Genomic DNA, 57,111 nt, shown 5'->3' with positions numbered 1-57,111 from the left:
ACCGGCGGCTGACCGAGCGGCTGACGACCGCCAGCTTCCCGCCCAGCGCACTGCGGCCCGTCGTCGACGCGTGGTTCTACGCGTTGGAGGAGGACGCCCTGGCGGCCGGGGCGGGCGAGGACGAGCTGCCCCAGGAGGTCGAGAAGCTGCTGACCGCCCGGCTCGCGGAGGTCTCCCGGCACGCCCCCTCGTTCGCGGCGGCCCTGCGCGGCTACCGGGCGGCGCTCGCCGAGGGGGACGAGGCGGGCGCGGCGGCCGTGCTGGCGTGGCTCGGCGGTCAGCCGCACGTGGCCGCGGCGGCCCGCCGGGCCGCCGGAGTCCGGGGCGACCTCGACCACTTCGGGGCGCTCGGGTTCCTCCAGGGGCTGCTGACCGTACTGCGCGACTCCGGCCACCGCGGGCTGTTCGTCGTCCTCGACGAGGTGGAGACGTTGCAGCGGGTGCGGTCCGACGCCCGGGACAAGGCCCTCAACGCGCTGCGGCAGCTCATCGACGAGGTGCACTCCGGGCGCTTCCCCGGCCTCTACCTGGTGATCACCGGCACCCCGGCCTTCTACGACGGCCAGCAGGGCGTGCAGCGCCTCGCGCCGCTCGCACAGCGGCTGGCCACCGACTTCACCACCGACCCCCGCTTCGACAACCCGCGCGCCGTGCAGCTGCGGCTGCCCGGCTTCACGCCGCAGTCCCTCGTCGCGCTCGGCGTGACCATCCGCGACCTGTACGCGGCCGGCGCCGACGCGCCCGACCGCGTCGCGGCCCGGGCGGACGACGCCTACGTGGCCGACCTCGCGCGAGCGGTCGGCGGCGCCCTGGGCGGCAAGACCGGTGTCGCCCCCCGGCTGTTCCTCAAGAAGCTCGTCGGCGACGTACTCGACCGCGTCGACCAGTTCCCGGACTTCGACCCACGGCGGCACTACGAGCTGACGGTGACGCCCACCGAGCTGACCGACGTCGAGCGGAACATCGCGGCCGCCACCTCGGCGGACGACGTCGAGCTGGACGTGTGATGGCCACCGCGGCCGACCCGGCCGAGCCCCCGGCACGCCCCGGCGCGCCCGACCCGGTGGACCGCCTCGACCCGGTCCTCCTGCACCACGTGGTGAACACTCTGGGCTGGCCCGACCTGCGCCCCCTGCAACGGGCCGCGATCAATCCGCTCCTGGACGGCGAGGACGCGTTGCTCCTCGCGCCGACGGCGGGCGGCAAGACCGAGGCCGCATGCCTTCCGCTGCTGTCCGCGATGGCCGGGCAGCGCTGGACCGGAACCTCGGTGCTCTACCTCTGCCCGCTCAAGGCGCTGCTCAACAACCTCGCCCCCCGCATCGACGCCTACGCCCAGTGGCTCGGCCGCCGGGCGGCGCTGTGGCACGGCGACACCAAGGAGTCGCAGCGGCGGCGGCTGCGCGCGGAGCCGGCCGACGTCCTGCTGACCACCCCCGAGTCGCTGGAAGCCATGCTCATCGGGGCCACCACCGACCACGGGCGCCTCCTCGGCTCCGTCCGCGCCGTCGTCGTGGACGAGGTGCACGCGTTCGCCGGGGACGACCGCGGCTGGCACCTGCTGGCCGTGCTGGAGCGTCTGCAGGGCGTGGTGGGACGGCCCGTCCAGCGCGTCGGGCTCTCCGCCACCGTCGGCAACCCGGAGCAGTTGCTCACCTGGTTGCAGGGATCCGGCGCGGGCAAGCGCACGGGCCGCGTCGTCGCGCCCGGCCTCCCTGCGGCACCGGGCCCCGGGGGTTCGCCCGCGGGGGACGTGGAGCTGGACTACGTCGGCTCGCTGGACAACGCCGCCAAGGTGATCGCCGCCCTGCACCGGGGTGAGAAGCGCCTGGTGTTCTGCGAGTCGCGCAGCCGGGTGGAGCAGCTCGGCGCGGCGCTGCGGGAGCGTGAGGTCACCGTATTCCTGTCGCACGCCTCGCTCTCGGCCGAGGAGCGGCACCGCTCCGAGCAGGCGTTCGCCGAGGCACGGGACTGCGTCATCGTCGCCACCTCCACGCTGGAGCTGGGCATCGACGTGGGCGACCTGGACCGCGTCATCCAGATCGACGCGCCCCACACCGTCTCGGCCTTCCTCCAGCGCATCGGCCGCACCGGCCGACGCCCGGACACCAGCCGCAACTGCCTCTTCCTCACCACCGACCAGGACGCACTCCTCCAGGCCGCGGCCCTGCTCGTGCTGTGGGGACGGGGCTGGGTGGAACCGGTCACCGCGCCGCCCGAGCCGCGCCATCTGGTGGCGCAGCAGCTCATCGCGGCCACGCTCCAGCACCACACGCTCGGCGACAGGGTGTGGCCGGAACAGTGGAACGGCCTCGCGCCGTTCGACCGTTCGGCGGCCCCGATCGTGCGCCACCTCGTGGACGAGGGTTTCCTCGACGAGGACGGCGGACTGCTCTTCGTCGGCCCGGAAGCCGAACGCCGCTTCGGGCGGCGGCACTTCATGGGGCTGACGGCGTCCTTCACCGCGCCGCCCCAGTTCACCGTCGTCTCCGGACGCCGGGACATCGGACGCACCGATCCGAGCGTCCTGACCACGGAGCGGCCCGGTCCACGGCGCCTGCTGCTGGCCGGGCGGAGCTGGCACGTGACGTTCGTCGACTGGACCCGCAAACGCGTCTTCGTCGAACCGGTCGACAGCGGCGGCGTCGCCAAGTGGACGGGTGGCGCCCTGACGGGCCTGTCGCACGCCCTGGCGCGGGCGATGCGCGAGGTGCTGCTCGGCGCCGAGCCACCGGCGTCCGTGACCGGGCGCGCGGCAGCCGGCCTCGCCGCGTGGCGCGAGGACGAGGCACCCCGTCTCGTCCACCCGGGCGGCACGCTCGTGACCCGGCACGGCTCCGACGTCCGTTGGTGGACGTGGGCGGGCTACCGTGCCAACGCGACGCTCGCCGCGACGCTCCGCTCGATCGCCGACCCCGTCCAGCGCCCGACGGACACCTCCGTACGACTCCGCGAGGACCTGACCGCCGCCGACTGGCACGCCGCACGCACCTCCGTGGGCGCCGACACGCCTCTCGTCCTGCCGGACGTCGACCCCCGCGCCGTCACCGGTCTGAAGTTCTCCGCCGCCCTCCCCCACCGTCTGGCCGTGGCGACTCTCGCCGCTCGCCTGGCCGACTTCGAAGGGGCCCGCGCCGCCCTGGCCGAACCGGTCCGCCTGCACGGCGGGCTGTGAGCGCGGCGTCGGACGCGGGTCTCGTCGGCCCCCCGCCGCTCGTCCGGTGGGGCGGGGCGGCCTGGCTCGCGGCCGCTTCTGTGGGTCGGACGGGCGGGGTGGCGGGGTGTCCCCCGTTCTGTTCTCTGCGGCTCCGCAATGGGGCCGCTGGCCTCCAGGCCCGGCCACCCCCGCGTCCGGCCTCCACCGTGCCCGGCCGACCCGGGCTCCGCTCGCCCGAGCCTGGTCGCCGCTCGGCGCACGGGGAAGCGCGCGACCGGATGTGCTCCGGGTGCGCCCTGCGCCTCATGGCCCGTGCGGGGCGGTGGTGTGGGGGGTGTGGGGCGGCTCGGGTGGCTTGTCGGGTGCGGTGTTCCGGTGTGCGGGGTGGTGGCGGTGCCCCCGGGAGTGGAGGTGTGCGTGGGCCCCGGGGTTCCGCGGGGGTCGCGGAGCGCCGGGGCCCGTGTCCCGGTGCGTGGCCGCCCGCCCACCGGGTCGTCTCAGCGGTTCACATCGTGAAGCAGAAAGCGCGGCCGCCGAAGTCCCAGCACTGGATCTGACGGCTGGCGGTGTCGCTGTTGCCACCCCGGTCGGTGACCGTCAGCTCGGCGGTGTAGTTCCGCTGACCGGCCGGGTAGCTGTGCGAGACGGTCACTCCCGAGCCCGAGGACCCGTCACCGAACGACCACGCGTAAGAGGCGATGTCCCCGTCCGGGTCAGTAGAACCCGCCGCGTCGAAATCACACGCCTCGTACCAGCACGAGACCGCGAACTGAGCCGACGGCGCCTCACCCGAGACCCCCGCGGAGACCGTCCGCGTCACCGAGTCCGTCCGACCGGCGTCATCGGTCACCGTCAGCGTCACCTGGTACGAACCCGCCGCCGCGTACGTGTGCGAGGGCCGCACCCCCGAACCACTCTCACCATCACCGAACTCCCACGCGTACGACACGATCGAACCATCCGGATCAGCAGACCCCGACCCATCGAACACACACGTCGTGTCCGACTCCGAACACCGCGCCGAGAACTCCGCCGACGGCTGACCCGGCTCCGGCGCGCCCCCCAGCTCGGTGACGTTCAGCAGCAGGTTCGGCGAGCCGCTGCCCGGGTTGCCGACGACACCCTGCTCGGCGGCCTCCACCACGGCGTCACGCGACTCCCGCGGCGTGGCGTCGGGGTGGCCCTCCAGGTACAGGGCGAGCGCGCCGGCCGCGTGCGGTGACGCCATCGAGGTGCCGCTCATCGTGGCGGACCCGGTGTCGGAGGAGTGGCTGGCCGAGGTGATGTTGCCGCCCGGGGCGAACAGGTCCAGGCAGCGGCCGTGGTTGGAGAAGCTGGAGCGGCCGTCGTTGCGGTCGGTCGAACCGAGGGTGACCGCCTCCGGGACGTCGCCGGGCGAGGTGCCGCAGGCGTCCGTGCTGGAGTTGCCGGCCGCGATGGCGAACTGGATGCCGGCGTCGATGGCCCGCTTGGTCGCCTCGCGCATGGCCTGCGGCTCGGCGTCGGCACCGCCGGAGGTGAGGCTCATGTTGCCCACCGCGGGGCCCTTGGCGTTCTTGGCGACCCAGTCCAGGCCCTCGATGGTGTCCCGGTCGGGCGCCGACCCGTCGCAGCCCAGCACGCGCACCGCGACGAGGTCCACCTTCTTGGCGACGCCGTACTCCTTGCCGCCGATGGTGCCCGCGACGTGCGTGCCGTGGCCGTTGCAGTCCTGAGCGGTGCCGTCCTCGTCGACGAAGTCGTAGCCGTGGGAGGCCCGGCCCTCGAAGGTCTGGTGGGTGGTGCGGATGCCGGAGTCCAGGACGTAGGCGGTCACGCCCTCGCCGGTGCCGGGGTAGGCGTAGGCGCTGTCCTGCTCGCCGTCGACCCGGTCCAGGCCCCAGGACGGCGGGTTCGGCTGGGTGCCCGCGTCGGCGGCGCGCACCAGGAGCGACTGCTGCACGTACCGGACCTGCGGGTCGGCCGCCAGCCGCTTCGCCTGGTCGGCCGTCATGTCGGCGGCGAAGCCGCGCAGCACCGCGCTGTAGACGCTCTCGACGGAGCCGCCGTACCGCGCCACCAGGTCCTCCGCCTGGGTCGACACCCGCGTCTCGGCGCTCGCGGCGAGTGAGGTCCCGCCCTCCAGGACCACGATGTACTGGCCCTCGATCGCGCCCGGTGCGCCCGCGTTGATCACGGCGCCCTCGGCCGCCTGCGCGGTGGCCGGCAGGGCGACGCCCACCAGGGCGGCGGTGGCGGCCAGTCCTGTGCACCAGGCCGTCAACCGTCGTCGGTACGTTCGGACGGGTTTCATCCATGCCTCCGTATCGGTGCCACTGCCACGGCGCCGCTCGGCCGTGGTGCGGCACCACCATGGGGGGGCGCGCCGGAGGGGAACAATCCAGGGTTCGGTAGGTAGGTGACTACGTAACGGGTGCGGCCCGGCCGTACGTGTCCCTGAAGGCGTGCGGGTGTGGCGTGGGGTGCGGCTGCCCGGGTGGGGCGGGCCGCAGGCCCCGGCGCACGCGTCCGGGGCCACCCCGTGACGGCGCCCGGTCCGTCGCACCGCAGACGCGCGCCTCCGCGGCGGCCTCCGGCCCGGGGGGCCGCCCCGGACGCGGGGCCGGGGTCCGGGCACCGCCGCGCGCCCGCCGCTCTTCCCGGGCCGTGACGCCGCGAGGTGGTCGCCGTGGGACGCGCGGGAGCGGCGGGCCGGGGGCGGGCGAACCGGGGCGCCGGGTCAGCGGACGGCGCCGTCCAGCAGGGGGGCGAGTTCGGCGGCCACGGTGGTGAGGGCCCGGGTGTCGCGTTCGGCGCGGGCGATGAGGAGGGCGCCCTCCAGGGCGCTGATCATGAGGGTGGCGTGGGCGTGGGCGCGTTCGGGGGGCACGCCCATGCCGCGCAGGGCCTCGGCCACCGGGCCGGTCCAGGCGGCGAACGCCTCGGCGGCGGCCGTGCGCGTGGAGTCGGTGGACCGGGCGCAGTCGGCCGTCGCCGCCGCCACCGGGCAGCCGGAGGCGAAGCCGACCGCGTGGAACTCCGCCGTCCACTGGGAGACCATCGCGGCGAACAGGCCGCTCGGCGTGGGGGTGTCCATGGCGGCGAGGAACTTCGCGACCCGCTTGCCCGCGTACCGGCCGGCCCAGGCCACGGCCTCGTTGACGAGCTGCTCCTTGCCGCCGGGGAAGTAGTGCTGGAGCGAGCCGCGGGGGGCGCCGGCGTGCTCGGCGACGTCGCGCATGCCGGTGGCGGCGACGCCGTCGCGCCGGATGAGCTGGGCGGCGCTGAAGACCATCCGTTCGCGCGGCTTCCGCTCGGGGACCGCCATGACCGCCCTTCCACTGGCTGACGCGAATGCGTCCAGCCTATCTATGACACTCGTCATAGTAGCCGTTACTATGACGGCCGTCATGGACGAAAGGCGGTGCGCGGTGATGGTGGGTTTCCTCGGGCTCGGTGTGATGGGCCGGCCCATGGCGCTCAATCTGGCCCGGGCGGGCACGGAGCTGGTGGTCTGGAACCGCACCCCCGAGCGGTGCGAGCCGGTGCGGGCGGCGGGCGCGCAGGTGGCGGAGAGCGCGGCGGAGGTGTTCGCCCGGTCGGACGTGGTGCTGCTGATGCTGTCCGACGACGCGGCGATCGACGCGGTCCTGGCCCGGGGCACGGCGGAGTTCGCCGGGCGTGTCGCCGGGCGCACGGTGGTGCAGATGGGGACGGCGTCGCCGCCGTACGCGCGGCTGCTGGAGGCCGAGGTGCGCGCGGCGGGCGGCCGCTTCGTGGAGGCGCCGGTCTCCGGTTCCCGCGTCCCGGCGGAGACGGGGCAGCTCGTCGCCCTGCTGGCCGGGGAGGAGGAGGCGGTGAAGGAGGTGCGTGAACTGCTGGGGCCGATGTGCCGGGAGGCTTTCGACTGCGGCCCGGTGCCCAACGGTTCGCTGATGAAGCTGTCGGTCAACCTGTTCCTGATCACGATGGTCACCGGACTGACGGAGTCGTTCCACTTCGCGGAGCGGCACGGGGTGGACACCGAGCGGTTCCTCCAGGTGCTGGACGTCGGGCCGATGGCCAGCCCGGTGTCGCGGATGAAGGCGCCCAAGCTGCTCGCGCAGGACTTCGACGCGCAGGCGGCCGCCATCGACGTGCTCAAGAACAACCGGCTGATCGCCGAGGCGGCCCGGGACGCGGACGTGGCCGTGCCGCTGCTGGACGTCTGCCACGCCCTGTTCGGCGAGACGGTGGCGCAGGGGCACGAGCGGGAGGACATGGTGGCGGTGCTGCACGCGCTGCGGACGCGCACCGACGCCCTGCGCGGAGCCTGACGCCCCGGCGGGGGCGGGGCGTCGGCCGGGGGCGGCGGGGAGCGGTGCGGACGCGGGGCCGTCAGCCGGGGGGCGGCGGGGCCGTCAGCCGGGGGCGGGGCGGGCGTAGGCTGGAAGCATGTCCGGCCGCAGGCCCGCCTCGCAGCCCCGCCGTGAGCGCCGGTACTTCGCGCTGATGGCGGTGTGCCTGGCGCTGTTCGTCGGAGCCGGGTTCGTCGTGCGGCACCTCTCGGTGCCGCTGGCCGTCGCGATGTGCGTGGTCGCCGCCCTGATCCCGCCGGTCGCCGCCGTCGCGGCCAACCGCCGGGAGCCGTCCGACACCTGGTGGGACGAGGACGGCTCCTGAACCCTGTCCGACCGTTTCCGCCGGGTCCGCTGCATCTGGCGCCGCCCCTCGCCGCGTTGCCGGGCACGTCCGTGTACGCCCGGTACGACGGCCGCCCTCCACCCTCCGCCCTGCGGCGCACGGCGCCAGACGCCGCTGCCCGATGCCACGCGAAGGGCCGGCCAGAACCTGGCCCGCCGCCCCGCCCCTACGGGCCGGCCAGGGTGGCCACGAGGACGGCCTTGATCGTGTGCATGCGGTTCTCGGCCTGGTCGAAGACCACGGAGTGCGCCGACTCGAAGACCTCGTCCGTCACCTCCAGGGACGTGAGCCCGTGCCGCGCGTGGATCTCGCGGCCGACGCCGGTGCCCAGGTCGTGGTAGGCGGGCAGGCAGTGCAGGAACCGCACGTCGGGGTTGCCGGTGGCGCGCAGGACGTCCAGGGTGACGGCGTAGGGGGCCAGCAGCTGGATGCGCTCGTCCCACACCGCCGCGGGCTCGCCCATGGAGACCCACACGTCGGTGGCCACGAAGTGGGCGCCGCGCACCGCCTCGGTGACGTCCTCGGTGAGCGTGAGGCGGGCGCCCGTCTCCTTGGCCAGCTCCTGCGCGCGGTCGACGACGTCCTGGCGCGGCCACAGGGTGCGCGGGGCGGCGACGCGCACGTCCATGCCCAGCAGGGCGCCGGTGACGAGGTAGGAGTTGCCCATGTTGGAGCGCGCGTCGCCGAGGTAGGCGTAGGCGGTCGCGCTCAGCGGGCGGTCCGCGCCGTGCTCGGTCATGGTGAGGGCGTCGGCGAGCATCTGGGTGGGGTGCCAGTCGTCGGTGAGGCCGTTGTAGACCGGCACGCCGGCGTGGGCGGCCAGCTCCTCCACCACCTGCTGGCCGCTTCCCCGGTACTCGATGGCGTCGAACATCCTGCCCAGCACCCGGGCGGTGTCCTTGACGGACTCCTTGTGGCCGAGCTGGGAGCCGGAGGGGTCCAGGTAGGTGGTGTGCGCCCCCTGGTCGGCGGCGGCCACCTCGAACGCGCACCGGGTGCGGGTGGAGGTCTTCTCGAAGAGGAGGGCGATGTGGCGGCCCCGCAGGCGCGGCGTCTCCGTACCCAGCCGCTTGGCCGCCTTGAGTTCGGCGGCGAGCCGGATCAGCGCGCGGAACTCCTCGGGAGCGAAGTCGAGCTCCTTGAGGAAGTGGCGGCCGGTGAGGTCTGTCGCCATGGGAGGCTCCTCGGTCACGTGCGGGAAACACCGGAAGTATATACGTGGCGACGTATCCCTATGCAGTGCCCCCCGCGCGGGGGCTCACGGCGTCCCCGCGACCGGGTCCCGATGCACCGGGCAGCTCATGCAGCGCGGGCCGCCCCGGCCGCGCCCCAGCTCGCTGCCCGGGATCTCCACCACCTCGATGCCCTGCTTGCGCAGGTGCGTGTTGGTGGTGACGTTGCGCTCGTAGGCCAGGACGACGCCGGGCTCCAGGGCGAGCACGTTGCACCCGTCGTCCCACTGCTCGCGTTCGGCCGAGCGCACGTCCTGCACGGGCGTCAGCACCCGGATGGCGTCCAGGCCGAGCGCGGCGGCGATGGCGCGGTGCATGTGCTCCGGCGGGTGCCCGGTGACCTTCAGCTCCTCCCCCGAGGCGGCCGGCTCGATGGTGTACGAGCGCAGCATGCCCAGCCCCGCGTACTGGGTGAAGGTGTCGCCGTCGATCATCGTCATCACGGTGTCCAGGTGCATGAAGGAACGCCGCTTGGGCATGTCCAGGGCCACGATCGTACGGGCGGAACCGGCGTCGAAGAGCGCCTTGGCCAGCATCTCCACCGCCTGCGGGGTGGTGCGTTCACTCATCCCGACCAGCACGGCGCCGTTGCCGATGACCAGCACGTCGCCGCCCTCGATCGTCGACGGGTGCGTGCTCTCGCCGCTGGACCAGAAGCTGAACGAAGACCCGGTGAACAGCGGGTGGTGGTGGTAGACGGCTTCGAAGTGCACCGTCTCGCGCTGCCGGGCGGGCCAGCGCATGGCGTTGATCGCCACGCCGTCGTACACCCACGCGGAGGTGTCGCGGGTGAAGAGGTGGTTGGGCAGCGGGCTCAGCAGGAAGTCGTCCGGGTCGGTGACGTGGAAGCGGACGGAGACGGGCTCGGCGTGCCGCTCCAAAAACTCGCGCTTGGTCTCGCCGCCGACCAGCGCCCGGGCCAGCTCCGGCGAGGACAGCTCGGCGTAGGCGGCGCGCAGGTGGTCGGCGGCGAGCGGACCGTAGGCGTTGTCGTCGAACACGCGCTCCAGCACCAGCGCGCGGGCGGCGGGGACGTCGAGGGTCTCGGCCAGCAGGTCCGCGAACAGGTGCACCTCCACCCCGCGCTCGCGCAGCACGTCGGCGAAGGTGTCGTGCTCCTGGCGGGCGCGCTGGACCCACAGGACGTCGTCGAAGAGCAGGTCGTCCTTGTTGGTGGGGGTGAGCCGCTTCAGCTCCAGCCCCGGCCGGTGCAGGATGACGCGGCGCAGCCGCCCGGCCTCGGAGTCGACGTGGAATCCCATGCCCTCATCCTGTCCGAGCCCACCGCGCCCCGCCCACGGCTTCGGCCAGGTTGACGCGTCCGCTCCCCCGTGTCCGCATTCCGCCGCTCCGCGGGCCGCGCTCCCCGCCGCCGCGCGGACGGGCCCGCCGTCAGCGGGCGATGGGCGCGACCGCCGGGGCGGCCAGGGCCAGGTAGTCCGGGACGGCCAGCGCGACGGAGAGGTCCAGCCGACCGGCGTTGAAGAAGATCTCCGGCTGGCTCGGCAGGCCGGCGTCGACCAGCAGGTCCAGCTCCGCGGCGAAGGCGAACGGCACGATGGACCCGCTGACGCTGCCGCCCAGCCGCTCGGCCACGCCGCGGGTGGCGAAGGCGGCGCCGCGGGCCCCGTACCGGGCGGCCACGGCCGGCAGGTCGACGCGGCGGTCGCCGGGGACGACGGCGAGCACGTACCGCCGCGACCGCTTGCCCGTGGCCACACGCACCACCAGCGACTTGGCCGCCTGCTCCAGCGGGTGCCCGCGCAGCCGGCTGGCGGCCTCGGTGCGGCCCTCGGGCGGGTGCGGGATCGTCCGGTAGGGCACGGCACGGGTGCGGAAGAGGTGGATGAGCCGCTCGCAGACGTCGTGGCCGTCCGCCGTCGGCGGCCGGGCGCCGGGCAGGGCGGGCTCGGGGGCGTGGGCGGGGGGACGGGCGACCTGCATGATGCCTCCGCGGGGCGCGGGGGGAGGCCCGGCCGTGCGAGGCGACCGGGGACGAGCGGGACGTGCCCAGGGGACCGGTCGGCGGTGTCGCCCCGCTCGCGCCCCGCTCGCGCCCCGCTCGCGCCGTCCGGCACCCCGCCGCGCCGCCCGTCCCGTGCGGCCCCGGTCGGTGGACGGCCGGGTCGGCCGCCGGGGGCCCGGTCGGGAGGCCGACGGGTGGCGGTGAGGTGCCCGCCGGGAGGGTCAGCGCGTGGCGAGGGCGGTGGCGGTCGCGGCGATGTCGGACGGGCCGACGCGGCAGCAGCCGCCGACGAGCCGCGCGCCCGCGTCCCGCCAGTGGGGCGCCCGCGCGGCCGCGTACGTGCCCGGCCCCCGCCAGGCGCCGCGGGTGGCGTCCCAGCCCTCGCCGCTGTTGGGGTAGGCGACGGCGGGCTTGCCGGTGGCCGCCGTGGCCGCCGCCACCGCGGGCGCCACGTCCCGGGGCGCACAGCAGTTGACGCCGACCGCGACCACCTGGTCGTTCCCGGCGGCCACCGCGAAGGCCTCCGGCAGCGGCTGCCCGGCCCGGGTGCGCTCCCCGGCGACGGTGTAGCTCAGCCACACCGGGACGCCGCAGCCCTCGGCGGCGCGCAGCAGGGCCTCGGCCTCCCGCACGTCCGGGACCGTCTCCAGCGCGAGCACGTCCGGCTCCGCCGCCGCCAGCGCCTCGATGCGCGGCCGGTGGAAGGCCGTCAGCTCCGCGGTCGTCCGCCCGTAGCGGCCGCGGTACTCGCTGCCGTCGGCGAGCACCGCGCCGTAGGGGCCGACGGACGCGGCCACGTACACGGCGTGCCCGTCCGCCGCGGCGCGGGCCAGGTGGACGCTGCGCGCGAACAGCCCGGCGGCCGTCCGCCGGGGCACGCCCCGGCGGGCGAAGCCCTCGAACGACGCCTGGTAGCTGGCGGTGATCAGCACCCGCGCCCCCGCCGCGACGTAGGCCGCGTGGGCGGCCCGGAGCTGCTCCGGCGCGTCGGCCAGCAGCCGGGCGGACCACAGCGCGTCGGTCAGGTCGCAGCCCTGGTCGGCGAGCTGGTTGGACAGGCCGCCGTCCAGGACGAGCGTCTCGCGGGCCAGGGCGGCGTTCAGCGGGGACGCGGGGCGGCTCACGCGAGCTGGGACTGGACCTGGGAGGAGATCAGCTCCAGGTGGTCCAGGTCGGCCAGGTCGAGCATCTGGAGGTAGACGCGCGAGGAGCCGGTCTCGGCGTACCGGCCGATCTTGTCCACCACCTCGGCCGGCGACCCGGCCAGCCCGTTCTCCTTCAGCTCGGCCACCTCCCGGCCGATGGCGGCGGCCCGGCGGGCCACCTCGGCGTCGTCCCGGCCGACGCAGGCCACCAGCGCGTTGGAGTACACCAGCTCGTCCGCGTCGCGTCCGGCCTCGGTGGCCGCCGCCCGCACCCGGGCGAACTGGCGGGCGGTGTCGTCGAGGGAGGCGAAGGGGATGTTGAACTCGTCGGCGTAGCGGGCGGCCAGCCGGGGCGTGCGCGTCGCCCCCAGCCCGCCGACCAGGACCGGCACCTTAGCCTGCGCGGGCTTGGGCAGCGCGGGCGAGTCGGCGAGCTGGTAGTGGGCGCCGTCGTAGCTGAAGGTCTGGCCGGCGGGCGTGTTCCACAGGCCGGTGACGATGGCGAGCTGCTCCTCCAGCCGGCTGAACTTCTCCTTCGGGAAGGGGATGCCGTAGGCGGTGTGCTCCGCCTCGAACCAGCCCGTGCCCAGGCCGAACTCCACGCGGCCCCCGGACATCGCGTCCACCTGCGCGACCTGGATGGCCAGCACGCCGGGCAGCCGGAAGGTGCCGGCCGTCATCAGGGTGCCGAGCCGGATGCGGCTGGTCTCCCGGGCGAGCCCCGCGAGGGTGATCCACGCGTCGGTGGGGCCGGGCAGGCCGTCCGAGTCCCCCATCGCGAGGTAGTGGTCCGAGCGGAAGAAGGCGTCGAACCCGAGGTCCTCGGTGGCCTTGGCCACGGCGAGCAGCGTGTCGTAGTCGGCCCCCTGCTGGGGCTCGGTGAAGATGCGCAGTTCCATGGCCCCATGGTGTCAGCCGCGCGCGGCGCCCCGGCCCCACTCCGCCCGTGTCCTCCCTTCCCTCGTGGCCCTGTCCGGCCCCGGGCGAGAGGCACATCCCGGCTCCCGCCTGGGGCCGGAGAGGGCCGTCGGCGCGTACGCACCCCTCCGAGGGGCCCGGGCGGGTGCCGACGGCTCCGGCGCCGCGCCGCGGACCCGTCGCCGCCCGCCCGCCCCGGCCGGGCACCGGGCGCGGGCGACCACGGTCGGCACGGCGTCGCCGTCCGATGACGGCAGGACCGCCCGCCTCACGCGCCGATGGCGGACCCCTCACCGCCCGGTCGGGGAACACGGCACCGGCACGCACCGCCTCCGGGCCGTACCGCCAATTCGCCGGTCCGATCCCCGTCGCGCACGGGGGCGCTGCGCGGCCGAAGGGCTCCTGCGCGCCCTCGGCTGCGGTGTGCTGCGCGCCGACGCGAGACGTCGACGCGCAGCACACGTGTGCCCGGCAGGTGGTGGGTCAGCCGAAGCAGTGCAGGGTCTCGTCGAAGTTCGCGCAGCGCCAGCCGAACCACCAGTAGCAGGCGTCTCCGGAGATCCTCAGGCAGTAGTTGCTGCCGTAGATCCCGATGGTCAGGTCCGCCTTCGCCACCCCGACGCTGGGGCTGAAGGTGACACTGGAGTGTTCGCGCGAGAGCACGTACTGGGTCTTCCAGACGATCTCGCCGGCCACCTTCAGGTAGGCGGTCAGCGTGGCCGACCAGTTCTGTCCGGGGCAGAACTCGCCCTGGATCCCGACGACGACCGGGCCGACGACGGAGAACTCGTAGGGGCCCACCGAGTAGCAACCGTTGGACTGCTGCACCGGCGCCGGCCGTCCCACCTCCACCCTGTCGGGCGGGTCCTCGTGGTAGTCCTGCGCCTTGCGGATGTAGTCCGACTTCATCTCCTGCGCGCCCACCGCAGGCCGGCCCTCCTCGGCACGGTGCTCGCTGGCCAGCTCGGCCAGGCGCTCCCACGTACTGTGCGGCACACCCTCCAGAGCGGCTTCCGGATCTGAGATCGCCATGATCGTCTCCTTTTCTTCTGGAAGACACGGGAACTGTCGTATTGCCACGGAAGTAACCAGTCAGCAAAAGCGCGGTGACCTGACGGAGCAATTGACGCCTCCGATCCGCCTGTCACCGGAATTCTTTCGTGCTCACACACGAACCACCCTGGAACCGTTCCACCAGGGGTAACGACATTTCCGGACAGCCGCACTCTGCTCGACCACGACACCGGACACCACTCACGAACAGCCCCGACAACGAGGTCGACAGAACTTTTGGCCAGCTCACGCCATTCACACCTGGCACTCCATGGCAACTAATGAATCAATGCCCACCCGAAGAGATCATTTACCCTATTACTATTGTAATTCTTTTTACCCGGGCACCGGAGGTTCACAGTCCCGCATGAGGGAATGCGAAATGAGCGTCTGTTCACCTGGGTTCCGTTGCGCGCCCCCGTACGGTGCGGCGCAACCGCCGGTGACCGCCCCCGCCTCCGGGCGACCGGCCCGCGCGGACCGGAGGCTCGGCGCGGTGGCCCGGTCCGGTGGAGGGCGACACCGGCCGCCCTCGGCCAGGGGTGCTCCGTGGTCCGCGAGGGCGCGACGATGGAAGGCCCTCGCCGGCATCTGGAAAGATGTGGGGTATGGACGTGCGAAGCAGGAACCACGTGAGGGTGACCGGACGGGTCGGCGGGCCGGTGGTGATGCTCGCGCACGGGTTCGGGTGCGACCAGAATCTGTGGCGCCTGGTGGCGCCGAGGCTGGAGCGCGGTTTCACCGTGGTCCTCTTCGACCACGTGGGCTTCGGTAACTCGGACCTCTCGGCGTGGGACCGCGAGCGCTACTCGTCCATGGACGGCTACGCCGCCGACGTGCTGGAGCTGTGCCGGGAGCTGGCGCTCGGCCCGGTGACGTTCGTGGGGCACTCGGTGAGCGCGATGATGGGTGTGCTGGCCGCCGCCCGGGAGCCCGAGGCGTTCGCCGGTCTGGTGCTGCTCGCTCCCTCGCCGTGTTTCATCGACGATCCGGACGCCGGTTACCGGGGCGGGTTCAGCGCCGAGGACATCGACGAGCTGCTGGAGTCGCTGGACGCGAACTACCTGGGCTGGTCGGGCGCCATGGCTCCGGTGATCATGGGGAACCCGGACCGGCCGGAGCTGGGTGAGGAGCTGACCAACAGCTTCTGCCGCACCGACCCGGAGATCGCCCGCGTCTTCGCCCGGGTGACCTTCCTGTCCGACAACCGCGAAGATCTGGCGCGGGTCGAAGTGCCCACGCTGGTCGCCCAGTGTTCCACCGATGCGATCGCCCCGCCGGAGGTGGGCGCGTTCGTGCATGCCCAGATGCCGGGGAGCCGACTGGTCACGCTGAACGCGACGGGGCACTGCCCCCAGCTCGCCGCCCCGGAGGAGACCGCCGCGGCGATCGCCGCCTTCGCGGAAGCCTGCGGATGACGCCCCAGGTCGGCGACGGAGAAGAGGGCGACCGCAGATGCCGTCGGCCGGTGGATGAACAGGCGCAGTTCTCCACACTGCTGGAGGACAGCGTCGAGGACCTGTACGAGCACGCGCCGTGCGGCTACCTGTCCACCCTGCTGGACGGCCGGATCGCGAAGGTCAACACCACGCTGCTGAACTGGCTCGGCTACGAGCGCGGTGACCTGGTGGGCCGCAGGCACTTCTCCGACCTGCTGACCGTCGGCGGCCGGCTGTACCACGAGACCCACTTCGCCCCGCTGCTCAGGATGCAGGGCGAGGTCAGCGGCATCGCTTTGGAGCTCAGGAGAGCCGATGGCTCCCGCCTGCCGGTCATGGTCACCTCGACGGTGAAAACCGGCAGCGACGGGCAGCCCCTGCTGATCCGCACCACCGTCTTCGACGCCCGTGACCGCCGTGCCTACGAGACGGAACTGCTGCGCGCCCGCAGGGAAGCCGACGAGGAACGCGACCGCCTCCGGCGTGTGACCGCCACCCTCCAGCAGACGCTGCTGCCGCCGAAACTCGCGACCGTCCCCGGTCTGGAGGTCGCCGCGCACTACCACATCGCCTCCCTGGACGAGGTCGGTGGCGACTTCTACGACCTTTTCCCCCTCGCCGCCGGAGCCTGGGGCATGTTCCTGGGAGACGTCTGCGGCAAAGGAGCCGCCGCGGCGGCCGTCACCTCGCTGGCCCGCTACACCCTGCGGGCCACCGCCGTCTACGACCCCGACCCGGCCGCCGTCCTCGGCAATCTGAACACGGTCATGAACCAGGAGTACGGCGGGACCGAACCGAAGTTCTGCACCGTCGTCTTCGGCCTGCTCACCCCCGACCCCGACCGGGGCGGCTTCCGCATCACCCTGGCCAGCGGCGGACACCCGCCGGCACTGCTGATGCGCGCGGACGGCACCGCCGACTACCTGCCGACCCCCGGCGGGCAGCTCATCGGCATCCTGCCCGACGCCCACATCGCCACCACCGCCGTCCACCTGGCCTCCGGCGACACCCTGCTCCTGCACACCGACGGCCTGACCGAAGCCCACACGGCCACCGTCGGCGAGGGCCGGTACGGCGACGACGCCCTCCTCGACTTCGGACGCGCCCTCGCCCCCGCCACCGCGTCGGGCACCGTCGGGGCGATCCGCGACCTGCTCGACACCTTCGGCAGCGGCGTGCACGACGACACCGCCGTCCTGGCCGTCCACGTACCCCCGGCCTAGCGGTGTGGCGCAGCAGTGTCCAGGCGACCGGCCCGCCACGCCGGCGCCGCCGCCCGCGGCGTGGTCAGCGAACCGGTCGGGAACCCGGGCCGCCGCAACGCGCCCGGACCATCTCGTCTCGCACGGCACGCGGGACACCGCGCCGGAACCGTCGGCGTGCGGCCGGCCGTGCCGGACGGCCGACCCGGGCCGCGCCGGACGGGCCGGGCCGGGCCGACTACGGCAGGCGGTGGAGAAGGGCGGCGGCGCGGGTGGCGACGTCACCGGTGGCGTCCAGGGCGTCCAGGCAGTGCCAGTAGAGGGACTCCTCCTCGGTGTGCGCGGCCACCTCGATGAGCGTGGTGGCCAGTTCGCCCAGGAGCCCGGCGAGTTCACGCAGGGCGCGGCGGGGTTCGCGGACCGCGGTGAGGCGGGTGGCGCGGACTTCGGCCACCCCGGCGACGCGGGCGCCGCGTACCCCCGCCGCGCGCAGGGCGGTCGCCTCCGCGCGGGCCTGCGGCGGGCCGCACCGGGCCAGCAGGCCGCCCACCGCCTGGGCCAGCGCCTGGGCCTGCCAGGCCTCCGCCACGATCTGCGCGCCGTCCCCGCAGCGGGCCAGTGCCGCCCGGTTGGCGCTGATGAGCCGTACCGCATCCATCGGTCCTCTCCGTGAGCCACGCGCCTCGCGCTCTCGTGCCCCACGGTGGCCCGGGCCGCTCCGGCGCGCCACCACGGCCCCGGAACCGGTGGACAACCGCCCGGTTGTGGACAACCGCGTCACTCTGGAGAGGGGTTCGGCGGTTGTCTGACGGGGAAGCGCGACTCGTTGCGGTCGATCTTCGCGTCCAGGGCCGCCAGCGCGTCCACGTCGAGCACCTCGCAGAACTGCAGCAGGTAGGCGAGCACGTCGGCGACCTCGTCCCGCACCCGGGCCGCCCGCTCCGGATCGGCCATGACCGCGGCCGACTCCTCGGGGGTGAGCCACTGGAAGATCTCCAGCAGCTCGCCCGCCTCCACACTCAGCGCGGCGGCGAGGTTTGCGGGATTGTGGTAGCGCCGCCAGTCACGCGCCGCGGCGAAGGCGGCCAGGCGCCGTTGCCGGCGGGCGAGTTCGCCCTGCTCGTTCACCGGTCGCTGACCTCCGTGCCCGCGGGGGTGATCAGGAAGACGTCGGTGTCCACCCGGCGCATCCCACCGCCCAGGCCGAACACCACCCCGCTGGCGAAGTCCAGTACGCGCCGCGCCACGTCGCCCTCCACCGCGCTCAGGTCGAGCAGGACCGGCACCCGCGTCATCAGGTGCTCGGCGACGCCCCGCGCGTCCGCGAAGGACTGCACCCGGATCACGACCAACTGCCGCGCCTGCTGGGCCGGTTGGTCGTCGGCGAGGTCCCCGGAGGCTGCGGTCAGATGGGGAACGGTGCTCCACGACCCCCACGTCTGGCCACCGCGCAACGGTACGACTTCGGCCAGTCCGTCCCAGGACTCTTCCGTGGCGTCGCTCGATATCCGCATTCCGCGAGTGTAGGAAAAACCCGGGCTTTCCCGTGCAGACCGCGGCCGTGTCGCGCGGATAGTGATCGGGAAGGGTACGCGCCGCGGGCCCGCGCGTCACGGCGGCGTCAGCAACGCGGTCTCCCCGGGGGCGATGTCCAGCCGCAGCACGTCCGTGCCGCCGGGCCGGAACAGCGCCACCTCGCCCTGCGCCAGCGCGCCCACGACGCGGCCGGCCGGCGTGCCGAGCACCGGCGTGACGGCGTCCGCGTACCTGGCGTCCAGCACCAGGACGGCGTCCAGCCGCTGCCAGTGCCGGGAGCGGGCGGGCGGGCGCCGGGTGACGTGCACGACCGTGCTCCAGGGCCCGTCGGCCGCGGTGGCCGCCGGCGGGGTGCGCAGGTCCGTCACCAGGGCGCGCGGCCCGGCTCCCACCCCGGGCGGGGTCCCCGGCGCACCCGGGGGGCCGCCCGCGTCCCCGGTGACCTGGAGCCGGTCGCCGCAGGCCGCCCGCAGCGGCGTCCACAGGGACGGACTGCGGGTCGCGGCGGTCACCGCGGCGCCGACGGCGACCAGCCGGCAGGCCAGCAGGCGACCGAACAGCGACTCCCCCAACACGCCGACGCGGGTGCCGCCGGGGCCGAGGCCGGGCAGGGCGACGGGGGCGCCCTGCCGGTCGGTGCCCAGGTGGATGCCGCCGGGCGCGTCGCGCAGGGCGAAGGGGGCGGGCGCGGACGGTCCGGCGGCCCGCGGCGTGCTGCCGGTCGTCCAGCGGGCGGCGGGGAGCACGCCGAGTGCGGGCAGGGCGCCGGAGCGCTGGGCGGTCGACCGGGCTCCGCGGGCCCGCCCGGGGCGAGCGCGCCGCCGCCCCCGCGGGGGGCTCGGCGGCTCCGGGGCCCCGGAGCGCTGCCCGGGGGCTCCGGCCGCGTCCGGCGCGGTGACGGGCGGGGTGCGCGGGGTGCGCGGAGTGGTCGTCCGGAAGGGGTTCAGCACGCGTCGGCCTCCGTCGCGAAGCCCGTGGCCGCCGCGAGCGACCGGGGCGGGTGGGCCAGGGGCAGGGTGGCGGCCAGGCCGGTGCGCTGCTCCCCCGTCAGCGCCCGCAGGGGGCCGTGTTCCAGCAGGCGGTCGCGGATCTCCGCCGCGCGCTGCGGCACGCTGTCCACGAGCCGCAGCGCCGCGCGCACCTCCGGGTGGCCGCCCGCGCGGCTGACCGTCGCGGCGGCCACGGTGCGCTCGGTGCCGCCGAGGGCCGCGCCCGCCGCCGTCAGCAGCCCGGCCCAGTCCTCGGCGGTGGCGACGTGGGCGGCCAGGGTGCAGTGGGTGGAGCCGTGGGCCGTGAAGCTGTCGGGCAGTTCCTGGCTGCTGCCGCCTCCGCCCGGGTCGCCGGGGCCGCGCAGCAGTTCGCGCAGGGCGGCGGCGGACAGCGGTTCGGCGGGGACGTGGGCGGCGGCGAGGCGGGCCCGCAGCCGGGCCGTCGCGCCCACCAGCGCGGCGCGGGCGCCGGGCGCGCCGCCGCCGCGGGCCTCGGCCACCTCGGGGGCCTCCCAGGGCTCGTACCGCAGGACGAGGTGGGCGCGCACGGCGACCGGGGCGTGCGCCCGGGGCAGGTGGCGGTAGGCGAGGGTGGGCTCGAAGCGCCGGTGGAAGTCCCAGGCGGGCAGCCCGAACTGCTCGACGAGGAGTTGGACGGCGGCGGGCCGGGCGGCGTCCCGGGCGAGCCAGTCGTCCAGCAGGCCGACGGGCAGGTCGGGCAGCGTCCGCGGCGGCAGGGCCAGGGCGGCGGCGTACCCGCGTCCGTCGCACAGCACGCCCAGGGGCGGCCCGTTGCGCCCGGTGGCTTCGCCGACCTCCAGCGCGGGGAGGAGCGTGGCGGCGAGCCCGAGGTCCGGGTCCGGCCGCTCGACGCCGTCCGGGGCGAAGGCGTCACGGCGCAGCCGTGCGGCCAGGTGGGCGTCGGCCCAGCGACCGCGCAGCCGCAGCAGGCCGGCCGTGGCCGTGGCGACGCCGGCGGCGGCCAGGGCCCACCGCTGGGGGCCGTCCAGCGCGGCGGCCGCCAGGCCGCAGCCGAGCGCGGTCTGCACCGCCACGACCCGGGCCCTGCCGAACCCCCGCCGGGTGCTCGTCGTCATGCCGCCTCCCCTTCGCCTTCGCCGCCGGCGCTTTCGCCGGAGCCGCCCGGGCCGTCCCCGGCGCCGCCCGGGCCGTCCGCCTCGCCCGGGCCGTCCGCGTCCCGCGCGCCGCCGTCCCCGGCCTCCCCGTCCGCGCCGCCGCCCGGCGGGGCGCCGCCGGGTTCCCCGGTGTCCGCGCTTCCCCGGTGCTCCACCGCGGCGGCCCGGGGGTCGAGGACCGGCCCGTGCGGCAGCAGGGCGACGTAGCTCCTGGGCACCGCCGGGGCCTCGCCGGGGGCGTAGCGCAGCCGCTCGACGGCCTCCGGGGAGGCGAACGCGTACGCGGTGCCGCCGTCGGTGACGAGGGTGTAGGTGCCGCCTGTCCCCGCCGACGCGGTGGCCCGCACCACGGCGCCCCGGCCCGGCGGGACGTAGACGGCGTCCAGCTCCCCGAGCGCGCTCCCGTCGGCCGGGGCGACGGGGGCGAGCCCGGGCGGCTCCGGCAGGCGTTCGGGCAGGTGGACGGTGGCCTCCCAGGGGGCGTCCCCCGGTGCGGAGCCGGGCGGCGTGGTGACGCACAGCGGCTGGTTGCGGTCCGGCGCGGTGGCCTCGGGCAGCCGCTCGGGCCAGGCCGGGTCGCCGGGTGGCCGGTCGCCGGAACGGGGCGCGGAGGCCGCCTGGGCGGGGGTGAGTTCGTGCTCGGTGACCTCGGTGGTGCGCAGCAGGGTGTAGACGAGTTCGGAGACCGACACGAGCCCGTCGGGACGCACGAGGTAGTACTGCGGGTTGACGCCACCGAGGTCGCTGTGGGCCAGGTCCCCGACGGCCGCGGGCACCGGCAGCGGCGCGTCGGGGGCCGCCCCGCGGGGGTTGTCGGGTGTGCTGATGGCCGGGGCCTCGGGCACGGTGGCCAGGAGGGTGTCGCTCAGGGGGACGCGTTCGGCGCGCTGGAGTCCGAGGGCGTCGCCGATGCCTTCCGCGAGCCGGTACCGGCGCCCCTCGGCCAGCAGCCACAGGGTGTTCCCCGGCGACCTGGTGAGGACGGTGGCCGAGGCGCGCGGGCCGCGCCGGGCGGGCGGCGGCGCGGCACCCGGCACGCCGACGTACAGGTGCGTGCGGGCGTCCGCCCGGCCGTCCGCGGCCGGGACCGCGCACACCGTCCACGGGTCGTCGCTCAGGTCGCCGGCGCCGGGCAGCGCGTCGGGCGCGGCGGGGATGCCCAGGGGCAGGCCGCGGGGGGCGTCCGCCAGGGCGTCGGGGCGGACCTCGGTCAGCTTGCCGCCGCCGACCAGCAGCGCCGAGGAGAGGTTGAGCGCCGGGTGGACGGTGCCGTCGCTGACGACGTAGCGGTCGCCGCTGCCGCTGACCACGACGGCGCCGTTGCCGGGCAGGTCGGGGCCGTCGCCGCCGCCGAGCCAGCCCGCGATGCCGAACCCGGCCATGATGAGGATGCCCACGGCGACGCCGCCGGCCAGCGAGCGGTGCAGGCGGCGCCGGGGGTCGTGCAGCGCCTCGTCGGCGCCGCGCAGCAGGCTGGTGGTCTGGCGCCGGTTCTCGTAGGCGTGGGACTCGGCCTGTTCTCGTGTCGTGGCCATGTACCGGTTTCCTGTGGGTCGTGTCCGCGCTCGGCGGGGCTGGGGGCGCGGGCGGGTCAGCGGGGTCGGCGGGCCGCGCCGGGTGGGGGGCGGCGCTGGTCGTCGGGGCGTGCGGGGCGGGGGGCGAGCCGGTCCAGGGCGGCGGCCGCCGGATGGCGCGTGGGCGCGTGGGCGCGCCGCGCCGCGCCCGGACGCCGCCGCGCGCCCGGGGGCGGCGCCCCGGCGCGCCCCGGCCGCCAGCCGCGGGCCGCGGCGCGCCGCACGGCGGGGGCGCCGAGCAGGGTCAGGCAGACGGTGAGCAGCAGGCCGCCGCTCCAGGCCAGGGCGGTCGCCGCGGTGGGGCCGAGCGGCGGCTCCCCGCGCGGCAGGGCCTGGACGGGGACGGCTCCGGGGTGGCCCGCCTCGTCGTCCGGGGACCCGGCGGCCCCCAGGTGGGTCAGGGCGGCGAAGGGGTCGACGACGCCGGCCCCGGTGCGGTCGTCCCGGGCGCCGCCGGCCGGGGCGGCGGAGTCCACCAGGCGCCGGACGACCTCCGGGGCGGCCAGGCCGGGGAAGCGGCTGCGCAGGAGGGCGGCGGCCCCGGCGACCTGGGGCGCGGCGAAGCTGGTGCCGCTGACCCGCTGGTACCCGGCGCCGCCGGGGGCGAGGGCGAGCTCGGCGTCGCCGTAGGCGGCCAGGTCCACCCAGTCGCCCCGGTTGGAGCGCTCGACGGGGCGTCCCTCCGCGTCCACGGCGCCGACGGCGAGGACGCCCGCGTAGGCGGCCGGGTAGGTGCGCGCGTCCGCCGTGCCCTCGTTCCCGGCGGCCGCGACCACCACGACGTCCGCGGCGACCGCCCGGGCGACGGCCTCGCGCACCGGCGGGCGGTCGACGGGCAGGGCGAAGGAGAGGTTGAGCACGGTGGCTCCGGCGGCCACGGCGGCGTCGATGGCGGCGGCGAGCGTACGGCCGGTGGCGCGGTCGACGCCGTCCACGATCCGCACCGGGTAGACGCGGGCGCCCGGGGCGACGCCGGTCACGCGCGGCTCGCCGTCCCGGCGGGCGGCGACGAGCCCGGCGACGGCGGTGCCGTGGCCCGCGCAGTCCAGGTGCGGCGCGCGCGGCGACTGCCGCCGGAACTCCTCGGCGGAGCGGACGGTGACGAACTCCGCCCCCTCGGCCACGGCGCCCGACAGCTCCGGGTGCCGCCCGTCCACCCCGGAGTCCACGACGCCGACGGTGACGCCGGTGCCGTCGGCGAGGTCCCAGGCCTGCGGCAGTCCGAGCCGCTCGGCCAGGGTGCGGCCGGGCAGCGTCCCGGGCAGCTCGGCGCCCTCCCGCGGGGGTGAGGAGCAGGCGGTGTCCACCCGCCCCGGGCCCGGGGCGGCCTGCGCCGACGGGGTGCTGCCCGGCACCGGCGGGGGCACCGCGACGAGTGCGGCGGTGAGCGCGGCGGTGAGCGCGACCGCGCGCACGGCGGGCCGCGCGGGGCGGACCGCCGCGCCCCGCGCGGTGGGTCGGCGCCGCCGCACCGCTCGCCCGCTCACGCGCGCAGCTCCAGCAGGGTGACGTAGACGTCCCACACCGCGAGCACCAGTGGCACCGCCGCGAGCAGCAGGAGCGTCTCCAGCACGTCCAGGGTCCGCGCCAGCCGGGGGTTCAGGGTGCGCCGCCCGCTGAGGACGGCCACGGCGCAGGCGGTCAGCGCCACCAGCAGGCAGACCGGCAGCACGACGCCCAGCAGCGGCACCGTCTCCCCCGTGCGGCCGCCGACGGCGACGACCACGGCGCCGACCGCGACGACGAGCCCGGCGGCGAGCGCGGCGCCGACCGGCACGGCCTCCCGGAACAGCCGGGCCCGCAGCAGCAGGAGCACCCCCAGCGCGCCGGCCAGCACGGACGGCCACAGCTCGCCGGAGGCCAGCAGGAACAGGGCCCCGGCGGCGGTGACCGCGAAGCTGCCGGTGAGCAGTCCGCCGAGCAGGCGGCGGGCGCGGTCCACGCGGCGGCGCAGCCGCTCGTGCCCCATCGGTGCGGGCAGCGCCTCCAGCTCCTCGGCGTCGGCGGCCAGGTGCGGTCCGGGGACGTGGGCCGCGCGCAGGGCGAGGGCGGGCAGGAACGGGGTGGCGGCCAGGGCGAGCGGCGCCGCGATGGCCGCCGCCCGGGTGGGCCCGGTGGCCCACACGGTGGCCACCAGCGCGCCGGGGGCGGCCAGCGCCCCGGCGGTGACCAGGGCCGCGAACGTGCCGTCGCCGCCGCCGACCAGCAGCGGTCCCGCGGCGCCGAGCACCGCGATCACCGCGCAGACGAGCAGCAGGTGCGCCGCGCCCGGCTCCCCGCCGAGCAGGGTGGCGGCGGACACGGCGGCCAGGGGCGCGGCCAGCACGGCGGTGCAGGTGCCGGCGGCCACGTCGGCGAAGGCCCGCGAGACCAGGGCGGCCAGGCCGAGCGTCAGCAGGGCGGCCGCCAGCCCGAGCAGGGCCGCGAGCAGGCCGGGGGCGGCGGCGAGCGCGGCGGCCGCGCCCAGCGCCGCGGCCGCGGCGAAGGCGGCGGCGCCCCGGCGCACGCCGGTCGTCGGCCACGGGGTGCGCACGGCGTGCCCGGCGATGACCTCGACCACGTCGTCGTAGAGCGGCTCGGTGGTGTCCTCGGTGCCGTGGGCGAGGAAGAGCAGGTCGCCCTCGTGGACGTCCTGGGCGGCCAGCGGCAGGGCGCCGTCCAGCCGGGTGCCGTCGGCGCGGCGCAGCACCCAGCCGCCGTGCGCGACACCGCCGTCGGGGCCGATCTCCTCCCCGGCGTGCCGCACGAGGGCGGGCATCAGCCGGGCCAGCGGCACGCCGTGGGGGACGGCGAGGTCGGCGCGGCTGCGCGGGCCGGCCAGGGCGACGCGGCAGAACTCGCCGCCGGGCGGCCCGCCGCGCTCGTGCGCCGCCGCGCCGGGGCGGGCGGCGGGCCCCGACGCGGGGGCGGGGGCGGGTGGGGGTGCGGCGGCCCCGGCCGGGCGCGGGGCGGCCGGGCCGGTGGGGGCGGGGGCGTGACTGCCTGGGTTCATCGTGGTGTTCGTCCCGTTCGCGTCGGAGCGGCCGTCAGGGGAGCCGGGGGGCGTCCAGCCGGGCGAGCTGGACGGGGGTGGTGCCGAGCCGCCGGTGCAGGAGCAGGCCGCGGCCCTTCTTGCGCTTGGCCGAGCGCTGGCCCCAGATGGCGGGCTCGTCCTTGGGGACGCTCAGCAGCACGCCGGGCCAGTTCAGCTCCCGGGCCCGGCCGAGCACCGGGTCGCCGCTGGCCCGGGCCGCCCCGCCGGCCTGCCGGGCGAGGTAGAGGTGCAGTCCGACGGCGCGGGCCTGCGGCAAGAACTCCGCCAGCGGGCGCAGCGGGTTGCCCGCCGAGGTGGCCACCAGGTCGTAGTCGTCCACGACGAGGTAGATGTCCGGCCCGCTCCACCAGGAGCGGGCGCGCAGCTCCTCGGGGGTCACGTCCGGGCCGGGCAGCCGCTTGCGGAAGCCCTCGACGAGCCCGGCGACGATCTCGGCCGACGTCTCGTGGTTGGTGGCGTAGCCCAGGAGGCTGTCGCCGTCGAACTCCTTGAGCATCGTCATCCGGTAGTCGAAGAGGACGACCTTGGCCCGCGGCGGCTCCCAGGTGTCGACGACCTGCCGGACGACGGAGCGCAGCAGCGCCGTCTTGCCGGTCTCGCTGTCCCCGACGAGGAGCAGCCCGTGGTCCTCGCCGGGCCGGAAGACGACGGGTTCGAGCCGGTTGCCCTCGACGCCCACGACCACGCCGGGCGGATCCTCGGCGGTGCCGCGCGGCACGGGGAGCCGGTCGTGCGGGCAGGTGTCGGGGAGCATGCGCACGGTCGGGGCGGACGGTCCCGGCCAGGCCCGCGCGACGCGGCGCACCAGGTCGGTGACGCCGTCGGCGAGGTCGGCGTCGGTGTGCCGGCCGTCGATGCGCGGCACGGCGGCCAGGAAGTGCAGCTTGTCTGGGGTCAGGCCGCGCCCCGGGCGGTCGGCCGGGACGGCGCGCTGGAGCTTGCGGTCGACCTCGGAGTCCAGCGCGTCGCCGAGCTTGAGCTCGATCTTGGTGCCGATCAGGTCGCGCAGCCCCATGCGCAGGTCCAGCCAGCGGTTGCCGCTGACGACGAGGTGGACGCCGTAGGTCAGCATGCGCCCGGCGACGGCCATGAGGGCGGTCTCCAGGTCCGGGTAGGTCTGGCGCAGCACCTGCCAGCCGTCCACGACGAGGAACACGTCGCCGAAGGGGTCGTCGGCCACGCGGCCCTCGGCGCGCAGGCGGCGGTAGTCGGCCATGGAGTCCACGCCGAGGTCGCGGAAGCGCAGCTCGCGCTGTTCGAGGACCTCCAGCACCTCGGCGACGGTGCGGTTGACGGCCTCGGGGTCCAGCCGTCCGGCCACGCCGCCCACGTGCGGCAGGCCGCCCAGGGCGAAGAGGGTGCCGGAGAAGTCCAGGCAGAAGAACTGCGCCTCGGCCGGGGTGTGCCGCAGGGCGAGGGAGGCCAGCAGGCAGCGCAACGCCGTGGACTTGCCGCTGCGCGGGCCGCCGACGACCGCGACGTGCCCGCCCGCGCCCGAGAGGTCCAGGGTCAGCGGGTCGCGGCGCTGGTGGAAGGGGCGGTCGACGGTGCCGACGACGGCGTGCAGCGCGGGCCCGGTGGGCGCGGTGCCCAGGCCGCGGCCCTCGCGCACGGCGAGGTCGGGGTGGAGGGCGTCCAGCGGGTCCGGCTCCTCCAGCGGCGGCTGCCACACCTGGTGGGCCTGGGCGCCGCGGCCGACGAGCTGGTCGGCCATGACGCTGAGCACGGTGGTGCGCAGGTCGTCGTCCTCGGCGAACTCGTCGTCGGCCAGGTCGGCGGCCGGCTGCGGCTCGGCGCGCAGGTCGGCGGGCACGGGCACGTAGGCGGCCGGGAACCGCCGGACGTCGACGGGGCCGCCGAGGGCGGCGCGGCCGCGGGTGTCGTCGGTGCGGTGGGCCCCGGAGACGTAGGCGGCGCGGAACCGCTTGAGCGTGGCCATGTCGGTGCGCAGGTAGCCGTGGCCGGGGGCGTTGGGCAGGTGGTGGGCGTCGGTGACGCCGATGGCGGTGCGGCTCTCCTGCTCGGAGAAGGTGCGCAGGCCGATGCGGTAGGACAGGTGGGCCTCCAGGCCGCGCAGCCGTCCCTCGTCCAGCCGTTGGGAGGCCAGCAGCAGGTGCAGCCCCAGCGAGCGGCCCAGCCGGCCGATCTGCACGAACAGCTCGGCGAAGTCCGGCTTTTGGGCGAGGAGTTCGGAGAACTCGTCGACGACGATGAACAGGCTCGGCAGCGGTGGCAGGTCGGCGCCGCGCTGCCGGGCACGCTCGTAGTCGCGTACGGAGACGAGGTTGCCCGCGTCGCGCAGCACCTCCTGGCGGCGGTTCATCTCCCCGGAGAGGGCCTCGCGCATGCGGTCGACGAGGGAGAGGTCGTCCTCCAGGTTGGTGATGACGGCGGCGACGTGCGGCAGGTCGGCCATGCCGGCGAAGGTGGCGCCGCCCTTGAAGTCGACGAGCACGAAGTTGAGCTGCTCGGGGGCGTGGGTCGCGGCCATCGCCAGGACCAGGGTGCGCAGCAGCTCGGACTTGCCGGAGCCGGTGGCACCCACGAGCAGGCCGTGCGGGCCCATGCCGTTCTGCGCCGACTCCTTGATGTCCAGGTCCAGCACGCCGCCGTCCGCCAGGAGGCCGATCGGCACCCGCAGCCGGTCGCGCATCGGGCGGGGCCGCCACAGCGTCTCCAGGTCCAGGTGGCCGGCGTCGCGCACGCCCAGCAGGCCGGGCAGGGTGGTGTCGGCGGTGTCCAGGTCCTCGGACTGGACGGTCTTCGCGTCCAGCCGGTGTCCGGCGAGCTGCTGGGCCAGCGCCTCCGCCTCGGCGGTGCTCAGCGCGTCGGCGGTGCCCAGGGCGTCGGTGCTGTCGCCGCTGTGCACGGCGAGCGCGTCGCCCCGGACGTCCAGCCGCACCCCGTGCGCCTCGGCGACGGCGGCGGCGCGGCCGTCGAGGTCGATGACGGTCACGCCCTGGAGCCCGTCGGGGTCGAGCACGGCCTCGGAGCCGATGGCCAGGCCACCGTCCAGGACGACCAGGAGCTGCGGCACGTCCGGGTCGGGCGCGGCGTCGCGGCTGAAGCGGGTGCGGCGGCTGAGCTCGGCGCCGAGCATGTCCTCCAGGCCGGCCAGGCTCTGGTGGACCATGCGGACCGGGCCCGCGTGGTCCACCTCGCCGGGGTGGTGGGCGTGCGGCAGCCACTTGACCCACCCCCACTCGGGCCCGTCGGGGTTGCGGGTGCACACCAGCACGCGCAGGTCGCGCGGGGCGTGGAAGGTGACCGCCTGGGCGATGACCGCCCGGGCGAGCGCCCGCGCGGCGTCGCCTGCGCGGGCGGGCCCGGCGCCACCGGTGTCCTCGGCCCCGCCCCCGTCGTCTCCGTCCGCGCCGACGGGGCCGGTGGTGCCCGCACCGCCGGCGGTGCCGTCGGCGTCGCCGGTGCACGACAGGCAGGCGAAGCGGCGCAGCGCGAGCTGCACCGGCAGGTCGGGGACGACCGAGTGGACGTCGATGAAGCGCTTGAGCGCGACGGCGCTGAGCGGGTCGAGGTCCTCCACCGGCGCGGACTCCCCCGGCACCAGCGGTGTGGCCAGGTACCGGGGTCCGGACCCGATGCGCACGACGCCGAAGTCCTCGTCGCCCGCCCGGCGTTCCCACAGCCGCCTGCTGGCCGCCACGGCCCACAGCGTGTCCGGTTCGGGGCCGCTCCAGAGCAGCGCGGCCCGCTGCGCCTTCGCGGTGCGCCGCACCTGTGCCCGCGTGCGCTCCAGGTAGCGCAGGTAGTCCCGGCGCTCGGCGCGCGCCTGCCCCGTGGACTGGCCGCGCTGCCGCAGCAGCGAACCGGCCACCATGGCCAGCGAGGACACCAGGAACATCGTGCCGACGATGTACCCGATCGGCCCGCGGCCCATCGTCAGCATGTACAGCACCGACCCGAGGCCGCTCAGCGCGGGCAGCGCGGTGAGCCACACGTTGTTGTTCGGGTCCGGCTGCGGGATGACCGGCGGGGCCTTCAGCACGACGTCCCCCTGCGGGACGCTGGGCCCGGCCGCGCGCGCGGGGCGCCGGAAGGTGGTGGTGGGGGACGTCTGGCCGGCGCCTGAGCGGACGGGGGCCGGGGACGGGTACGCGCGGGCCGGCATCAGGAGTCCGCGGAGGAGTCGTCGTCCCGGTTCTCCGGGGCGAACTCGTCGACGAGAACCAGGTCGTTGCGCGTGCCGTAGAAGAGCTGCGCGTCCCAGCCGGTCTCCGCCGCGGCGAGCCGGGTCAGGAAGTCGTCGTCCGTGTAGTCGACCGGTACGCCGCCGTCCAGCCCGGGCAGGCCGTACTCCCGCGCGGCTGCGGTCGCCTGCTCGTCCCCGGCGGCGATGGCGGCCTCCACGATGATGTGGCGCCCGGCGCGCCCCTGGTCGATGATCTGGTCGTACTGGCTGGCGTCGTAGATGTCGTCCGCGTCCTTCACCGGCAGCGGCACCATGCCGGTGACCAGGCCGTTGGCGATGCCCGCCCAGCCGGAGGCGTCCCCGATCGGGCCGCTGGCCTTGCCCAGCGCCGCGAAGGCGGCGGCTGAGCCGGCGCGCCAGATGCGGTCCACCTGGGCGGCGGCCTTGTCGGCGTCGCCCACCTCCTGGAGCTGGTGCGCGAGCATCTCGTGTTCGAGGGCGCCGTGCAGCGTGCCCAGGTGCGTGAGCATGTTGTTGATCCCGGCCTCGCGCATGTGGTCGTTGCTGAACGCCTCGTAGGCGAGCTGGTGGGTGAAGGCGTCCACCCCGCCGGTGAACGTCTCCTGCGCCTCCTCCTCGGTCCTGGCGATGTAGGCGAAGAGCTGCTGCCGCTCCTCCGCGCTGAGGGTGAAACCCGTCATCTCGTTGCCGAAGACGTCGATGCGCCCGCCGTCGTCGGTGCCCGTGCTGGTCAGCGAGTCCATGTACCACACGCCGACGTCCGCGACGGCCGACTCCAGCGCCAGGCCGTGCTTGTCCGCGTAGAGGTCCGGGTCCTGGGCGACCGTCGCCACGACGTTGCGGGCCGCGTCCGCCTGCGCCTGGGTGGGGCCGTCGGCACCGGGCTGGGTGGCCGCTCTGACGACGTTCGACGCGCCGGTGCCCTCGTCCGTCCAGTCCAGGCCGAGGACGAGCCGCGCGCGTTCCCCGTCGCCCATGATCTCGGTGGTGGCGTCGGCGTTCCGGGAGGCGAGGGTCAGCAGCGTGCCCGCTCCGTCCAGGTCGGTGCCGAAGTCGCCGCCCATCGTGAAGCCCTCGTACAGCCGCTGGTTGCTGGTGGCGGTCTCCACGAGGAGGTCGGCGAACTCGTCCGGGGGCACGACGGAGGCGTGTCCCATCAGGGCGCCGAACGCGTTGAAGCCCTCGACGTCCTCCAGGAAGTCGTCCAGGGTGGTCTCCACCTCCAGCACGTCGTCGCCGAGGAAGGGCCGCACCGAGGAGGGCCGGTCCGGCCACGAGGCCATGACCCCGCCCGCGAGTGCCTCCTGCGCGGAGGCGTACGCGCCGCCCTCCAGTTGTCCCATGGCCGCCAGGGCGTCCGGTGAGAGGGTGTCGAAGTAGTGCTTGAGGTACTCCCGTTCCGCTTCGGTCAAGGCGTCCACGTCCAGGGGCCGCCCGTCCTGGCCGATGCGGTCGAGGATGGTGTCCAGGGACGTGGTGTAGCGCTCGACCGCGTCGGGGTCGGGGTTCTCCCGGCCCAGTTCGACCTCGAGCTGGGTGGCCTCGTACTCGGCCCGGCCGTCGGAGTACCAGACCTCGACCGGGGTGTCGCCGACGTCGTAGCCCTCCGCCGCCAGCCGCGCCTCCCGGTTGTCCAGGAAGGCGTAGTAGTCGTCCAGCGCCTGCGTCATGCGGTCGTGGACGCCGGCCGCGTACTCCCCGGCCCGCTCGGTGTACTCCTCCTCGACGGCCGCGCGGACCTCCGCGCGGGGGAAGGTGGACGCCTCGGCCGTCCACTCCCGTCCCTCCCAGGAGACGCGGTAGAGCTGGTCCCCCGGGAGGTCCGCGAGGCCCTCGAGCAGCGCGTCGACCTCCTGGTTGGCCTGGCTGGCGTACCACTCGCGCCAGTACTCCAGGCCCATCTCCCCGTCGATGGAGTCACCGAGGTAGGTGCGCACGGCCGCCATCTCGTCCTCGATCTCCCCGAGCGTCTTGGAGACCTCGCGCAGCGCGCCCTCGCCCAGTTCCGCGTACGTCTGCTCCAGGTGCGCCGCGCCCTCGTCGTAGATGGCGTTGCCGCCCCGGTTGCCCGCGCGCTCCTCCAGGTCGGAGGCGTACTCGGCCACGGAGCCGGTCTCCTGGGCCTCCTCGGCACCGTTCTTGAAGATGCCCGACAGCTCGCCCACCATCTCCGGGTCGGTGTCCAGCTCGAAGTTCTCCCGGAGTTCGTACGGGTCGCAGCCCGCGGCCTCGATCAAGGCCGCCTTGGTGATGGTGAAGTCAGCCATGAGCGGGGTTCCTGGGTGTTCGGTGGGAAGAGCGGAGAAGCGAGGGGCGGGGGCGTGGGTGGGGCCGGGGTCACATGCCGTCGGCGACGGCCCGGCTGACCGCGCTGCCGGAGGGCGCGCGCAGGGCCTGGTGCGCGCGGTCGTCGGTCTCCTCGCCGAGATCGGCGGCGAGCGACCCGCCCTCGCCCACGCCGTCCCGCAGCTCCTGGGCGCGCCGGACGGCGCGGGCGCGGGAGCCGGTACCGGCGTTGAGCCCGCCGGTGAAGCCGCTCGCGCGGGCGCCGCCGAAGTGGGTGCTGGCGGCGCTGGTGCCGCTCAGGCGGCGCGAGAGGCCGTCGGCCACCTCGGCCGCCTCGTGGTTGTGGCGGGCGCTGGTGCGGAACTGCTCGGGCAGGTAGTCCAGTTCGCCGTCGTCCATGGGTGTGCTCCTACTCGCCCAGTACGCCGCCGGTCGCCTGGCCGCGGGGGCGCCAGACGGCGGGGTCTTCGGTCAGGTCGGTGCGCCGGCCGGCGTGGGCGCTGCGCTCGGTACGGGCCGCGGAGCGCGCCGCGCCGGGCGCCGGCGGCGGGGTGGGGCCGGTGAGCCGGTGGCGGGCGGCGGCGTCGGCGGCGCGGGGGCGCCAGGTGGACGCCGGCGCGCCGGCCGGGGCGGGACGCCTCACCCCCGTGGAGGCGCCCTGCCGGCCCGGCGCACCGCCGGACGCACCGGCGCCCGGGGGTGGCACATAGGGGCGGCCGCCCTGGGCGGCCTCGCGGGCGGCGTACCGCGCCGCGACGTCGGCCCGCCGCCCCAGGTGCTGCGCGGCCTGGCGCGCCACCTGCTGCCGCGCGGGCCCGGCGTGCGCGATGCCGGGCGGCACGGTGCCGCCGTAGAGCCCGCCGAAGACGGCCTGCGGACCGCCGCCGCCCCCGCCCACGGCGGCCAGGCCCACGCCCGCGGGCCCGGCCAGCGGGCCGGGACCGCCGCCCAGCCCGGCCAGCCGGGTGGCGTACTCGGTGACCTCGCCGAACGGCCGTCCCGTCACCGGGTCGATCCAGCGCCCGGAGACGGTGTCGAACTCCCGGCCGGTGGCGGGATCGACCAGGTAGCCGGTGCCGGGCGAGCGGACCCAGCCGGCGAAGTCCCCGCTCTCCGGGCCGACGATGCTGGAGTGCGGATAGGAACCCGCGCCCACCTGGCTGCCGTTGGGCGCACCGACGTAGGACGCGGGCTGCGCGAGGCCGTCCGCGCCCGCCCCGGCCGCCCGGGGAGCCCCGCCGCCCGGTGCACCGCCGGAGGCCGACCCGACCTCCGGGGCCGCCGGGGCGTTGCCGCCGGTCACCATCGCGTAGAGGGAGTTGAGCTCGTCGAGGTAGCCGTCGGCCCGGTCGGCGAGCTGGGCCATGCGCCCCGAGTGCATGGCCACGCCCTGGTCGGCGCGGATCCAGCCGTGGTTGGCCGCGTCCTCGGCCTTGGCGTCGCGCGCCTCCTCCTGGGCCGCGTACTCGCGTTCCAGGTCCAGGGCCGCCTCGGCGATCTGCGCGGTGCCGTCCCCGGCGACCTGGAGCTGGCGGGCGATGGTCAGGGCGACCGCGCCCGCGTCGGCGCCCCAGCCGCCCACCCGGTCCAGCCGCTCGGCCAGGTCCACCAGGCCGACACCGGGCTCGGCGGTGGCGTCCTCGGAGATGCTCCGCAGCCGGTCGTTGCTCTGCGTGGCCGCTCCGGCCAGCGCCGTCCACGCGCCGGCGGCGGCGCGCATGCGGTACTCGTTGGGGCTCAGGAGCGCGTCGATGGTGCTGTGGAAGCCGTCGGCCATGCTCACACCACCTGGTTCGGTCCGCTCACCGGGGGCGCCATCCGCATCTGGAAGGCGACCTCCTCGTCGGTCAGCTCGGCGATCTGGGCCGCGGTGCCGGCGTTGCCCGCGATGTTCTCCACCGAGATCCCGGCCCGCTCCAGCTCGGTCAGCAGGCCCGCGGCGGCCTCCGCGAGCGCCGCCTCGGCCTGGGCCCCGTTGGCCACCGTGCCGAAGACTCCTTCGACCGAGGCGATCTCGACGAACCGCTCCTGCATCGCCGACAGCCCCGCCAGCGACGCCGCGCCCCGCTGGGTGTCGTGGAGCTGGTCGGCGTTGTGGTGTTCGGTGCCGTCCCCCGTGGTCATGCCCTGCTCTCCCTCCGCGTCACGGTCGTGCGGTGCGCACCGTTCAGAGCCGGGCGGCGCGGCGCATGTTCGCCCCGCCCTCGGCGGCGATCTCGCGCGTCTGGCCGACGGCGCTGTTCTGCATGCCCAGGTCCTCGACGTAGCGGTTGACGTCGCGCACGTACTGCTCGTTGCGCTCGCTGAGGACGCCGGCCAGGCCCGCGTCGATCTCGCCCTCGGGGAAGAGCGCCTCGATGCGGGTCATGACGTCGGCCCAGATCTCGTTGCACACCTCGATCTGGTCCCGCCCGATGGTCTGGATGTCGCTCAGGCCGACGTCGCTGTACTGGTAGTGCCCGTCGCTCATGGGTGTCTCCGTGTGCTCCTGCGTCCGGTGGAACGGTGGCCCGGTGGCCTTGTCTTGACGTGCTCGCGGGTGCGCGGGCCCGCGTCAGCCCTGCATGCCGAGGGTGATCGAGCTGGCGCCGCGGTGCATGGCCTCCTGCGCCGCCTGGTCCGTCTCGTGCCCGTGCTCGCCGGTGAGGCCCAGGTCGTCCTTCAGCCCCTTGAGCGCGTCGCTGAGCGCGGTGCCGGCGCCGGCCAGGTTGCCGTAGCTGTCCATGGCCGTCGCGGTGCCCGAGCCCCGGTAGGCGACGGAGATGGCGTCGCCCTGGGCGCCGATGGTCTTGGCCGACTGCGCCATGCGGTCGAAGGCGTCGGCGACGATGCCCTCGATCTCCTTGAGTCGGCCGGTGCTGACATTGACGTCGTACTCGGACACGGTGCTGCGACCCCTCTCCTGGTTTCCGTTCCCCGCGGCACGCGCCCGCCAGCGGCGGGCGCCCCACTGACGGTAGGGGCCGCCCGTATCAGCGGCGTATCAGCGTGCGCGGCCGGGCCCGCCGGGCCGGTTTCGGTCCGGCGGGACGCGCGGCGGAGGTCAGTCCGGCAGGACGGGCGCCGAGGACGAGCCGCCCTCGTCGAGCAGGCTGGTCAGGGACGCGGCCTCCCGGGAGTTGAGGTCGCCCAGCAGGCTGCGGGCGCGGGCCTCGGCGTGCCGGGCCTGCTCCGTGCGGCCCAGCCGGGAGAGGGCGACGCTGAGCTGGGCGTGCAGCTCCGAGACCTGGAAGGAGTCGAAGGGCTGCTCGGCGGCGTGCGCCAGACCCCGGTCGGCCCAGCGCGCCGCCTCCTCGTACTCCCCGCCCGCCAGGTGGCACTCGGCGATCACCGAGGCGATGGAGGCCAGGTGGTAGACGTAGGGGGCCTCCTGGTAGGTGGTGCGCAGCAGCTCCAGCGCCACGTCGCGCTCGCCGAGTTGGAAGCGGCAGCGGGCGAGGTTGTTGAGCGCCGAGTAGCGCACCTCGTGGCCGCACGCCTGGGCCTCCGCCACCACGGCCGTCGCGGTCGCCACCGCCTCGGGCAGCCGCCCGGACATGGCCAGGCACGGGATGAGGTTGTTGCGGGTGGTCAGCCCCTCGGTCAGCTCGCCCAGTTCGTGCAGGATGCGGGTGCTGCGGGTGAGCAGGTCGCAGCCGCGCTCGCCGTCCCCGCGCTGGCCGGCCGCCTTGCCGAGCTGGCCGAGCGCCACGGCCTGGGCGAAGCGGTCCGCGCGGCGCTCCCCGGCCCGCAGCACGGCCGAGCAGATCCGCTCCTGCGCCCGCCAGGTGAGGCGCACCACGAAGTAGGTGTCCAGGGCCCGGCAGGCTTCCAGCGCGAACTGCGGCAGCGGCCACGGCGCGGCGTCGAACTCCGCGGCCGAGAGCTGCTCGGACAGGGCCAGGACGTCGTCCAGCGCCCCGTCCACCCACCGCATCGCCTCGTCGGTGCGCTCGAAGGAGCGGCCCGCGGGGAAGCGGGCCGCGCCGTCGCGGTAGCGCTGCCGGAAGTCCACGGGCACGGACAGCGGGGCGTTGGCGCGGTACAGCGACCCCAGGTACCAGCGGGTCAGCCCGCGCAGGGCGGTGTGCGTGCGGGCGGCCGGGACGGTGGCGGCCCGGCTCACGGCGGCGGCCCGGACCAGGTCGTGCAGGGCGTAGGCCCCGGGGCGGTCGCTGCTGGTGATCTGGGCGTCCGTCAGCCGTTCGAGCGCCTCGCGCACGTCGGCGGGCGGCCGGCCGCTCAGCGCGGCGGCGGTGGGCACGCTGTAGGTGGTGACGGCGGCGGCGCCCAGCAGGGGGAACAGGTCCGCGGCACGCTGGTCCACCGGGTCGTCGGCGGCGGCGAGCTGTTCGATGCTGAGCATGAGGCTGGCGCGGGCGTCGACGTCGGCGGTGACCAGCTCGTCCAGCCGGCCGCGTTCGTCGCGCAGGACGGCGTTCCAGTCGCGGATGCTCCAGCGGGGCCGGGCGGCCAGCCGCGTCGCCATGATGCGCAGCGCCAGGGGCAGCCGTCCGCACAGGGCGACCAGTTCCTCCCAGTCGGCCTGCTCGCCGGTCTCGGCGGGCCGCCCGGAGACGGTGCGCACCAGGGCCACGGCGTCGGCGGTGCTCAGGGCGTCCAGGTGCAGGTGCTGGGCGTGGGGGACGTCGGTGAGCACGGCGCGGCTGGTGACGAGCGCGGCGGCGCCGGGCGCGGTGGGCAGCAGCGGGGCGAGCCGCGCGCGGTCCACCGCGTTGTCGAGCACCACCAGGGTCGGGCGGGCGGCGAGCCGGTCGTGGTAGAGCCGCAGCGCCTCGTCGGTCTCCTGCGGCACCTCGGACCGGTCGACGCCGAGTGCGTCCAGCAGGGCGTGCAGGGCGTCGACGGTCTCCAGCGGTGCCCGGCGCGGGTCGGCGCCGCGCAGGTCGACGTGGCACAGCCCGCCGGGGAAGCGGGAGGCGACCTCGTGCGCGGCGCGGATGGCCAGGGCCGACTTGCCGACGCCGCCGGGGCCGTCGATCAGGCACACCACCGGGGCGTCCCGCGCCCCGGTCAGCCGCTCGCGCAGCCGGGCCAGTTCGAGCGCGCGGGCGACGAACGAGGCGGTGGAGGCGGGGAAGGCGGACGCGGGGGCCCGCGGCGCGGGCGCGGCGACGGCCGTGCCGCCTGAGCGGGGCGCGGCCAGGGCCGGGTCGTCGCGCAGGATGGCCTGTTCCAGCGCACGGGTCTCGGCGCCGGGCTCGATGGCCAGTTCCTCGACGAGTTCACGGCGGGCGTCCTGGTAGACGCCGAGGGCCTCCGCGGTGCGGCCGCAGCGGTGCAGGGCGAGCATGAGCTGCCGGGTGAGCCGCTCGCGCAGCCGGTGGCGGCGGGCGGCGGAGCCGAGTTCGTCGACGACGGCCTCGTGGTTGCCGAGGGCCAGTTCCAGGTCGAAGCGCTCCTCGGTCGCGGTCAGGTGCAGCTCCTCCAGGCGGGGCTGCTCCCGGGCGCGCAGCGGGCAGTCGGGCAGGTCGGCCAGCGGCGTGCCGCGCCACAGCCCCAGCGCCTCCCGCAGCAGGACGACGGCCTCGCACGGAGCGGTCTTGGTCAGCTCCCGGGACCGCAGCAGCAGGCCGCGGAACCGCCCGAGGTCGGTCTCCTCCGGCGCCGCGACGAGCTGGTAGCCGCCGGGGACGGTGCGGATGCGCTCCTCGCGCACCAGTTTGCGCAAGCGCATGACGTAGTTGCGCAGCACGGTGCGCGCGTTGGCCGGGACCCGCTCGCCCCACAGCTCGTCGACCAGCTCGTCCCCCGGGACCAGCCGCCCGGCCCGCAGCACGAGGGCAGCCAGCAGGGACCGCAGCATGGGCGCCGATACGGCACCCCGCTCCCCCTGTTCGCCCTGGACGGTCACGGAGCCGAGCACGCCGAACTCCACGGGACACCTCCACCCCCGGCCGGCCGCCCGCCAACGGCCGGCTCCATGTGCTTGCGGGAACAGCTCGCGCGCGGAGTGTGGCGGGTCGCCACGACTCTACGCAAAGCCGTGCGCGGGGTGGCCACCGACCTGTGACGGGTGCGTGAGGAACGTCGCGGCGTTCCCGCATGGTTCCCTCACACGGCCGGTGGTCCTCGGCCCCCCGCATCCTGCCAGACCCGCGCCCGGTCCGCCCGTCCCGCGGACTCCTCCGGACGGCGCCCCGGGCGGCACCGGGCGGGGGCCGGGAACTCGCGGGGCCAGAGCGGCGGGTGGTACCGGGGTGCCGGGGCGGTGATCCGGAAGGAACGGTTCACGCCACCGGACCCGCGCTTTTCAGGCGCTCTCCACGCCAGGCCGCCGCGATGGCGCGCGCAAGCGGCTTTGCAGGGTTAATGTGTTTCTTGACCAGCAATTGACCAACGCTTGGTCCCGGTGTGACGTACGGAACCGCGTGGAGGAAAACGCATGCCCCGAGGTACTGCCTCCCGGACTGCGCCCGTTGACCGCCCCACGCCTCCCCTCGCCCGCACCGCCGCCCCGGCGTCCGCACCCGCGCACGCCTGCGCCGACGCCGCGTCCGGCGCCCCCCACCCGGGGGCCGGACACGGCGCGGGAGACCCGCGCCGCGAGCCGACCGGACCCGGCACCGCCGCGCGGGCCCGCACCTCCAGACCGGCCGGGCGGACCCCGGCCGGCCCCCGGCCCGTCCGCCGCTGACGGCGGGCCCCGGCCCGCCCGCTGTGTGCACCCGACGCGCCCCCCTCACGACGCGCCAGGAGGACAGACGACATGCGCCCCTTCGTCCACCAAGCCCGGGCCCACGGGCAACATCCCGAGAAGTTCGCGGCGTACGCCGAAGGCCAGTCCCCGCAAGCCCTCTTCATCACCTGCTCCGACTCCCGCGTCGTGCCCGCCCTCATCACGGGCGCCGGGCCGGGACAGCTCTTCGAGCTGCGCACCGCGGGCAACATCGTGCCCCCGTACGCGCCCGAACGGCCCGCCGGGGAGGTGGCCACCATCGAGTACGCCGTGGCGGTGCTCGGCGTGGCGCACGTCGTCGTGTGCGGGCACTCGCACTGCGGCGCCGTGGGCGCCCTCGTCCGCGGCGACGACCTGGGCGCCGTGCCGGCGGTCCGGGAGTGGCTGCGTCACGCCACCGCGCGCCCCTCCGGGGAGGCGGGCGACCCGAGCCTGGCCGCACCCGTGCAGGACCACGTCCTGACCCAAGTGCGGCGCCTGCGCTCCTACCCGTGCGTGGCCGCTCGGCTCGACGCCGGTGAACTGGAGCTGCACGCCTGGTACTACGAGGTGCACACCGGCGCCGTCCTGGCCCACCGCCCGGACAGCGGCGCCTTCGAGGCGCTGTGAAAGGGGGCACGAGGACGATGGCCGCGCGTGGCGCCGCCATAGCGCGGTTCCCCCATTTACGACAGGACGCCGCCGCCTCGCTGGTGGTCTTCCTGGTCGCGCTCCCGCTGTGCGTCGGGGTGGCCGTCGCCTCCGGTGTCCCGGCGGAACTCGGCCTGGTCACCGGGATCGTCGGGGGCATCGTCACCGGCCTCATGCCGGGCAGCAGCCTCCAGGTCTCCGGCCCCGCGGCGGGGCTGACCGTGCTGGTCCTCGCCGCCGTCACCCAGTTCGGGCTGCCCGCGCTGGGGGTGCTGGTGCTCGCGGCCGGGCTGCTCCAGCTCGCGATGGGCGCGCTCGGGCTCGGCCGCTGGTTCCGGGCCATCTCCCTGTCCGTGGTCGAGGGCATGCTCGCCGGCATCGGCCTGGTCATCATCGCCGGCCAGCTCTACGCGGCGGCGGGCCTGCCCGCGCCGGAGACCGGCATCGGCAAGGTGGCCGGCCTGCCGGGAGCGGTCGTCGACGCCGTGGGCAGCGCCGCGTCGCTGGCCTCGCTCGCGGTCGGCGCGGGGACCGTCGCCGTCCTCGTGCTGTGGAAGCGGATGCCGCGGCGGGCCCGGGTGGTGCCCGGCGCCCTCGCCGCGGTGCTGCTGGCCTCCGTGGTCTCGGCCGTCTGCGCGCTGCCGGTCGCCACGGTGGAGGTAAGCGGTCTGCTCGGCGTGATCCAGCCGCCCGGGGCGGACGCCTTCGGAGAGCTGGCCAACCCGGCCTTCCTGGGCACCATCGTCGCCTTCACGCTGATCGCCTCCGCGGAGAGCCTGTTCAGCGCGGCGGCCGTGGACCGCATGCACGACGGTCCGCGCACCCGGTACGACAAGGAGCTGATGGCCCAGGGCGCGGGCAACACGGTCTGCGGCGTGCTCGGCGCGCTGCCGATGACGGCGGTGATCGTGCGCAGCTCCGCCAACGTCCAGGCGGGGGCGCGGACCAAGGCGTCCCGCGTGCTGCACGGCGTGTGGCTGCTGGCGTTCGCGGCCCTGCTGCCCGCCGTGCTGGCCCTGATCCCGATTCCGGCCCTCGCCGGCGTCCTCGTGCACGCGGGCTGGAAGCTGATCCCGTTCCGCCAGGTGGCCGCGCTGTGGCGGGGCAACCGGGGCGAGGCGCTGATCCTCGTGGCCACGGCCGTGTCGATCGTCGCGATCAACATGTTCGAGGGCGTGCTGATCGGCCTGGCCCTGTCCATCGTCAAGACCGCGTGGGAGGCCTCGCACGTCAAGCTGGAGGTCGTCGACAAGGGCGCCGGGCCGGTCCAGGCGTACCTGACGGGCAACGCGACCTTCCTGCGGCTGCCGAAGATCCTGGACAGCCTGGAGGCGCTCCCCCACGACCGGCCGGTCGAGCTGGACCTGACCGGCCTGCACCACGTGGACCACGCCTGCCGCACGGCACTGGTGAACTGGGCCGAACGGCACGGCGCGCCGGGCACCGACCCGGCCCGCATCCAGGCGGCCTGAGCGACGTGCCCCGGTGGGCCCGGGTCCCCGCGGGGGCCCGGGCCCACCGGGCGGTCCGCTGCGGGTGGGCCGGGGGCGCGTACGGGCCGCCGGGAGACGGTCCCGCGGGCGCCGCCCGCCGGAGGCGACGGCGTGCCGCTCGTCCGCCCGCCGAACGGCGGGCGGACGAGCGGCTGGGCAGGGGCAGGCGGGAGCGAGGCCGGGGCGGGCGGACCCCGAGGGGGCGAGGGGGTGGCGTGGAGGTGAACGGGTGGTGGGCACATGCCAGTCGGGCATGCCGGGCGGACTATAAGGGGTCGTGACCTTTCCCGGAGCAATACCGGGAAAACCATTCGAACGAGTGGCACCATGCGTAACGTCCCCCTCACCACCGGTGCCAGTCGGGCTGCCGGGGGCGAGGGGAGAGGAGTGGCGTGCCCGGAATCGACGAGTGCCTGCTCGCGGCCATGGGGCTGCCCGGAGCGCGCGGCGCGGCCGTGGTCGACTGGACCAGCGGGCTCGCGCTGGGAACCATCGGCGCGGCCGTCTCCGGCGACCACGAGGCCACGGCCGCGGACACCGCGGAGCTGGCCCGGCTGGCCGCCGAGCAGCTCACGCTGGCGGAGGCGCCCGCGGACGTGAGCACGTCCGCCGACGGCAGCGCGACGGCGGCCGGGGCTCCGCCACACGGCCTGCCCGTCGAGGACCTCATCGTCACCGCGCGCGACGGCTACCACCTGCTGCGGTACGTGGAGACGGCGTTCGACAGCAGCGTCGTCCTGCACCTGTGGCTGGACCGCCGCGAGGGCAACCTCGCCCTGGCCAGGCTCCGCCTCGGTGAGCTCTCCCGCGCCCTGGTGCTGGGCTGACGATGGCCCAGGCCCCGCCCCCTCCCTTACCCGGGCCCGACCCCGACCGCCGCACGCTCCCCGTCCTGCTCGGCGACCTGGCCGCCCGGCGGGCCACCGGCGTCCTCGCCTGCCCGGCCGGTGCGCTCTACCTGCTCGACGGCCAGGTGGCCCACGTGGAGAGCCCTGCCACGCCGGGCCTCGGCACGCTGCTCGTCCGCGCCGGGCGGCTCGACCCCCACGTCTGGCGCGACACCCTGGACGCGGCCGGCCCCACCCGCGCGGTCGCCCGCCGCCTGCTGGACACCGGTCGTCTGACGCGCGGTGAGCTGGAGCTGTGCCACCTGGCCACGCTCCTGGACGCCGCCTACTTCGTGCACGCCGCCGCCCGCGGACCGTGCCGCTTCCACGCCGGTGCGCGGCACTGGCTGGGCCCCGTGCGCAGCGTCCCCGTCCCCGCGCTCCACCGCGAACTGCGGCGCCGCGGCCGGCTGCTGCACCGGATCTGGCCGCACGCCCAGGTCGACACCGCGCCCCTGCGCCCGGTCCGCGCCGCGTCCGCGCCGCACCCGGTGCGCCCGCGCGAGCGGGACGTGCTGCGGCTGGCCGACGGCGCCCACACCCCGGCCGACATCGCCGCCGCGCTCGCCCGCCAGGCGTACCGGACGCTGGTGGACGTGCGCAGGCTCGCGGCGGCCGGGCTGGTGGAGACGCCGCCCGGGCCCGCCGCCCCGCCGCCCCTGCCGCCCCGGTCGGCCGGTGCCCCGGGGCCGTCACCCCCGCGTCCCCTCCCGTCCGACGCACCGGACATCGCGACCCTGCGCCGCATCCGTGACGCCCTGGAGGCCTCCCCGTGAGCCCACACCCGCCCCGCACACCGCCGACGCCGGGCCGCACCGCCACGCGCCCGGCCCGCACCCCGTCATGAGGCGCGCCCTGCGCCCGCGTGCCCGAGGGAGACCACCCATGCCACCGCAGCCGCCCCCGCCCCCGCCGCGCCCCGAACTCCTCGACGAGCTGGCCCGGCTGCGGGCCCGCCTGCCGCAGCTCGGCGGCGCGCTGGCCGCCAGCGTGGACGGGCTCGTGCTCGCCGAGGACACCGCCCGGCTGGAGGCGGAGCCGCTGGCCGCCCTCACCGCCGCCGCGCTCGGCGTCGCCGTGCGGCTGGCCGACGCCACCGGCCAGGGCGCCTTCCGCGAACTGGTCGTCCGCGCCGAGGGCGGCTACGTGGCCACCTACGCGGCGGGCCGCACGGCCGTGCTCACCGTGCTCGCCGAACCGCGCGCCAACGTCGGACGCATCCACCTGGAGGCCCGGCGCGCCGGCGCCCGCATCGGCGCCCTGCTCGACGGCGCCACCGCCTGACCCACCACCACACCACCCGGAGAGGACACCCACCATGGCCAACACCGAGACCGTGCTCAAGGAAGCGATGACGACGATCGACGGCGTCATCGGCGTCGCCCTCGTCGACTACGAGAGCGGGATGGCACTCGGCACGCTGGGCGGGGGCAAGGACCTCGACCTGGGCGTGGCCGCCGCCGGGAACACCGACGTCGTCCGCGCCAAGGTCCGCACGATGGAACACCTGGGGCTCCAGGACGAGATCGAGGACATCCTCATCACCCTCGGCGGCCAGTACCACCTGATCCGGCTGCTCAAGCGGCGCGGCGGCGCGGGCCTCTTCCTCTACCTGGCCCTCGACCGCGGCCGCGCCAACCTCGCCATGGCCCGCCACCAACTCCGGCGCCTGGAGGCCGAGCTGGAAATCTGACGGACCGGTCCGGCCGCCCGGCCCGCGCGGCTCCCGGAGGCACGGGCCGCCTCGGCCGCGTCGGGCCGCGTCGGGCCGCCTCGGACGCGCGGGTACGGCGTCGGGCCGGAGACCGGGCCCGCTCCTCGCGCGCGAGCCGTCACCGGGCGTACCCGCCGGGCGCCGCGCCGACCGCCCGCCTGCGCCCGCGTCCCTCCGCACCGACTCGACGGGCCGGACGGGCCACGCGGGCGGACGGGGCGCCAAGCACACGCCCCGTCCGCCCGGATGGCCGATACCGACCGGTGCGCCCGGGGCGGGTTCACCGGGGCCGGGGCCGCCTGGCACACTCGGTGAGGCGGCGGCGACGCCACCACCACGGCTACAGCAGGAGGTCGTTTCACCGGTGGACGCGTTCGGTGCCGCCCGTGGCCAGCGCACACGGGGCCGCGCCCGGTGGCGCGGCGACGCCCTGCGGCGCGAGTGCCGCCGCTTCGTGCACGACCTGGCCCTGCCCCCCGCGCGCGGCATCCGCGAGCTGCTGCCCGCCGTGGAGGCCAGGACGGGGCACCCGATCCGGGTCGCGTCCGCCCCGGTGGACAGCGCCCTGGGCATCTGCGGGATGTGGCTGCGCACGGTGGAGGGCGTGGACATCGTCTTCGTGCACGAGCAGACCACCCGGGCCCACCAGGACCACATCCTCGCCCACGAGGTCGCGCACATCCTCCGCGAGCACCGGGGCGGCCCCGAGCAGACCGTCTCGCACCGGCTGTTCCCCTCGCTGGACCCCTCGGTGGTGGCACGGATGCTCGGCCGCACCGACTACGCCTACCGCGACGAGCGCGAGGCCGAGCTGATCGGCTCCTACCTCCAGCAGCACGTGCACCGGCCCGCCCCGGCGGCGGGCGAGGGCACGGGCGAGCCGGTGGCCGACACCCTGCTGTGGAAGGGGAGGTGAGGGGCGCGTGCAGCAACTGCTCCACCCCTTCTGCCTGGCGCTCGCGGCCGTCGGCTTCCTGCTCCTCCTGTGGCCGCCGGGCCACCTGCGCCGGGACCGCGCGCTGGCCGCGCTCGCCGGCGTCTACGGCTTCTCGGCGCTGTCCTTCCTGGTGTCGCTCGAACCCGTCTGGCGGTTCCTGGACGACGTCACGGGACGCCCCTCCACCGGCATCCTGGGCGCCTTCGGGTCCGTGACGGCGCTGCTGGCGCTCCAGGTGGTCGTCCTCGCCTACTGGGCGCTGCCCCCGGAGCGGGCCCGGGTGCGCGCCCGGTGGTCGCTGGCGGCCGGGGCGGCGGTCATCGCGGCGCTGGCCGTGCTGTTCTTCCAGCTCACCCCGGCGGGCCGGACGACTCCGCAGGGCTTCACCGCCAACTACGTGCACACCGGCGCCTACCAGGCCTACCTGACGCTCTACGTCGTCGCCTACAGCATCGGGGAGACGGTCCTCGCGGTGGGCTGCTGGCGCGCGGCGCGGCGCACCGGGCAGGTGTGGATCGCCCGGGGGCTGCGGGTCGTCTGCGCCGGGGCCGTGCTGACGCTCGGGTACAGCGCGGTGCGGCTGCACGGCGTCGCCGCCGCCCTGTTCGACCTGGCCCCGCCCCCGGCCGGGGCCGAGGCGTTCGCCTGGCTGTGCGCCGACATCGGCACGGCGCTCACCCTCGTCGGCTGGTTCGTGCCCACCCTGGCCGTGCACGTGACGCCCCGGGTCCGCGCGGCGGTGCGGGCCCGCCGTGACCACCGCGCGCTGGGCCCGCTGTGGCGGGCGGTGCACGCGGCCGTGCCCGCGATCGCACTCCAGCCGGCCCGCACCCGGGCGGGCGACCGGCTGCGCTGGTGGGGGGCGACCTGGCACCTGTACCGGCGGGCGGTGGAGATCCGCGACGGCCAGTGGGCGCTGGGGCGGCACCTGACGGAGTCCGCGCGCGAGGCCGCCGAGCGACGGCACCGGGCCGCCGGGCTGACGGGCGCGGAGCTGGCCCACGCGGTGACCGCCGACCAGATCCGCGCGGCGCTCGCGGCCCACGGGCGCGGCGAGCGACCGGACCCGCCCGCCGAGTACGCCGACGCCGCGCTCCGCGCCAGCCTGCGCACCCCGGACGACGACGTGCGCGCCCTGCTGCGCGTCGCCGCCCACTTCGATCCCGCACCCGCAGAACAGGAGAGCGCGACCTCATGGAGTTGACGCACCGCCCGGCCGTCGAGCAACTGGCGGCGATGGCCCGGGGCGAGGTCTCCAGCCGCGAGCTGACGGCCGCGCACCTGGCGCGCATCGCGGCGCACCCCGAGCTCAACGCGGTCGTCGCGGTGGACGCCGAGGGCGCCCTGGCCGCGGCCGACGCGGCCGACGCCCGGCGCGCGGCAGGCGGCTCCGGCGGCTCCGGCGGCTCCCGCACCGCGTCCGGCTCCGGTGAGGCGCCGCTGCTCGGCCTCCCGGTCACCGTCAAGGACGCCTTGGAGACCGCCGGGTTGCGCACGACGTGCGGGGCGCCGGACCTGGCCGAGCACCTGCCCGCCGAGGACGCCGACGCCGTGGCGCGGCTCCGCGCGGCCGGGGCCGTCGTCCTGGGCAAGACGAACACGCCGCCGATGTGCGCGGACGTCCAGACGGGCAACCCGCTGTTCGGCACCACACCCAACCCGCACGACCCCGCGCGCGCGGCCGGCGGCTCCTCCGGCGGCCCGGCCGCGGCGGTCGCCGCCCACCTCAGCCCGCTCGACCTGGCGAGCGACCTCGCCGGCTCGCTGCGCCTGCCCGCGCACTACTGCGGGGTGTTCGGCCTGCGCCCCAGCCACGGCCTCGTCCCCACCCGGGGCCACATCCCGCGCCCGCCCGGCTGGCTGACCTCCTCCGACATGCTCACGCTCGGCCCGCTGGCGCGCGACGCCGCCGACCTGGCGCTGGCGCTCGACGCCCTGGCCGGGCCGTCGCCGCGGGAGGGCACGGGCTGGCGCCTGGAGCTGCCCGCGCCGCGGCACGCACGGCTGGCCGACCACCGCGTCGGCGTGTGGGCCGACGACCCGTACTGCCGCGTGGACGCCGCGACCCGCGCGCTGCTGGACGCCGTCGCCGAAGCGCTGCACGAGGCGGGTGCGCGGGTGGACGCGGCCGCCCGGCCGGTCGAGCTGGCCGAGTCCGACCGCCTCTTCCAGCTCCTGATGTTCGCCACCTCCACGGCGGCCGCGCAGCCGGAGGCGTACGCCGGCGAGGTGGCGGCCGCGCAGGCGCTGGCGGCCGACGACGACTCCCCCGGCGCACGCTACCTGCGGGCCCGCACCCTGCGCCACCGCGACTGGCTCCTCGCGGACGAGGAGCGCGCGCGCCTGCGGCAGCGCTGGGCGGCCTACTTCGACACCGTGGACGTGCTGGTCACCCCGGCCGCGCCGACCGCCGCGCCGCCCGACCTGACCGGCGTCCCGCTTCCGGAGCGGCACCTGAGCGTGGACGGCGAGCGGCGCGGCTACTGGGAGCAGACCACCTGGCTCAACCTCGCCGGGCTGGCCGGGCTCCCGGCCGCCACCGTCCCGCTGGGACGCACCGCGGACGGCCTGCCCCTGTCCGTCCACCTCATCGGCCCCCGCCTGGCCGACCGCACGGTCCTCCACGTGGCGGCCCTGCTGAGCGAGGCACTGCCGGACGGAACGCGGGGATAGCCCGCGCACCTGCGGCCCCTCGGCGGCACGGTGGCCGCCCGGGCGCCTCCGCTCCCGGGAGCCGCACTCGCGCCGGGGCGGGCGCGGACGGCAGCGGGCCGCGGGCCGGTTAGGCTGGCGACGCAGCCGGTTCGCCCTGTCCGCCAGGCAGGCGCGTCGCAAGAGGGAACCCGGTGGGAATCCGGGACTGCCCCGCAGCGGTGAGCGGGAACGACCGCCGTCACACGCACTGGCCCCGCCGGGGCCGGGAAGCGACGGCCACTAGGAGACCGCCCTGACAGGGCAGTCACGCCCGCGAGTCCGAAGACCTGCCCGCTGCCCGCGCGCCCACCCGCGTGCGGCGACCCCGCCGCGACTCGCGAAGGAGAGTTGACGTGGCCGACAGCACTGCTGCCCCGCCCCGCACGGAGAAGACCCCGACCGACTCACAGGTGACGCTCGCCCACATCATGAGTGAGCACGACACGAACCTGTACGGCACGATCCACGGCGGCATGGTGATGAAACTGATCGACGACGCGGCCGCGGCCGCCGCCGGACGGCACGCCGACGGGCCGGCCGTCACGGTGTCGGTGGACCGGATGGCCTTCCTCGCCCCCGTGCGCGCGGGAGACCTGCTCACCGTGCACGCCGAGCTGCTGCGCGCGGGCCGCACGTCGATGGGCGTGGGCGTACGGGTGACCGCCGAGCGCTGGAACGCCTCGGGGCCCGCCGCCGAGGTGGCCACCGGCAGGCTGAGCTTCGTCGCGGTCGACGCCGACGGGCGCCCCCGGCCCGTCCCCGCGCTCGCCGCCAGGCCGGACACCGACTGAGTCCGGCCGGCCACCACCGCGCGGTGCCGGACGCGACCCGCGTCACGGCCCGGCACGTGCGGGTGGGAAGGCGCCCTCGGCTGGACACGGGCCGAAGGCCCGGGCCCCGCTGACGGGGTGGCGCCACCGCCGCCCGGGTCTGAGCGGTGCGGGTGGTCGGCGCGGGCGGGGGTGCGTCGCCTCCCACCCCGCGTGGCGTGCGGGCCGGTGCCGGGCCGCACGCCACGCCGCCCGGCACGGCCGGGGGCGGGGTGCCGCGTGGTGGTGGGTCAGACGCCGTCGAAGACGGTGTCGGTGGTGGTGACGACGGCGCAGCGGCCGGCCGCCCAGCGCAGGGCCGCCGCGTGCTCCTGGGCGGAGAAGTCCGCCACCGCGTCGGCGACCACGAACGCCTGGAGGTCGCGCATCCAGGCGTCGGCGGCGGTCATCAGCACGCCGATGTGGGCGTAGACGCCGGTGACGACGAGCTGGTCGCGGCCGAGGGAGCGCAGCCGGTCGGCCAGGTCGGTGCGGACGAAGGCGCTGTACTTCCACTTGGTGACGACGGTGTCCCCGGCGGCCGGGGCGACGGCGTCGGCGATCGCCTCGGCGCGGGGGTCGGCGGGCAGCCCGGGGCCCCAGAAGTCCTGCTGGAGCCCGCGCTCGGCCGGGGTCTGCCCGCCGGGCTGGGCGGTGTAGAGGACGGGGACGCCCAGCGCGCGCGCCCGGCGGCACAGCCGCGCGACGTGGTCCAGCAGCGCGGGCACGGGCTCGGCGGCGGTGTCGTAGGCGGACAGGAAGTGGTTCTGGAGGTCGTGCACGAGCAGCACGGCGCGTGCGGCGTCGGCCTTCCAGGCGACGCGGTTGGCCGGGAGCGCGTCGGCGGTGGGCATCGGGTAGGGCGTGATCGCGGGCAGGGTCATGGGGTGGGTGGCGCTCCGTTCCGGTGGGCGTGCGGGCGGGGGCGGTCGGGCGCCGGACGCGCGGCGGGCTGTCCGGGGCGTCCGAACCGGTCGGCGGGTGCGGCGGTGGGCGTGGCGCGCGCGGGCGCGGCGCGCGCGGGCGGGCCGGGCGCGGGTGCGGCGGGGGTCACAGCCGCACTCCCACCGCGTCGAGGAACGTGCGGAACTTGGCGGCCGTCTCCCGCGTCTCCGCCTCCGGCTCGGACGCGGAGACGATGCCCGCCCCCGCGTACAGGCGCAGCGACTCCTCCCGCGCCTCGGCGCAGCGGATGGTGACCACCCACTCGCCGTCGCCCGAGGCGTCGCCCCAGCCGACCATGCCGGTGAAGAAGCCGCGGTCGAACGGCTCGCTGTCGGCGATGACGCGGCGGGCCAGGTCGGTGGGGGTGCCGCAGACGGCCGGGGTGGGGTGCAGGGAGCAGGCCAGCTCCAGCGCGGAGGTCTCCGGCGCGGCGAGCGTGGCGGTGACGGTGGTGGACAGGTGCCACATGGTCGCGGTGCGCACCAGCGTCGGCTCGGCCGGGACGGTGACCTCTCCGCAGTGCGGGGCCAGGGCCCGGTGCACGGCGTCCACGACGACGGCGTGCTCGTGCAGGTCCTTCACCGACTTCAGCAGGGCGGCCGCGCGCCGCACGTCTTCGGCCAGGTCCTCGCTGCGCGGGGTGGAGCCGGCCAGCGGGTTGGCGACGAGCCGGTGGCCGCGGCGGGAGACCAGCAGTTCGGGGCTGGCGCCGAGCAGGGTGCGGCCGGGGCCGGTGGGGAGGGCGAAGGTGTAGCCGCCGGGGTCGCGCCGGGCCAGCCGCTGGAGCATCGCCGGGGTGTCCAGCGGCCCGGGGGCGTCCAGTTCCAGGGTGCGGGCGAGCACCACCTTGCTGAACTCCCCGCGCCACATGCGGTCCACGGCGGCGGCCACGGCCGAACCGTAGCGGGCGGGTTCGGGCACCTGCCGGACGCGCCACTCGGCGCGGGCGGGGGGCTCGGCGGGCAGCGCGACGAGCGGGTCCGCCGCCAGCGGCGGGGCGCTGCGCACCGTGTCGGGCACCGCGAGGGCGGCGGGCGCGTGCTGGTCGAACGGCACGGCCCCCACGACGACGGGGTCGGGGTGCCCGGCGTCGCGGGCGGCGGCCAGCGTGGCGGCGACGCGCGTGGCCACCGGCCGGTCGTCGTGCGGGACTTCGCGGTGGACGCCGTGGCCGAGCAGGGTACGGGTGGGGGTGCCCAGGAAGCGGGCGCCGGGCTCGTAGGCGCCCAGCAGCGCCGCGGCGGCGCCCACGGCGGGGTGGTCGGCCGCGGCCGGGGGGACGTGCGTGGCGACTTCGGGGGCCGTCGACACGGGGGCTCCGTTTCTCGCGCGGTCCGTACCGGGACGGCCGCGGCTGGGTGCGGGCGGGAGGGGTGGGTGCGGGCGGAGTGAGTGCGAGGCAGGGCGGGACGAGGCGGTGCCCGCCGGCGTCAGCGCAGGGTCGCGCCGCCGTCGACGTAGAGCTCGTGCAGCGTGATGTGGCGGGCGCGGTCGGAGGCCAGGAAGAGCACGGCCTCCGCGACGTCGGCGGGGGCGGCGATGCGGCCGAGCGGGATGCCCGTGCGGTAGCTGCCCGGATCGCCGTCGACGACGCGCCGCGCGGCGTCGGGGTCGCCGTCGGTCCACAGGCTCCGCTGCATGGCGGTGTCGGTGGAGCCGGGCGCGACGACGTTGCACCGCACGCCGCTGCGGGCGAGTTCCAGGCCCAGGCACTTGGTGAACATGGTGGCCGCGGCCTTGGAGGCGGCGTAGGCGGCCATGCCGGTGCGGGGGACGCCCGCGGCGTTGGAGCCGACGGTGACGATGCTGCCGGAGCGGCGTGCGGCCATCCGGGCGGCCACCGCGCGGGAGGTGTGGAAGACGCCGGTGGTGTTGACCGCGAACGTCGCCTCCCAGTCGTGGTCGGACAGTTCGGCGACGGGCCCGGGGCGCAGGACCCCGGCGACGTTGACCAGGATGTCCAGCGGACCGTGCTCGGCCTCCGCCCGTGCCACGACGGCGTCGACCGCCCGGCCGTCGGTCACGTCCATGACGCGGGCGGTGATGCCGCCGTGCCGCGGCCGGTCGGGGCCGGCGCCCCCGCCACCGGACGCGGACCGGCCGCCGGGGCCCTCGGCGGACCCGGGGGCGGCCCCGGCGGCCGGGCCGGGCCGGGCGCGGTGGTCGGCGGCCAGCGCCTCGACGCCGTCGGCGACGCGGTCCGTGGCCACCACGTGCGCGCCCTCGGCGGCCAGGGCCGTGGCGACCGCCGCCCCGATCCCCTGGCCGGCTCCGGTCACCAGGGCGGTGCGACCGGCGAGTTCGGCACGGTCGGCGGACATGTGTGCGGGCATCACGCCTCCCCCATCGAGTTAGGTGAGGCTAACCTAACCCATCACCCACGGGAAGTCGCCCGGCCACCCGCCACGACTCAAAATGTTTGGTTAGCCTAACCTCACCTCAGCCTCGCCGCTCCCCCACACCGCCCTCGGCTCTCCCCGCTCACAGCACCACCCCCGCACGGGCGTTCCCCGCCCGGCGTCCCAGCGCCCGACCGACGACGACGCCCGGCCGCCCCGCCCGGCGGCCCGCTCGGCAGTCCGACGCCCGGGGGTGGACCCGCGCCGCCCACGGGGGCCCGAGCACCGGGGCCCTCTGCCGCACCCGGGGCGCGAGGGCGCCGTCCGCACGTGAGCCGCGGGCCCCCGGCACACTGGTGACGCACCGTGTCCGGCGTCCCGCGCGAGCTCCCCCGGCGAGCCCAACGTGACCTGGAATGCTGGCGGTTGTCGCCGCACGGGCCTAGTATCTGGCTGCTTCCGGCGACCACGGGAGCCACAACCGAATGCGAGCACGGCGGGGGAAGCCGGTGGGATTCCGGCGCTGACCTGCAACCGTGAGCGGCACCGCCGGTGCCGTGAGCCGGAACGCCCGGCGTGCGGCGCGAACGCTTCTCACCGTCATGGCCTGCGACGCGAAGCCAGGGCCCGTCTCCGCCGCGCGGCGCGCACTCCCGCGGCGGGCGGTGCGGTTCCGGCCTTCCGGCGCGGTCCCCATCGTCAACGAAAGGCACCGTCTTGCGCCAGATCCCCGCTCGCCGTCTGCTGATCGCCACCGCCGCGCTGAGCCTCGCGCTCACCGCCACCCCCGCCGTCGCGGACACCGACGCCGCCACCGGCGGCACCAACGCGCCCGTCAAGGTGCGGCTGACCGTGCAGGGCCCCGTCGGGCTGCTGTTCGACGGCCGGATCAGGACCCGCGGCCACGACGTGACGCCCGCCACCGGCGGCACGCACACCTGCGACGGCACCAACGGCGGCGCCTACCCGTCGCCGGTGCCGACCCCGACGGCGGCCCTGGACGACGCCGCCGACAAGTACGGCTTCGACTGGGACGGCACCTGGTACCCCTCGTTCGAGGACTACCTGGTCGAGAGCATCAAGAACGTCGACGCCGACGCCTCGGCGTACTGGAGCATCGAGGTGAACGGCACCCCGACGCCGGTCGGCGGCTGCCAGTTCAAGCTGGACTACGGCGACCAGGTGGCGTTCACCTGGACGGAGTTCTAGGCCAGCGACCGTACCGGGTCCCACGCCGGTTCCACGCCGGTGCCACGCCGCGAGGAACGCTGCGGGCCAGGCGTGCGGGGGCTCCCCCCGCACGCCCGGCCCTCGTCGCCGCTCAGGACCCCCAGCGCAGAGCGATGGTGTCGCCCACGTGGATCACCTCGCCCCGGGCCGCGGCGGTGAAGGCGGAGCCGTCCACGCTGACCTGCCACACCTGCGACCCGCTGTTCGCCGTGCCGTTGAGCGCGGTGACGGCGCCGGAGCCCGCGGCGGGCGTCACGCCGGTCACGCACCCGGCCGGGGTGGCCGCCGAGGCGGCGGCGTCCAGCACCGCACCCAGCGTGGTCGTCGTCCCGGTCGGGGTGAGCGCGACCGAGCAGACCGCCAGGCCGCCGGAGCCGTCGTCGACGCTCAGCGCCAGGTCGGCGGCCGTACCCGGGACGAACGCGCTCTGCGCGACCCACTGCGGCTCCCCGGCGGTCACCGGCGCCGGCGGTGCCTCGGTGAAGCCGCCGCCGGCCACCGCGCGCAGGGCGTCGACGGAGGCGTAGGCGGACGGCGAGGAGTCACCGGGGGCGTACCGGAAGCCGCCACCGGGGGTGAACTGCTGGGCGATGAGGAAGTCGACCGGCGTCCTGCCCATCGGCGTGCGGAACCCGCCGGTCTGCGGGTTGATGCCGCACGCGTTGAGCCCGGCCACGGCCCAGCCGTTGGAGTTGGTGTTGGCGCCCCACATGGCCTGGAAGGCGCCGGTGTGGTTCACGAGCTTGCCGGCCAGGAAGTTCCGCGCCTGGACGACGTCCGGGTCGGTGTTCGGCACGCCCGACACGCACAGGGCGGCCATGGAGGCGCCGGTCATGTCGATGTCACCGGCCTTGGCCAGCTCCGTGGGGTCGCCCTCGGCCTTCGCGTAGTTCCAGCCGCCGTCGTGGTGCTGGTTGGCCCGGATGCGCGCCACCACGGAATCGAGCAGGGACTGCGGGACGCGCTGGTCGCCCGCCTGGGTCCGGGCGCCGCCCAGCGCCAGCGCGGCGAAGACCGTGCCGTTGTAGAGCGAGGAGGACCCGAAGTACCCGGGCTCCGCGCTCTGCCAGTGGCCGTAGACGTCGGCGACGAGGTTGCGGGAGGCCGAGACGCGGGCCGGGTCGATGCCGGCCGCGTAGGCGTTGAGCGTGCCGCGCTCGAAGTCGGTCACCACCGGGGACCCGGAGGGCCAGCCCGGGTCGGCCAGCAGGTCCCGGTAGACACCGCGGGCGTTCTTCGCCGGGTCGCCGTCAGGGGTGACGTCGGCCGCGGCCGTGCCGGCCGCCGCGAAGGCGCTGAAGGCCCACTCGTTGGAGAGCCCACCGCCGGCGTAGGAACCGTCCGGTGCCTGGAGCGACTTCAGGTAGGCGACGCCGTTCGCGGTGGAGGTGGCGATCTGGCCGGGAGTGGAGGTGGCCGAGGCGGGCAGCGCGGAAAGGGCCAGCGCGCCGACCGCCGCGGCGGCGGTGAGCGCGAGGCGTCTGGGGGCGGTGAGACGGGTCATGACGGGCATGGGCCTGCTCCTTCGTCGATGGGGACGCGACCGGACAGGGCCCTCCCGCGGCGTGGCCGCGGGGCCGGTGGCCGCCGTCCGGAACGCGGGGTACGGCTTCCTGGTAACGCGTCACCGCATGGGCATTCGGGCTCGGAGCGGTGTCCCGCCGCCCCACACCGCTGCGCGTCAGCCCCGGACTCCCACCGGGTTCCCCCACTCGGCGGACAAGGACGCTACCGGAGCCACCCGTGGTCCGCCAGGCATGCCAAGGCCGCCCACGCTTCGGCGGGTTGGGATTCAGGTCACCTTGACGCCGTCGGAGGCCGCGTGCTGCAATCCGAACGACAAACGCACAACGCCCTGGGGGAAGCCGGTCGAAATCCGGCGCTGACCCGCAACCGTAGGCCCGCACGCGGCGGGCGAGCCGGAATGCCCGGGGCGGTCGATTCCCAGCGAACAACGCCGTCGCGGACTACGGCGTGGTCGACCAGCTCCCCGGGCCCCGCGCCCGGCCGGGGCCCACCACCACGTCCCACCGCACCGCAACGACACGAGGGGCCGTGGTGGGCAGCACACAGGGAAGACGCCGACGCGTCGGCCGAGGAGGGCTCGTCGCCCTGGTCTCGGCCGTGCTGCTGGTCCTCGGCGCGAGCGCGGGGCACGCCCTGCGGGCGCCGGCCGGCCCGTCCGCTCCGTTCGCCTCCGGGCAGGAGTGCACCGCGGACACCGGCGCCTTCGTCGCCGTCGACTTCGGCCCCTTCGGCGGCGATGTCGTCAGCGGTTGCGACCCCGCCCCGACCACCGGCTACGCGCTGCTGCACGCGGGCGGCTTCACCACCGCGGGCACCGAGCACGACGGCCCCGCGTTCGTCTGCCGCATCGGTCACCCCTCGATCGACTCCGGCACGCAGTACCCGACGCCGCGGGAGGAGCCGTGCGTGCGCACCCCGCCGGCCAGCGCCTACTGGTCGTACTGGGTCGCCGCCCCGGGCGAGACGGAGTGGACCTACAGCCGCCACGGTGCCATGGACCGCACGCCGCGACCGGGCGACGTCGACGCCTGGGTGTTCGGCGGCACCGGCGTCGGCGGCACCAATGGCCGGCCGTCGTTCAGCCCGGAGGACGTGCGTGACGGCGAGGGCGGTGCGGGCCCCGAGCCCAGTGGCGGGCCGACGGCCCCAGAGGGCCGGATCGACGTGGCCGCCGCCGGACGGTGGGTGGCCGGACGCCTCGTCGACGGCGAGCGGATCGAGGACGAGTGGTCCGCGAGCCCCGACCACCACCTGACCACCGAGGCCGCCTTCGCGCTCGCCGCCAGCCGGGGCGAGGGCCCGGAGCTGGCGAAGGTGACCGCCTACCTCACCGGGCGCACCGACGCCTACGCCTACCCGGCCGGACCGGACCAGGCACCCGACGCCGGCGCCGCCGGACGCCTGGCGCTGCTCGCGCAGAGCACCGGGGCCGATCCCCGCGACGTCGCCGGACGCGACCTCCTGGGCGACCTGGTGGACCACGTCTGCACCGCCGGCCCGGAGTCCGGCAGCCCCACCCCCGGCTGCACCGCTGCGGGGGACTTCCACGGTGCCCTCTACACCGAGGGTCAGGCACTGGCGCTGCTGGCCGTGGTGCGCGGCGGCCTCCAACCGCCGGCCGGGGCCGCCGCGCGGCTGGCCGCGCTCCAGTGCGGTGACGGCTCCGTCTCCAGCGTCCTGATCCGGCCCGGCGAGTACTGCGAGGGCGACCCGGCCACCACCGCGCTCGTCGCGCTCGTGCTGCGGGCGGTGGGCGGGCACGGGGACGCCGTCGCCGAAGCCCGCGCCTCGCTGCGCCAGGCGCAGCGCGCGGACGGCTCGCTGCTGGGCTACCCCGGTGCCTCCGCCGGGAGCGTGACCGCCACCGCGTACGCCGCGCAGGCGCTGCGCGCGCTGGGCGAGACAGCGCGCGCCGACGCGGCGGTGGCCTGGCTGGCCACCCAGCAACGTGCCGACGGGGGCTTCGGGTTCGAGGCGGGTACCGAACCCTCCGAGCTCTACCCCACCGCCCCGGCCGTGCTCGCGGGTGCGGGCACCAGCCTGGTGACGCTCACCACCGAGCGGCCCGGACCCAGCACGCCGCCGACCACGCCCACCGGCGACCCCACCCCGCCGCCGAGCACGACCCCCACCCCGACGGTCTCCGCGCCCGCGCCGGGCGAGGTGCCGGACCTGGGCCGCGGCGTCGCCTACCTCACCGGACCCGACCGGCTCCAGCAGGGCCGGTACTACCCCGCCGGCGGGGGCACCGACCGCGCCGACTTCGGCCTCACCATCGACGGCGCCTACGCGCTGGCCGCCACCGGCCTGGACAACGCCACCCTGCGGGCCATGGTCGACTTTCTCCAGCAGGGCGGCCAGGACGCCCAGGGCCGCACCGTGCACGACTGGACCGGGGTGGGCGGCGAACACCCCACGGCCGGCTCCCTGGGCAAGACGGCGCTGCTCGCCCAGATGGTCGGCCGCGACCCCCGTGACTTCGGTGGCCACGACCTCATCACCGCACTCGCGGAGGCGGTCTGCACCGCGCCCAGCGCGGCGCCGGACCGTAGCTGTGCGGCACGGGGCGCCTACACCCACGCCCCTTCGGTCTTCGCCCACTCGCTGGCGCTCGTCGCCCAGGTACGGGCGGGCGAGGAGGAGGCCGCCACCGAACCCGTCGCCTACCTGCTCTCCCTCCAGCACGGCCACGGGGCCTGGCCGAGCCTGATACCCGATTCCGGGGACTCGGACGTGGACTCCACCGCCATGGCGGCCATGGCACTGGACCTGGTCGGCGGACCGGAGGCGGACCGTGCGGTGGACGCGGCACTGGAGTGGATCGCGGAACAGCAGTACCCCGACGGCGGCTTCCCCGGCGCGGCGGGCAACTCGGTCAACTCCGCGGCGCTGGCCGTCCAGGGCCTGTCCCTGGACGCGGACGCCTACCCGCGGGAGATCGCCGACGCGCGCGCCTTCCTGGCCGCCCAACAGAACGCCGACGGCGGCTTCAACGTCGCCGCGCAGGGGCAGCGCGGCTCAGACCTGCGCGCGTCCACGCAAGCGGTCGGCGGGGCCACCGGCGCCTCCTTCGCCACCCTCACCCGCAGCCTCGCGGGCACCAGCCCGCAGCCCCTGCCAACCCCGACGGCGAGCACGCCCCCGATCCTCACCCCGGGCGACGTCGGCGGGCCCGGGGGCGGCGGCGCGGGGGGCGGCGCGGGGGGCGGCACCGACGGCACCGGTCCCGACGCCTCCGGCGGCGGGAACCTGGCCGCCACCGGATTCCAGGTCGGCTCGCTGGCCGTGGCGGCTCTGGTGTCCACTCTCGCCGGGTGGCGGATCACCGTCGTCGCCCGCAGACGCCAGCGGGCCGCCCTCCGGGAGCGGCCGTGACCGCCCGCCGGCCGCCCGGCCGCCTGGCCCGCCACCTGGTCAGGCTCGCCACGGCGCTCGGTCTGACGGTGGCCGCGCACGCCGCCACCACCTCGCCCGCCACCGCCGAGCCCCAGCCCATGGGCCAGTGCACCACCACCTCCGGAGTCGTGCTGGCGGTGGACTTCAGCCACTGGGGCGGACCGGTCTACCGCTCCTGCGGCACCACCCCCACCACCGGGTACGAGCTGCTGAACCAGGGCGGCTGGCGCACCACCGGCACCGGACACGACGGCCCGGCGTTCATCTGCCGCATCGGCTACAGCGGGCACCAGGGCGGCAGGCAGTACCCCACACCGAGCGAGGAGGACTG

The 57,111-nt window shown here is 76.3% G+C and carries 46 protein-coding genes, 1 pseudogene and 2 riboswitches (1 of these 49 only partly in view); of the genes and pseudogenes, 19 read left to right on the top strand and 28 right to left on the bottom strand.

What is annotated here, in order from left to right; translation table 11 throughout:
* Positions 1–1,007: the 3' portion of a BREX system ATP-binding protein BrxD gene (gene brxD / locus OSB71_RS06785; protein WP_265945314.1), read on the top strand. Its footprint begins 328 nt before the window's first position; the window shows 1,007 of its 1,335 coding nt (coding positions 329–1,335); its start codon lies off the left edge, out of view; it ends in the stop codon at positions 1,005–1,007.
* Positions 1,007–3,175 carry a DEAD/DEAH box helicase gene (locus tag OSB71_RS06780; RefSeq protein WP_265945312.1) on the top strand — a complete coding sequence of 723 codons (2,169 nt, stop codon included), beginning with the start codon at positions 1,007–1,009 and terminating at the stop codon, positions 3,173–3,175. The genes brxD and OSB71_RS06780 overlap by 1 nt, the downstream gene beginning before the upstream one ends.
* 487 nt (positions 3,176–3,662) lie before the next feature.
* On the opposite strand, the gene OSB71_RS06775 is transcribed toward OSB71_RS06780, so the two are convergent.
* A complete protein-coding gene (locus tag OSB71_RS06775; protein WP_265945310.1) occupies positions 3,663–5,450 on the bottom strand; it encodes a S8 family serine peptidase in 1,788 nt (595 codons plus the stop codon).
* 426 nt (positions 5,451–5,876) lie between these two features.
* Complete coding sequence (locus OSB71_RS06770; protein ID WP_265945308.1) at positions 5,877–6,464, bottom strand: TetR/AcrR family transcriptional regulator; 588 nt, start codon at positions 6,462–6,464, stop codon at positions 5,877–5,879.
* A gap of 103 nt (positions 6,465–6,567) precedes the next feature.
* On the opposite strand from OSB71_RS06770, the gene OSB71_RS06765 reads away from it, so the two are divergent.
* Both OSB71_RS06765 and OSB71_RS06760 read left to right on the top strand, forming a co-directional pair.
* Positions 6,568–7,452, top strand: a complete 885-nt coding sequence (locus tag OSB71_RS06765) for an NAD(P)-dependent oxidoreductase (protein WP_502362174.1) — start codon at positions 6,568–6,570, stop codon at positions 7,450–7,452.
* 118 nt (positions 7,453–7,570) lie between these two features.
* Positions 7,571–7,798 carry a DUF3099 domain-containing protein gene (locus OSB71_RS06760; protein ID WP_265945304.1) on the top strand — a complete coding sequence of 76 codons (228 nt, stop codon included), beginning with the start codon at positions 7,571–7,573 and terminating at the stop codon, positions 7,796–7,798.
* A gap of 187 nt (positions 7,799–7,985) precedes the next feature.
* On the opposite strand, the gene argF is transcribed toward OSB71_RS06760, so the two are convergent.
* From argF to OSB71_RS06730, 6 genes are all read right to left on the bottom strand, one after another.
* The gene (argF, locus tag OSB71_RS06755) at positions 7,986–8,993 is read right to left on the bottom strand and encodes an ornithine carbamoyltransferase (protein WP_265945302.1); all 1,008 of its coding nucleotides are present in this window, start codon (positions 8,991–8,993) and stop codon (positions 7,986–7,988) included.
* Between the two features lie 84 nt (positions 8,994–9,077).
* A complete protein-coding gene (locus tag OSB71_RS06750) occupies positions 9,078–10,313 on the bottom strand; it encodes an arginine deiminase (protein ID WP_265945300.1) in 1,236 nt (411 codons plus the stop codon).
* Positions 10,314–10,443: 130 nt separating this feature from the next.
* Entirely contained in the window at positions 10,444–10,995 is a 552-nt protein-coding gene (locus OSB71_RS06745) for a YbaK/EbsC family protein (RefSeq protein WP_265945298.1), read from the bottom strand.
* Between the two features lie 243 nt (positions 10,996–11,238).
* Positions 11,239–12,141 carry a homocysteine S-methyltransferase gene (gene mmuM, locus OSB71_RS06740; protein WP_265945296.1) on the bottom strand — a complete coding sequence of 301 codons (903 nt, stop codon included), beginning with the start codon at positions 12,139–12,141 and terminating at the stop codon, positions 11,239–11,241.
* Positions 12,138–13,061, bottom strand: coding sequence for an LLM class F420-dependent oxidoreductase (locus OSB71_RS06735; RefSeq protein ID WP_265945294.1), 924 nt, complete (start codon positions 13,059–13,061; stop codon positions 12,138–12,140). Before OSB71_RS06735 ends, mmuM begins: the two co-directional genes overlap by 4 nt.
* A 502-nt stretch (positions 13,062–13,563) precedes the next feature.
* Positions 13,564–14,112, bottom strand: coding sequence for a hypothetical protein (locus OSB71_RS06730; protein WP_265945292.1), 549 nt, complete (start codon positions 14,110–14,112; stop codon positions 13,564–13,566).
* 629 nt (positions 14,113–14,741) lie between these two features.
* On the opposite strand from OSB71_RS06730, the gene OSB71_RS06725 reads away from it, so the two are divergent.
* Both OSB71_RS06725 and OSB71_RS06720 read left to right on the top strand, forming a co-directional pair.
* Positions 14,742–15,551 carry an alpha/beta fold hydrolase gene (locus OSB71_RS06725; protein WP_265945290.1) on the top strand — a complete coding sequence of 270 codons (810 nt, stop codon included), beginning with the start codon at positions 14,742–14,744 and terminating at the stop codon, positions 15,549–15,551.
* Positions 15,548–16,795 carry a PP2C family protein-serine/threonine phosphatase gene (locus OSB71_RS06720; RefSeq protein WP_265945287.1) on the top strand — a complete coding sequence of 416 codons (1,248 nt, stop codon included), beginning with the start codon at positions 15,548–15,550 and terminating at the stop codon, positions 16,793–16,795. Before OSB71_RS06725 ends, OSB71_RS06720 begins: the two co-directional genes overlap by 4 nt.
* A gap of 217 nt (positions 16,796–17,012) precedes the next feature.
* Here the strand turns inward: OSB71_RS06720 and OSB71_RS06715 are convergent, their stop codons facing one another.
* The 16 genes from OSB71_RS06715 to OSB71_RS06640 all read right to left on the bottom strand — a co-directional run bounded on the left by OSB71_RS06715 (position 17,013) and on the right by OSB71_RS06640 (position 37,378).
* Positions 17,013–17,432 (bottom strand): DUF6099 family protein, encoded by a 420-nt coding sequence (locus OSB71_RS06715; protein ID WP_265945285.1) that lies wholly within the window; start codon positions 17,430–17,432, stop codon positions 17,013–17,015.
* Positions 17,433–17,551: 119 nt separating this feature from the next.
* The gene (locus OSB71_RS06710; RefSeq protein WP_265945283.1) at positions 17,552–17,902 is read right to left on the bottom strand and encodes a nucleotide pyrophosphohydrolase; all 351 of its coding nucleotides are present in this window, start codon (positions 17,900–17,902) and stop codon (positions 17,552–17,554) included.
* Positions 17,899–18,288 (bottom strand): cell division protein SepF, encoded by a 390-nt coding sequence (locus OSB71_RS06705; RefSeq protein WP_265945281.1) that lies wholly within the window; start codon positions 18,286–18,288, stop codon positions 17,899–17,901. Before OSB71_RS06705 ends, OSB71_RS06710 begins: the two co-directional genes overlap by 4 nt.
* Before the next feature lie 96 nt (positions 18,289–18,384).
* Positions 18,385–19,260 (bottom strand): hypothetical protein, encoded by an 876-nt coding sequence (locus tag OSB71_RS06700; protein WP_265945279.1) that lies wholly within the window; start codon positions 19,258–19,260, stop codon positions 18,385–18,387.
* Positions 19,254–20,396, bottom strand: coding sequence for a type VII secretion protein EccE (locus OSB71_RS06695; RefSeq protein WP_265945277.1), 1,143 nt, complete (start codon positions 20,394–20,396; stop codon positions 19,254–19,256). The genes OSB71_RS06700 and OSB71_RS06695 overlap by 7 nt, the downstream gene beginning before the upstream one ends.
* Positions 20,393–21,970: a type VII secretion protein EccB gene (gene eccB / locus OSB71_RS06690; protein WP_265945275.1), complete on the bottom strand. Its 1,578-nt coding sequence runs from the start codon at positions 21,968–21,970 to the stop codon at positions 20,393–20,395. Before eccB ends, OSB71_RS06695 begins: the two co-directional genes overlap by 4 nt.
* Positions 21,971–22,026: 56 nt before the next feature.
* Positions 22,027–23,496 (bottom strand): S8 family serine peptidase, encoded by a 1,470-nt coding sequence (locus OSB71_RS06685; RefSeq protein ID WP_265945273.1) that lies wholly within the window; start codon positions 23,494–23,496, stop codon positions 22,027–22,029.
* Entirely contained in the window at positions 23,493–25,001 is a 1,509-nt protein-coding gene (gene eccD / locus OSB71_RS06680) for a type VII secretion integral membrane protein EccD (RefSeq protein WP_265945271.1), read from the bottom strand. Before eccD ends, OSB71_RS06685 begins: the two co-directional genes overlap by 4 nt.
* A 34-nt stretch (positions 25,002–25,035) precedes the next feature.
* Entirely contained in the window at positions 25,036–29,049 is a 4,014-nt protein-coding gene (gene eccCa / locus OSB71_RS06675; protein WP_265945269.1) for a type VII secretion protein EccCa, read from the bottom strand.
* 122 nt (positions 29,050–29,171) lie between these two features.
* Positions 29,172–31,481, bottom strand: coding sequence for a putative alpha/beta hydrolase (locus OSB71_RS06670; RefSeq protein WP_265945267.1), 2,310 nt, complete (start codon positions 31,479–31,481; stop codon positions 29,172–29,174).
* Between the two features lie 70 nt (positions 31,482–31,551).
* Positions 31,552–31,899, bottom strand: a complete 348-nt coding sequence (locus OSB71_RS06665) for a hypothetical protein (protein ID WP_265945265.1) — start codon at positions 31,897–31,899, stop codon at positions 31,552–31,554.
* A 10-nt stretch (positions 31,900–31,909) separates the two neighbouring features.
* Complete coding sequence (locus tag OSB71_RS06660) at positions 31,910–33,283, bottom strand: hypothetical protein (protein ID WP_265945263.1); 1,374 nt, start codon at positions 33,281–33,283, stop codon at positions 31,910–31,912.
* Positions 33,280–33,624 (bottom strand): hypothetical protein, encoded by a 345-nt coding sequence (locus tag OSB71_RS06655; RefSeq protein ID WP_265945261.1) that lies wholly within the window; start codon positions 33,622–33,624, stop codon positions 33,280–33,282. Before OSB71_RS06655 ends, OSB71_RS06660 begins: the two co-directional genes overlap by 4 nt.
* A gap of 43 nt (positions 33,625–33,667) precedes the next feature.
* Entirely contained in the window at positions 33,668–33,970 is a 303-nt protein-coding gene (locus OSB71_RS06650) for a hypothetical protein (RefSeq protein WP_265945259.1), read from the bottom strand.
* Positions 33,971–34,054: 84 nt separating this feature from the next.
* Entirely contained in the window at positions 34,055–34,384 is a 330-nt protein-coding gene (locus OSB71_RS06645; protein WP_265945257.1) for an aliphatic sulfonate ABC transporter substrate-binding protein, read from the bottom strand.
* 159 nt (positions 34,385–34,543) lie between these two features.
* The gene (locus OSB71_RS06640) at positions 34,544–37,378 is read right to left on the bottom strand and encodes an AfsR/SARP family transcriptional regulator (RefSeq protein WP_265945255.1); all 2,835 of its coding nucleotides are present in this window, start codon (positions 37,376–37,378) and stop codon (positions 34,544–34,546) included.
* Between the two features lie 831 nt (positions 37,379–38,209).
* On the opposite strand from OSB71_RS06640, the gene OSB71_RS06635 reads away from it, so the two are divergent.
* From OSB71_RS06635 to OSB71_RS06590, 10 genes are all read left to right on the top strand, one after another.
* Entirely contained in the window at positions 38,210–38,788 is a 579-nt protein-coding gene (locus tag OSB71_RS06635; RefSeq protein ID WP_265945253.1) for a carbonic anhydrase, read from the top strand.
* 17 nt (positions 38,789–38,805) lie between these two features.
* Complete coding sequence (locus OSB71_RS06630) at positions 38,806–40,281, top strand: SulP family inorganic anion transporter (protein ID WP_265945251.1); 1,476 nt, start codon at positions 38,806–38,808, stop codon at positions 40,279–40,281.
* 413 nt (positions 40,282–40,694) lie between these two features.
* A complete protein-coding gene (locus tag OSB71_RS06625; protein WP_265945249.1) occupies positions 40,695–41,129 on the top strand; it encodes a hypothetical protein in 435 nt (144 codons plus the stop codon).
* A 2-nt stretch (positions 41,130–41,131) separates the two neighbouring features.
* Entirely contained in the window at positions 41,132–41,965 is an 834-nt protein-coding gene (locus OSB71_RS06620) for a transcriptional regulator (RefSeq protein WP_265945247.1), read from the top strand.
* A gap of 109 nt (positions 41,966–42,074) precedes the next feature.
* Positions 42,075–42,473, top strand: a complete 399-nt coding sequence (locus OSB71_RS06615; protein ID WP_265945245.1) for a roadblock/LC7 domain-containing protein — start codon at positions 42,075–42,077, stop codon at positions 42,471–42,473.
* 34 nt (positions 42,474–42,507) lie between these two features.
* Positions 42,508–42,882 carry a hypothetical protein gene (locus tag OSB71_RS06610; RefSeq protein WP_265945243.1) on the top strand — a complete coding sequence of 125 codons (375 nt, stop codon included), beginning with the start codon at positions 42,508–42,510 and terminating at the stop codon, positions 42,880–42,882.
* A 385-nt stretch (positions 42,883–43,267) separates the two neighbouring features.
* A complete protein-coding gene (locus tag OSB71_RS06605) occupies positions 43,268–43,819 on the top strand; it encodes a hypothetical protein (protein ID WP_265945242.1) in 552 nt (183 codons plus the stop codon).
* Between the two features lie 7 nt (positions 43,820–43,826).
* On the top strand, positions 43,827–45,044 hold the full coding sequence (locus OSB71_RS06600) for an MAB_1171c family putative transporter (RefSeq protein WP_265945240.1): 1,218 nt from the start codon (positions 43,827–43,829) through the stop codon (positions 45,042–45,044).
* Positions 45,035–46,513 carry an amidase gene (locus tag OSB71_RS06595; RefSeq protein ID WP_265945238.1) on the top strand — a complete coding sequence of 493 codons (1,479 nt, stop codon included), beginning with the start codon at positions 45,035–45,037 and terminating at the stop codon, positions 46,511–46,513. Before OSB71_RS06600 ends, OSB71_RS06595 begins: the two co-directional genes overlap by 10 nt.
* Positions 46,514–46,636: 123 nt before the next feature.
* Positions 46,637–46,831: riboswitch (cobalamin riboswitch) on the top strand.
* A 56-nt stretch (positions 46,832–46,887) separates the two neighbouring features.
* Positions 46,888–47,325, top strand: a complete 438-nt coding sequence (locus OSB71_RS06590) for an acyl-CoA thioesterase (RefSeq protein WP_416237206.1) — start codon at positions 46,888–46,890, stop codon at positions 47,323–47,325.
* A gap of 269 nt (positions 47,326–47,594) precedes the next feature.
* On the opposite strand, the gene OSB71_RS06585 is transcribed toward OSB71_RS06590, so the two are convergent.
* From OSB71_RS06585 to OSB71_RS06575, 3 genes are all read right to left on the bottom strand, one after another.
* The gene (locus OSB71_RS06585; protein ID WP_265945236.1) at positions 47,595–48,227 is read right to left on the bottom strand and encodes an isochorismatase family protein; all 633 of its coding nucleotides are present in this window, start codon (positions 48,225–48,227) and stop codon (positions 47,595–47,597) included.
* A 166-nt stretch (positions 48,228–48,393) separates the two neighbouring features.
* On the bottom strand, positions 48,394–49,599 hold the full coding sequence (locus tag OSB71_RS06580; protein ID WP_265945234.1) for an isochorismate synthase: 1,206 nt from the start codon (positions 49,597–49,599) through the stop codon (positions 48,394–48,396).
* A 119-nt stretch (positions 49,600–49,718) separates the two neighbouring features.
* Positions 49,719–50,621 carry a 2,3-dihydro-2,3-dihydroxybenzoate dehydrogenase gene (locus tag OSB71_RS06575; protein WP_265945232.1) on the bottom strand — a complete coding sequence of 301 codons (903 nt, stop codon included), beginning with the start codon at positions 50,619–50,621 and terminating at the stop codon, positions 49,719–49,721.
* Between the two features lie 723 nt (positions 50,622–51,344).
* Here OSB71_RS06575 and OSB71_RS06570 point away from each other — a divergent pair.
* Positions 51,345–51,836 carry a DUF4430 domain-containing protein gene (locus OSB71_RS06570; protein ID WP_265945230.1) on the top strand — a complete coding sequence of 164 codons (492 nt, stop codon included), beginning with the start codon at positions 51,345–51,347 and terminating at the stop codon, positions 51,834–51,836.
* Positions 51,837–51,948: 112 nt separating this feature from the next.
* Here OSB71_RS06570 and OSB71_RS06565 read toward each other — a convergent pair whose 3' ends face one another.
* Complete coding sequence (locus OSB71_RS06565; RefSeq protein WP_265945590.1) at positions 51,949–53,361, bottom strand: prenyltransferase/squalene oxidase repeat-containing protein; 1,413 nt, start codon at positions 53,359–53,361, stop codon at positions 51,949–51,951.
* Between the two features lie 130 nt (positions 53,362–53,491).
* A riboswitch (cobalamin riboswitch) is annotated at positions 53,492–53,565 on the bottom strand.
* A 350-nt stretch (positions 53,566–53,915) separates the two neighbouring features.
* On the opposite strand from OSB71_RS06565, the gene OSB71_RS06560 reads away from it, so the two are divergent.
* Positions 53,916–56,759: a prenyltransferase/squalene oxidase repeat-containing protein gene (locus tag OSB71_RS06560; RefSeq protein ID WP_265945229.1), complete on the top strand. Its 2,844-nt coding sequence runs from the start codon at positions 53,916–53,918 to the stop codon at positions 56,757–56,759.
* Positions 56,756–57,111 (top strand): annotated as a pseudogene (locus OSB71_RS06555) (hypothetical protein); the annotation flags it as partial. The gene OSB71_RS06560 and the pseudogene OSB71_RS06555, both read left to right, overlap by 4 nt.

The organism is Streptomyces marinisediminis, assembly GCF_026262575.1.
Classification (GTDB): Bacteria; Actinomycetota; Actinomycetes; order Streptomycetales; family Streptomycetaceae; genus Streptomyces; species Streptomyces marinisediminis.
This window is presented reverse-complemented; position numbering and strand designations above follow the sequence as displayed.

What these genes read in the sequence shown, in the direction of transcription:
- argF (WP_265945302.1), bottom strand. Translation starts at nt 8,993, where the DNA reads ATGGCGACAGACCTCACCGGCCGCCACTTCCTCAAGGAGCTCGACTTC.
- OSB71_RS06720 (WP_265945287.1), top strand. Translation starts at nt 15,548, where the DNA reads ATGACGCCCCAGGTCGGCGACGGAGAAGAGGGCGACCGCAGATGCCGT.
- OSB71_RS06585 (WP_265945236.1), bottom strand. Translation starts at nt 48,227, where the DNA reads ATGACCCTGCCCGCGATCACGCCCTACCCGATGCCCACCGCCGACGCG.
- OSB71_RS06565 (WP_265945590.1), bottom strand. Translation starts at nt 53,361, where the DNA reads ATGACCCGTCTCACCGCCCCCAGACGCCTCGCGCTCACCGCCGCCGCG.
- OSB71_RS06630 (WP_265945251.1), top strand. Translation starts at nt 38,806, where the DNA reads ATGGCCGCGCGTGGCGCCGCCATAGCGCGGTTCCCCCATTTACGACAG.
- OSB71_RS06615 (WP_265945245.1), top strand. Translation starts at nt 42,075, where the DNA reads ATGCCACCGCAGCCGCCCCCGCCCCCGCCGCGCCCCGAACTCCTCGAC.
- OSB71_RS06695 (WP_265945277.1), bottom strand. Translation starts at nt 20,396, where the DNA reads ATGACGACGAGCACCCGGCGGGGGTTCGGCAGGGCCCGGGTCGTGGCG.
- OSB71_RS06760 (WP_265945304.1), top strand. Translation starts at nt 7,571, where the DNA reads ATGTCCGGCCGCAGGCCCGCCTCGCAGCCCCGCCGTGAGCGCCGGTAC.
- OSB71_RS06705 (WP_265945281.1), bottom strand. Translation starts at nt 18,288, where the DNA reads ATGCGGATATCGAGCGACGCCACGGAAGAGTCCTGGGACGGACTGGCC.
- OSB71_RS06670 (WP_265945267.1), bottom strand. Translation starts at nt 31,481, where the DNA reads ATGGCTGACTTCACCATCACCAAGGCGGCCTTGATCGAGGCCGCGGGC.
- OSB71_RS06745 (WP_265945298.1), bottom strand. Translation starts at nt 10,995, where the DNA reads ATGCAGGTCGCCCGTCCCCCCGCCCACGCCCCCGAGCCCGCCCTGCCC.
- OSB71_RS06655 (WP_265945261.1), bottom strand. Translation starts at nt 33,624, where the DNA reads ATGACCACGGGGGACGGCACCGAACACCACAACGCCGACCAGCTCCAC.
- OSB71_RS06635 (WP_265945253.1), top strand. Translation starts at nt 38,210, where the DNA reads ATGCGCCCCTTCGTCCACCAAGCCCGGGCCCACGGGCAACATCCCGAG.
- OSB71_RS06730 (WP_265945292.1), bottom strand. Translation starts at nt 14,112, where the DNA reads ATGGCGATCTCAGATCCGGAAGCCGCTCTGGAGGGTGTGCCGCACAGT.
- OSB71_RS06575 (WP_265945232.1), bottom strand. Translation starts at nt 50,621, where the DNA reads ATGCCCGCACACATGTCCGCCGACCGTGCCGAACTCGCCGGTCGCACC.
- OSB71_RS06620 (WP_265945247.1), top strand. Translation starts at nt 41,132, where the DNA reads ATGGCCCAGGCCCCGCCCCCTCCCTTACCCGGGCCCGACCCCGACCGC.
- OSB71_RS06770 (WP_265945308.1), bottom strand. Translation starts at nt 6,464, where the DNA reads ATGGCGGTCCCCGAGCGGAAGCCGCGCGAACGGATGGTCTTCAGCGCC.
- OSB71_RS06780 (WP_265945312.1), top strand. Translation starts at nt 1,007, where the DNA reads ATGGCCACCGCGGCCGACCCGGCCGAGCCCCCGGCACGCCCCGGCGCG.
- OSB71_RS06750 (WP_265945300.1), bottom strand. Translation starts at nt 10,313, where the DNA reads ATGGGATTCCACGTCGACTCCGAGGCCGGGCGGCTGCGCCGCGTCATC.
- OSB71_RS06595 (WP_265945238.1), top strand. Translation starts at nt 45,035, where the DNA reads ATGGAGTTGACGCACCGCCCGGCCGTCGAGCAACTGGCGGCGATGGCC.
- OSB71_RS06725 (WP_265945290.1), top strand. Translation starts at nt 14,742, where the DNA reads ATGGACGTGCGAAGCAGGAACCACGTGAGGGTGACCGGACGGGTCGGC.
- OSB71_RS06715 (WP_265945285.1), bottom strand. Translation starts at nt 17,432, where the DNA reads ATGGATGCGGTACGGCTCATCAGCGCCAACCGGGCGGCACTGGCCCGC.
- eccB (WP_265945275.1), bottom strand. Translation starts at nt 21,970, where the DNA reads ATGGCCACGACACGAGAACAGGCCGAGTCCCACGCCTACGAGAACCGG.
- OSB71_RS06735 (WP_265945294.1), bottom strand. Translation starts at nt 13,061, where the DNA reads ATGGAACTGCGCATCTTCACCGAGCCCCAGCAGGGGGCCGACTACGAC.
- OSB71_RS06610 (WP_265945243.1), top strand. Translation starts at nt 42,508, where the DNA reads ATGGCCAACACCGAGACCGTGCTCAAGGAAGCGATGACGACGATCGAC.
- OSB71_RS06650 (WP_265945259.1), bottom strand. Translation starts at nt 33,970, where the DNA reads ATGAGCGACGGGCACTACCAGTACAGCGACGTCGGCCTGAGCGACATC.
- OSB71_RS06775 (WP_265945310.1), bottom strand. Translation starts at nt 5,450, where the DNA reads ATGAAACCCGTCCGAACGTACCGACGACGGTTGACGGCCTGGTGCACA.
- OSB71_RS06665 (WP_265945265.1), bottom strand. Translation starts at nt 31,899, where the DNA reads ATGGACGACGGCGAACTGGACTACCTGCCCGAGCAGTTCCGCACCAGC.
- eccD (WP_265945271.1), bottom strand. Translation starts at nt 25,001, where the DNA reads ATGAACCCAGGCAGTCACGCCCCCGCCCCCACCGGCCCGGCCGCCCCG.